This window comes from Microlunatus sp. M237, assembly GCF_056896895.1.
On the sequence record NZ_JBXHBL010000001.1, the window covers coordinates 1 to 56833 of the forward strand.

General features: G+C 69.3%; 51 protein-coding genes (1 of these 51 cut by a window edge). 25 read left to right on the forward strand and 26 right to left on the reverse strand.

Translation table 11 applies throughout. The annotated features are described in order from the left end of the window. The first annotated feature begins 105 nt into the window (after window positions 1-105). Window positions 106-1077, forward strand: a complete 972-nt coding sequence (locus tag AC1XX3_RS00005; protein WP_483319022.1) for an IS481 family transposase — start codon at window positions 106-108, stop codon at window positions 1075-1077. A gap of 38 nt (window positions 1078-1115) precedes the next feature. Here the strand turns inward: AC1XX3_RS00005 and AC1XX3_RS00010 are convergent, their stop codons facing one another. Then, on the reverse strand, window positions 1116-1517 hold the full coding sequence (locus tag AC1XX3_RS00010; protein ID WP_483319023.1) for an OsmC family protein: 402 nt from the start codon (window positions 1515-1517) through the stop codon (window positions 1116-1118). 249 nt (window positions 1518-1766) lie between these two features. Between AC1XX3_RS00010 and AC1XX3_RS00015 the strand changes: the two genes are divergently transcribed. The 4 genes from AC1XX3_RS00015 to AC1XX3_RS00030 are packed head-to-tail and all read left to right on the forward strand — an operon-like array spanning window position 1767 to window position 4879. Beyond that, window positions 1767-2696: a metal ABC transporter substrate-binding protein gene (locus tag AC1XX3_RS00015; protein ID WP_483319024.1), complete on the forward strand. Its 930-nt coding sequence runs from the start codon at window positions 1767-1769 to the stop codon at window positions 2694-2696. Beyond that, on the forward strand, window positions 2687-3466 hold the full coding sequence (locus tag AC1XX3_RS00020) for a metal ABC transporter ATP-binding protein (RefSeq protein ID WP_483319025.1): 780 nt from the start codon (window positions 2687-2689) through the stop codon (window positions 3464-3466). Before AC1XX3_RS00015 ends, AC1XX3_RS00020 begins: the two co-directional genes overlap by 10 nt. Further along, window positions 3466-4467 carry a metal ABC transporter permease gene (locus tag AC1XX3_RS00025; RefSeq protein WP_483320183.1) on the forward strand — a complete coding sequence of 334 codons (1002 nt, stop codon included), beginning with the start codon at window positions 3466-3468 and terminating at the stop codon, window positions 4465-4467. Before AC1XX3_RS00020 ends, AC1XX3_RS00025 begins: the two co-directional genes overlap by 1 nt. A 10-nt stretch (window positions 4468-4477) precedes the next feature. Then, window positions 4478-4879, forward strand: a complete 402-nt coding sequence (locus AC1XX3_RS00030) for a Fur family transcriptional regulator (protein WP_483319026.1) — start codon at window positions 4478-4480, stop codon at window positions 4877-4879. Between the two features lie 3 nt (window positions 4880-4882). On the opposite strand, the gene AC1XX3_RS00035 is transcribed toward AC1XX3_RS00030, so the two are convergent. The 3 genes from AC1XX3_RS00035 to AC1XX3_RS00045 all read right to left on the reverse strand — a co-directional run bounded on the left by AC1XX3_RS00035 (window position 4883) and on the right by AC1XX3_RS00045 (window position 9735). Then, on the reverse strand, window positions 4883-6211 hold the full coding sequence (locus AC1XX3_RS00035; protein WP_483319027.1) for a hypothetical protein: 1329 nt from the start codon (window positions 6209-6211) through the stop codon (window positions 4883-4885). Next, window positions 6208-8781, reverse strand: a complete 2574-nt coding sequence (locus AC1XX3_RS00040) for a zinc dependent phospholipase C family protein (protein ID WP_483319028.1) — start codon at window positions 8779-8781, stop codon at window positions 6208-6210. The genes AC1XX3_RS00035 and AC1XX3_RS00040 overlap by 4 nt, the downstream gene beginning before the upstream one ends. A gap of 141 nt (window positions 8782-8922) precedes the next feature. Beyond that, a complete protein-coding gene (locus tag AC1XX3_RS00045; protein WP_483320184.1) occupies window positions 8923-9735 on the reverse strand; it encodes an isoprenyl transferase in 813 nt (270 codons plus the stop codon). Between the two features lie 27 nt (window positions 9736-9762). On the opposite strand from AC1XX3_RS00045, the gene recO reads away from it, so the two are divergent. The 3 genes from recO to AC1XX3_RS00060 all read left to right on the forward strand — a co-directional run bounded on the left by recO (window position 9763) and on the right by AC1XX3_RS00060 (window position 13072). Continuing rightward, the gene (recO, locus tag AC1XX3_RS00050) at window positions 9763-10503 is read left to right on the forward strand and encodes a DNA repair protein RecO (protein WP_483319029.1); all 741 of its coding nucleotides are present in this window, start codon (window positions 9763-9765) and stop codon (window positions 10501-10503) included. Beyond that, complete coding sequence (locus tag AC1XX3_RS00055) at window positions 10490-12055, forward strand: M1 family metallopeptidase (RefSeq protein WP_483319030.1); 1566 nt, start codon at window positions 10490-10492, stop codon at window positions 12053-12055. Before recO ends, AC1XX3_RS00055 begins: the two co-directional genes overlap by 14 nt. 93 nt (window positions 12056-12148) lie before the next feature. Then, on the forward strand, window positions 12149-13072 hold the full coding sequence (locus tag AC1XX3_RS00060) for a hypothetical protein (protein ID WP_483319031.1): 924 nt from the start codon (window positions 12149-12151) through the stop codon (window positions 13070-13072). A gap of 39 nt (window positions 13073-13111) precedes the next feature. Here AC1XX3_RS00060 and leuA read toward each other — a convergent pair whose 3' ends face one another. After that, window positions 13112-14881, reverse strand: coding sequence for a 2-isopropylmalate synthase (gene leuA / locus AC1XX3_RS00065; RefSeq protein ID WP_483319032.1), 1770 nt, complete (start codon window positions 14879-14881; stop codon window positions 13112-13114). A 245-nt stretch (window positions 14882-15126) separates the two neighbouring features. Between leuA and AC1XX3_RS00070 the strand changes: the two genes are divergently transcribed. After that, window positions 15127-16170 carry a GNAT family N-acetyltransferase gene (locus AC1XX3_RS00070; RefSeq protein ID WP_483319033.1) on the forward strand — a complete coding sequence of 348 codons (1044 nt, stop codon included), beginning with the start codon at window positions 15127-15129 and terminating at the stop codon, window positions 16168-16170. A 219-nt stretch (window positions 16171-16389) separates the two neighbouring features. On the opposite strand, the gene era is transcribed toward AC1XX3_RS00070, so the two are convergent. From era to pip, 6 genes are all read right to left on the reverse strand, one after another. Further along, on the reverse strand, window positions 16390-17346 hold the full coding sequence (gene era, locus AC1XX3_RS00075) for a GTPase Era (protein ID WP_483319034.1): 957 nt from the start codon (window positions 17344-17346) through the stop codon (window positions 16390-16392). Beyond that, complete coding sequence (locus AC1XX3_RS00080; RefSeq protein WP_483319035.1) at window positions 17333-17695, reverse strand: cytidine deaminase; 363 nt, start codon at window positions 17693-17695, stop codon at window positions 17333-17335. The genes era and AC1XX3_RS00080 overlap by 14 nt, the downstream gene beginning before the upstream one ends. After that, window positions 17695-19044: a hemolysin family protein gene (locus AC1XX3_RS00085; RefSeq protein WP_483319036.1), complete on the reverse strand. Its 1350-nt coding sequence runs from the start codon at window positions 19042-19044 to the stop codon at window positions 17695-17697. Before AC1XX3_RS00085 ends, AC1XX3_RS00080 begins: the two co-directional genes overlap by 1 nt. Before the next feature lie 4 nt (window positions 19045-19048). Beyond that, window positions 19049-19513, reverse strand: a complete 465-nt coding sequence (ybeY, locus tag AC1XX3_RS00090) for an rRNA maturation RNase YbeY (RefSeq protein ID WP_483319037.1) — start codon at window positions 19511-19513, stop codon at window positions 19049-19051. Continuing rightward, window positions 19510-20454, reverse strand: a complete 945-nt coding sequence (locus AC1XX3_RS00095; RefSeq protein ID WP_483320185.1) for a PhoH family protein — start codon at window positions 20452-20454, stop codon at window positions 19510-19512. Before AC1XX3_RS00095 ends, ybeY begins: the two co-directional genes overlap by 4 nt. 187 nt (window positions 20455-20641) lie before the next feature. Then, window positions 20642-21619: a prolyl aminopeptidase gene (pip, locus tag AC1XX3_RS00100; protein WP_483319038.1), complete on the reverse strand. Its 978-nt coding sequence runs from the start codon at window positions 21617-21619 to the stop codon at window positions 20642-20644. Between the two features lie 47 nt (window positions 21620-21666). On the opposite strand from pip, the gene AC1XX3_RS00105 reads away from it, so the two are divergent. Then, entirely contained in the window at window positions 21667-22365 is a 699-nt protein-coding gene (locus tag AC1XX3_RS00105) for a queuosine precursor transporter (RefSeq protein ID WP_483319039.1), read from the forward strand. Here the strand turns inward: AC1XX3_RS00105 and tgt are convergent. From tgt to hrcA, 4 genes are read right to left on the reverse strand one after another with little or no spacing between them, the layout of a single operon-like run. After that, entirely contained in the window at window positions 22350-23585 is a 1236-nt protein-coding gene (tgt, locus tag AC1XX3_RS00110) for a tRNA guanosine(34) transglycosylase Tgt (RefSeq protein WP_483319040.1), read from the reverse strand. The two genes, AC1XX3_RS00105 and tgt, sit on opposite strands and share 16 nt — an antisense overlap. Continuing rightward, window positions 23582-24310, reverse strand: coding sequence for a 16S rRNA (uracil(1498)-N(3))-methyltransferase (locus AC1XX3_RS00115; protein WP_483319041.1), 729 nt, complete (start codon window positions 24308-24310; stop codon window positions 23582-23584). The genes tgt and AC1XX3_RS00115 overlap by 4 nt, the downstream gene beginning before the upstream one ends. Window positions 24311-24316: 6 nt before the next feature. Continuing rightward, window positions 24317-25486 carry a molecular chaperone DnaJ gene (gene dnaJ / locus AC1XX3_RS00120; RefSeq protein ID WP_483319042.1) on the reverse strand — a complete coding sequence of 390 codons (1170 nt, stop codon included), beginning with the start codon at window positions 25484-25486 and terminating at the stop codon, window positions 24317-24319. Window positions 25487-25496: 10 nt separating this feature from the next. Next, a complete protein-coding gene (gene hrcA, locus AC1XX3_RS00125; protein ID WP_483319043.1) occupies window positions 25497-26510 on the reverse strand; it encodes a heat-inducible transcriptional repressor HrcA in 1014 nt (337 codons plus the stop codon). A gap of 118 nt (window positions 26511-26628) precedes the next feature. Here hrcA and AC1XX3_RS00130 point away from each other — a divergent pair, with 118 nt between their 5' ends. After that, window positions 26629-27468 (forward strand): MBL fold metallo-hydrolase, encoded by an 840-nt coding sequence (locus AC1XX3_RS00130; protein ID WP_483319044.1) that lies wholly within the window; start codon window positions 26629-26631, stop codon window positions 27466-27468. 99 nt (window positions 27469-27567) lie between these two features. Further along, a complete protein-coding gene (locus AC1XX3_RS00135) occupies window positions 27568-28587 on the forward strand; it encodes a LacI family DNA-binding transcriptional regulator (protein ID WP_483319045.1) in 1020 nt (339 codons plus the stop codon). A 41-nt stretch (window positions 28588-28628) separates the two neighbouring features. On the opposite strand, the gene AC1XX3_RS00140 is transcribed toward AC1XX3_RS00135, so the two are convergent. After that, entirely contained in the window at window positions 28629-29273 is a 645-nt protein-coding gene (locus AC1XX3_RS00140; protein ID WP_483319046.1) for an LON peptidase substrate-binding domain-containing protein, read from the reverse strand. A gap of 140 nt (window positions 29274-29413) precedes the next feature. On the opposite strand from AC1XX3_RS00140, the gene AC1XX3_RS00145 reads away from it, so the two are divergent. After that, a complete protein-coding gene (locus tag AC1XX3_RS00145; protein ID WP_483319047.1) occupies window positions 29414-30277 on the forward strand; it encodes a DUF3097 domain-containing protein in 864 nt (287 codons plus the stop codon). Between the two features lie 37 nt (window positions 30278-30314). On the opposite strand, the gene hemW is transcribed toward AC1XX3_RS00145, so the two are convergent. Both hemW and AC1XX3_RS00155 read right to left on the reverse strand, forming a co-directional pair. After that, window positions 30315-31532 carry a radical SAM family heme chaperone HemW gene (hemW, locus tag AC1XX3_RS00150; RefSeq protein ID WP_483319048.1) on the reverse strand — a complete coding sequence of 406 codons (1218 nt, stop codon included), beginning with the start codon at window positions 31530-31532 and terminating at the stop codon, window positions 30315-30317. Between the two features lie 61 nt (window positions 31533-31593). Continuing rightward, complete coding sequence (locus AC1XX3_RS00155; protein ID WP_483319049.1) at window positions 31594-32064, reverse strand: type II toxin-antitoxin system PemK/MazF family toxin; 471 nt, start codon at window positions 32062-32064, stop codon at window positions 31594-31596. A gap of 175 nt (window positions 32065-32239) precedes the next feature. Between AC1XX3_RS00155 and AC1XX3_RS00160 the strand changes: the two genes are divergently transcribed. From AC1XX3_RS00160 to AC1XX3_RS00170, 3 genes are read left to right on the forward strand one after another with little or no spacing between them, the layout of a single operon-like run. After that, window positions 32240-33523, forward strand: coding sequence for an ABC transporter substrate-binding protein (locus AC1XX3_RS00160; protein WP_483319050.1), 1284 nt, complete (start codon window positions 32240-32242; stop codon window positions 33521-33523). A gap of 39 nt (window positions 33524-33562) precedes the next feature. Next, a complete protein-coding gene (locus AC1XX3_RS00165) occupies window positions 33563-34489 on the forward strand; it encodes a carbohydrate ABC transporter permease (RefSeq protein WP_483319051.1) in 927 nt (308 codons plus the stop codon). Continuing rightward, complete coding sequence (locus AC1XX3_RS00170; RefSeq protein WP_483319052.1) at window positions 34486-35313, forward strand: carbohydrate ABC transporter permease; 828 nt, start codon at window positions 34486-34488, stop codon at window positions 35311-35313. Before AC1XX3_RS00165 ends, AC1XX3_RS00170 begins: the two co-directional genes overlap by 4 nt. 31 nt (window positions 35314-35344) lie before the next feature. On the opposite strand, the gene lepA is transcribed toward AC1XX3_RS00170, so the two are convergent. Continuing rightward, window positions 35345-37210, reverse strand: a complete 1866-nt coding sequence (gene lepA / locus AC1XX3_RS00175; protein ID WP_483319053.1) for a translation elongation factor 4 — start codon at window positions 37208-37210, stop codon at window positions 35345-35347. Window positions 37211-37405: 195 nt separating this feature from the next. Between lepA and AC1XX3_RS00180 the strand changes: the two genes are divergently transcribed. The 3 genes from AC1XX3_RS00180 (at window position 37406) to AC1XX3_RS00190 (ending at window position 39746) form a co-directional block, all read left to right on the forward strand. Further along, window positions 37406-38395, forward strand: coding sequence for a phosphotransferase (locus AC1XX3_RS00180; RefSeq protein ID WP_483319054.1), 990 nt, complete (start codon window positions 37406-37408; stop codon window positions 38393-38395). Window positions 38396-38527: 132 nt separating this feature from the next. Next, the gene (gene rpsT, locus AC1XX3_RS00185) at window positions 38528-38791 is read left to right on the forward strand and encodes a 30S ribosomal protein S20 (RefSeq protein ID WP_483319055.1); all 264 of its coding nucleotides are present in this window, start codon (window positions 38528-38530) and stop codon (window positions 38789-38791) included. Between the two features lie 139 nt (window positions 38792-38930). Then, window positions 38931-39746 carry an endonuclease/exonuclease/phosphatase family protein gene (locus AC1XX3_RS00190; RefSeq protein ID WP_483319056.1) on the forward strand — a complete coding sequence of 272 codons (816 nt, stop codon included), beginning with the start codon at window positions 38931-38933 and terminating at the stop codon, window positions 39744-39746. Here AC1XX3_RS00190 and holA read toward each other — a convergent pair. The 3 genes from holA to xylA form a co-directional block, all read right to left on the reverse strand. Next, the gene (gene holA / locus AC1XX3_RS00195) at window positions 39743-40714 is read right to left on the reverse strand and encodes a DNA polymerase III subunit delta (RefSeq protein WP_483319057.1); all 972 of its coding nucleotides are present in this window, start codon (window positions 40712-40714) and stop codon (window positions 39743-39745) included. The genes AC1XX3_RS00190 and holA overlap by 4 nt on opposite strands. A gap of 104 nt (window positions 40715-40818) precedes the next feature. After that, complete coding sequence (locus tag AC1XX3_RS00200; RefSeq protein WP_483319058.1) at window positions 40819-42966, reverse strand: DUF5979 domain-containing protein; 2148 nt, start codon at window positions 42964-42966, stop codon at window positions 40819-40821. Between the two features lie 218 nt (window positions 42967-43184). Continuing rightward, a complete protein-coding gene (xylA, locus tag AC1XX3_RS00205) occupies window positions 43185-44375 on the reverse strand; it encodes a xylose isomerase (RefSeq protein WP_483319059.1) in 1191 nt (396 codons plus the stop codon). 148 nt (window positions 44376-44523) lie between these two features. Between xylA and AC1XX3_RS00210 the strand changes: the two genes are divergently transcribed. Next, entirely contained in the window at window positions 44524-45738 is a 1215-nt protein-coding gene (locus AC1XX3_RS00210) for an ROK family protein (RefSeq protein WP_483319060.1), read from the forward strand. On the opposite strand, the gene AC1XX3_RS00215 is transcribed toward AC1XX3_RS00210, so the two are convergent. Beyond that, window positions 45729-48071: a ComEC/Rec2 family competence protein gene (locus AC1XX3_RS00215; protein WP_483319061.1), complete on the reverse strand. Its 2343-nt coding sequence runs from the start codon at window positions 48069-48071 to the stop codon at window positions 45729-45731. The two genes, AC1XX3_RS00210 and AC1XX3_RS00215, sit on opposite strands and share 10 nt — an antisense overlap. Before the next feature lie 293 nt (window positions 48072-48364). Here AC1XX3_RS00215 and AC1XX3_RS00220 point away from each other — a divergent pair, with 293 nt between their 5' ends. Genes AC1XX3_RS00220 through AC1XX3_RS00230 form a run of 3 tightly spaced genes read left to right on the forward strand, consistent with a single transcriptional unit; the run spans window position 48365 to window position 51445 of the window. Further along, window positions 48365-49675: an ABC transporter substrate-binding protein gene (locus AC1XX3_RS00220; RefSeq protein WP_483319062.1), complete on the forward strand. Its 1311-nt coding sequence runs from the start codon at window positions 48365-48367 to the stop codon at window positions 49673-49675. Between the two features lies 1 nt (window position 49676). Further along, a complete protein-coding gene (locus tag AC1XX3_RS00225) occupies window positions 49677-50609 on the forward strand; it encodes a carbohydrate ABC transporter permease (protein WP_483319063.1) in 933 nt (310 codons plus the stop codon). After that, on the forward strand, window positions 50609-51445 hold the full coding sequence (locus AC1XX3_RS00230; RefSeq protein WP_483319064.1) for a carbohydrate ABC transporter permease: 837 nt from the start codon (window positions 50609-50611) through the stop codon (window positions 51443-51445). The genes AC1XX3_RS00225 and AC1XX3_RS00230 overlap by 1 nt, the downstream gene beginning before the upstream one ends. A 24-nt stretch (window positions 51446-51469) precedes the next feature. Here AC1XX3_RS00230 and AC1XX3_RS00235 read toward each other — a convergent pair whose 3' ends face one another. Both AC1XX3_RS00235 and AC1XX3_RS00240 read right to left on the reverse strand, forming a co-directional pair. Next, window positions 51470-52375, reverse strand: coding sequence for a ComEA family DNA-binding protein (locus tag AC1XX3_RS00235; protein WP_483319065.1), 906 nt, complete (start codon window positions 52373-52375; stop codon window positions 51470-51472). Window positions 52376-52464: 89 nt separating this feature from the next. Continuing rightward, window positions 52465-53328, reverse strand: a complete 864-nt coding sequence (locus tag AC1XX3_RS00240; RefSeq protein WP_483319066.1) for a DegV family protein — start codon at window positions 53326-53328, stop codon at window positions 52465-52467. Between the two features lie 98 nt (window positions 53329-53426). On the opposite strand from AC1XX3_RS00240, the gene AC1XX3_RS00245 reads away from it, so the two are divergent. Both AC1XX3_RS00245 and AC1XX3_RS00250 read left to right on the forward strand, forming a co-directional pair. Next, window positions 53427-54389, forward strand: a complete 963-nt coding sequence (locus tag AC1XX3_RS00245) for a GNAT family N-acetyltransferase (protein WP_483319067.1) — start codon at window positions 53427-53429, stop codon at window positions 54387-54389. 58 nt (window positions 54390-54447) lie between these two features. Then, window positions 54448-55479, forward strand: coding sequence for an endonuclease/exonuclease/phosphatase family protein (locus tag AC1XX3_RS00250; protein WP_483319068.1), 1032 nt, complete (start codon window positions 54448-54450; stop codon window positions 55477-55479). A gap of 32 nt (window positions 55480-55511) precedes the next feature. On the opposite strand, the gene leuS is transcribed toward AC1XX3_RS00250, so the two are convergent. Then, window positions 55512-56833, reverse strand: the 3' portion of a protein-coding gene (gene leuS, locus AC1XX3_RS00255; protein WP_483319069.1) for a leucine--tRNA ligase. The gene runs 1180 nt beyond the window's last position; only the last 1322 of its 2502 coding nucleotides appear in the window; its start codon lies beyond the right edge, outside the window — the gene reads right to left on this strand; its stop codon occupies window positions 55512-55514.

Sequence of the window (56833 nt, forward strand, 5' to 3'; positions counted from 1 at the left end):
TGTACTCGGCCAAGAGGTTGGTGACACTTCGGTCGGGTGGTTGACGTAGCGAGGACCTCCGGGTGCGGTGGAGATGTCGAAGTCTTCTACCGTCCGGAGGTCCTCATGTCCCACCGTAATGCCCGTCTGACTGTTCACGGCCGGCTGTTGTTGGTGCAGCGGGTCTGTCACCAGCAGTGGCCGGTCGCCCATGCCGCGAAGGCGATGGGCATCTCTCGTCAGTGCGCGCACCGCTGGGTAGCGCGCTACCGCTCCTTCGGTGAGGCTGGTTTGGCTGACCGGTCGTCGCGGCCGCTTCACAGCCCGACCCGGACTCCGGCTGTGGTGGAGAAGCGGGTGCTGCAGCTGCGTCACGACGAACGCCGGGGGCAGGACTGGCTGGGGCCCGAGACCGGGGTGCCAGCGCGGACGGTGGCGCGGATCCTGCGCCGCCACCAGGTGCCGCGGCTGGTCGAGTGCGACCCGCTCACCGGTCAGGTGATCCGTACCTCCAAGGCGACCGCAGTCCGCTACGAACGCGACCGGCCCGGGGAGCTGGTCCACATGGACGTCAAGAAGATCGGCAAGATCCCCCACGGTGGCGGCTGGAAAGCCCACGGCCGCCAGCACGGCCAGACCTCAGCGCAGAAGCGGGCGCGGATCGGCTACGACTACGTCCACTCCCTGATCGACGACCACTCCCGGCTCGCCTACTCCGAGATCCTGACCGACGAGAAAGGCCCCACCTGCGCCGCGTTCCTGCTCCGCGCCGCCGCCTACTTCGCCGACCACGGCATCCCCACCATTGAACGGCTGATGACCGACAACGCGTGGGCCTACCGCTGGTCACTTCGAGAAGTCGTCGCCCAGCTCGGCGCCCGCCACCTGTTCATCAAACCCCACTGCCCGTGGCAGAACGGCAAGGCGGAACGGTTCAACCGCACCCTGCAGGTCGAATGGGCCTACCGGCAGGTGTTCCTCACCAACACCGACCGCACCACAGCCCTTGCACCCTGGCTCGAGTTCTACAACACTCAACGCCGACACACCGCACTCGACGGCCTGCCGCCGACCAGCCGACTGTCACCAACGTCATGACCGAGTACATCTAGCAGGCAATCAGGACGCCGGTCGCCCTACCCGGTGGCGACGCTCGTGCCGGCGCTCTCCACGGCTAGTCCGGCCCGCAGCGCCTTCGGGATCGTCGCGGTCAGCGTCAGATCGTCGACCAGCCGTTCTACCTCGCTCGGGTCGTTCGACGAGCGGATCTCCACCGCATAGCGAACCCCGCGAGAGCCGTGTTCGTCGAAGTCTCCCGAGGCGGAGACGCAGAGATGGGCGATGTCGATGCCTCGACCCGGAGCCTCCCGCAGGATGTCGTTGAACACGCAGCCGGCAACGGCCAGATGCAGCAGATGCCCGCCGGAAAGCACCTCGACCCTGATGGCCACTCGCTCCACCAGATGGTGGTCAACCACGAGATCGGTCGTCGTCTCGTCGTCCGCAAGGGTACGAATCGTCGCTTGGTAGTCGGTCACGGCTCCCTCCTCAGGAGTATTGGAGGCCTTCGGCCCAGCCTTCGCCACCGCCAATTCGCGAAGTTCCGAGGGATCGCCCTTCCCCAGGTCTGTGCTTACTGTCTCGTCGCGGGGGTCACGGCGCAAGCGGTGCGGCGCGCAGGGAGTCGAGGAGTTGAGCCCCGAGCTCGCGCCGATGAGTCGGCTTGGCGGGGTGTTGCGATACCGACCGGTTTGACTTGCCGCCCGGCCTAAATGAAAATGATTGTCATGCTGAACATCCCGCGTGCCCTCGGTGCGCTCGCCTGCGCCTGCGCGATGCTGCTGACCGCGGCGTGCGGATCCAGCGCTGGCGGTGCCGATGCCGAGCGGTCCGGCCAGCTGAACATCGTGACGGCGTTCTATCCGTTCCAGTTCGTCGCCGAGCGGGTCGCGGGCCAGCACGGCGCCGTGTCCAGTCTCACCTCCCCCGGCGTTGAGCCGCACGACGTGGAGCTGACCCCGAAGCAGACGGCGAGCATCGTCGAGGCCGACTTCGTGGTGTACGAGAAGTCCTTCCAGGCCGCCGTGGACGAAGCGGTGGAGCAGAGCGGGAACCAGCAGGTGCTGGACATCACCACCGTGGTCCCGCTGCAGCCGGCGAGCGCCGCCGATGATGCGGAGCACGCCGACGAGCACCGGATGGATCCGCACGTCTGGCTGGACCCGGCCAACATGGTCACCATCACCCGCGCGGTGGCCGAGCGGCTCGCCCAGCTCGATCCCGACCACGCCACCGACTACGCCGCCAACGCCGCCGCCCTGCAGACCGAGCTCACCACCTTGGGGACCGACTTCGAGAAAGGGCTGGCCAGCTGCCAGCGCTCGGAGTTCATCACCACTCATGCTGCCTTCGGCTATCTGGCCAACCGGTTCGGCCTGACCCAGATCGGCATCAACGGGTTGAGCCCTGACTCGGAGCCGTCTCCGGCCAGGATCGCCGAGGTCCAGACCGAGGCCACAAGACACGGCGTCACCACGATCTTCTACGAGACCCTGGTCTCCCCCGACGTGGCCAGATCCATCGCCGGTGACCTCGGCCTGAAGACCGACGTGCTGGACCCGGTGGAGGGGATCACGGCCGAGTCCAAGGGCCAGGACTACCTTGGCGTCATGCGGGCGAACCTGACGGCACTCGAAGCAGCCAACGAATGCCGCTGACCGAGATGACGCCGGATGAGATGGCCCTGGCGGCCGACCAGCTCTGTGTGGAGCTGGGCGGGCTGCCGGTGCTGCGCGGCATCACGGTCTCGGTCCGCCGCGGCGAGGCCGTCGCGCTGCTGGGCGGCAACGGCTCAGGCAAGTCCACCCTGGTCAGGTCGCTGCTCGGTCTGCTGCCGCTCCAGCGCGGGACGGTGCGGCTGTTCGACGAGCCGCTGGCCGACTTCCGCTCGTGGCACCGGATCGGCTACGTGCCCCAGCGCTCCACCGGCAGCCTGGGTACGGCCAAAGTGCGCGAGGTGGTCGCCTCCGGACGACTGGCCCGGCGCCGGGTGTTCCGCCCCGCCGGCCGCGACGACCGCACAGCGGTCAGCGACGCCCTCGACGCCGTCGGCCTGCTGGACCGCGGCTCCGACGAGATGGGCCATCTCTCCGGCGGGCAGCAGCAGCGGGTCCTGATCGCCCGCGCCCTGGCCACCCGGCCCGATCTGCTTGTCCTCGACGAACCGACAGCGGGGGTTGACCGGGAGCACCAGCAGGTGCTGGCCGACGTGCTCGGCGAGCTGCTGCAGTCCGGTACCGCGGTGCTGGTCGTGTTGCACGACGTCGGTCCGCTGACCCCGCTGATCGACCGCGCCGTGACGCTGAGTGAGGGCCGGGTGGTCGCCGACGGCCCGCTCACCCCACTCCCCGGCCACCCGCACCACGGGCACGAGCATGAGACGCCGTCGACCGACCGCCCCCTGCTGGACGGGACGGTGGAGCGGTGATCGACCTCCTCGGCTATCCCTTCATGCAACGGGCACTGATCGCCGCCTTGCTGACCGGGTTGATCGCGCCGGCGATCGGGACGTACGTCGTCCAGCGCCGGCTCAGCCTGCTCGGCGACGGCCTCGGGCACGTGGCCATCGCCGGCGTCGGCCTGGCCCTGCTGACCGGACAGGCACCCATCCCGATCGCCGTCGTGGTCTGCATCGCCGGCGCCGTGGTGGTGGAGATCCTGCGGCAGACCGGCAAAGCCTCCGGTGACGTGGGGCTGGCGATCCTGTTCTACGGCGGGCTGGCCGCCGGTGTGCTGATGTCCGGCATCGCGGGCGCCGGCACGGGCGCACTGTCGCAGTATCTGTTCGGCTCCCTCACCACGGTGACCGGCGCCGACCTGCGCCTGATCGCCGTGCTGGCCGTGGTGGTGCTGGTGCCGACCCTCGGCCTGGCGCCCCAGCTCTTCGCGGTCTGCACCGACGAGGAGTTCGCCCGGGTGCAGGGCCTGAAAGTACGTCTCTACAACGTCGCGATCGTGGTGCTGGCCGCCATCACCGTCACCTTGGCCATGCGTACCGTCGGCCTGCTGCTGGTCAGTGCCCTGATGGTGGTGCCGGTCGCCGCGGCGCAGAACCTGGTCCGCGGCTTCTACGCCACGCTGCTGTGCGCGATGGCGGTCGGCGTGGTCGTGTCCGTCGGCGGCGCGGTGGGCTCGTTCTACGCCGACACCGCACCCGGCGCCCTGATCGTGGTGCTGGCGATCGCCGTGTTCGCCCTCAGCTGGCCGGTCTCGGTGCTGGCCAACCGGCGACGTACCGCGACGCCGGTGCTGCCGGACGTGGTCGACGCCGCGGTGCCCGCGGCCGCCGCGCACCTAGTGGCCGAGGACCATCCGCACCGCCACGATGATGGCTGTGGGCACCGCCCGGTGCGCCATGGTGACCACACCGACTTCATCCACGAGGGCCACCGGCATGCGGCCCACGCCGACCACTACGACGAGCACTGAGCAGATCGACATGACTGACACACCCGTCCCCGCAACTCCGCAACGCAAGACCCGCCAGCGCGCCGCGGTCGACGACATCCTGCGTGGCCTGGCCGAGTTCCGCACCGCCCAGCAGATCCACGACGAGCTCCGACACCAAGGCGACAGCATCGGGCTGACCACCGTCTACCGCACCCTGCAGCTGATGGCCGACGCCGGCGAGCTGGACGCCATCCGGACCAGCGACGGGGAGACGGCCTACCGGCGCTGCTCCGGTGGCCACCACCACCACCTGGTCTGTCGTCGCTGCGGGCGTACGGTCGAGGTGTCGGGACCGGCCGTCGAGAGGTGGGCGACAGCGACGGCCGAGGAGCACGGCTTCCGTGAGGTCAGCCATGACCTGGAGATCTTCGGCACCTGCAGCGACTGCTGAGGCTCAGCCCACCACCACGGTGTAGCCGCCGACCAGCTCTCCGGCCGGATCGGTCAGCGTGAACCGCAGCGGGTGCAGCGCACCGGCCGATCCACCCAGGCCCTCGGCCAGCCGACCCGCCACCAACTCGTCAGCGTCCAGCAGCCGCGCCACCCCCTCCACCAGCGCCTCGGCCAAGGGCCGGTCGCTCACCTCACCGAGCCGCTCCCAGCTGTCGGGTCCCAACCGGTCGAGCAGCCGCCGGGCGCCACCGGGCCGGTCGAAGGGATGCATCCGCTGCTGACCGGCGCGGCCCGGGTCGATCTGGCTCAGCTCGGCCAGCCGATCGCTGCGGGCCACCACCGTGCGGCCCTCGACGCGCATGGCGGTCAACAGGTGCACGCCCGTCCCGGTGGACACCCCGACCCGGACCTCCTCCAGCTCCGGCAGCACGATCTCGGTCGATTCCCCGTCGGGGCCGTGGAGCGTTCCGCCGGTCAGGGCGAGCAGGACACCGCGGGCCACCGGCCCCGCATGGGTCAGCTCGAGGGTGAAGCCGTCGGGCACCAGCCCGCCGAGCGTTGCGATCAGCGTCTTCACCTCGGCCGACCCGGTCAGCACCGTCAGGTTGCGCTGGCCGACATGCCGGTCGACGTTGGACAGCAGGAACCCGCCGGCCGGGTCCAGCGGGCAGCCGACCTCGGCCAGCAGGCAGGAGTGTCCGACGTCGGTGGAGTCGACCTCCCAGGGGCGATCCAGCTCGACCACCGCGGTGCAGCCGGGGCGGGTCCGGTCGGTGAGGTCGACCCAGCGGCCGCCGATGTAGTTCTGCGCGTAGTAGGGGTCACTCTGGTTGCCGCTGCCGATGAAGCCGGGGTTGACCGCCCAGCCCTTGACCAGCACGCCGGCCGCCGGCAGCAGCCCCAGGTTCCAGATCCGGACGAACACGCGATAGGACCGTCCGGCCACCGGGGTGACCACCAACCGGGACGGGTCGAACTCCGAGGTATCGCCGGCGTCCATCAAGACGATGTCGGGCGACTCCCAGCAGGGCACCGGCGGCCAGGTGGGTCGGCTCCCGCGGTCACCGGCGGCCATCGCGCGGATCAGCAGGTAGGGATAGACATCCTCCCGCCGTGGCCGGCGCTCCCGGCCGATCTCGCCCAGCTGGTGCCGCCACTCGTCGGCGTGGCCGGGATCCGGCGTCCAGCCAGGATCCGGATCCCGGTCCGGCTCCCGCTCGGGTTCGGTGCCGACCACAGTGGCCGGGTCCTCGCCCCGGAGCCGGGCATCCTCCTCGGCCGAGATCTTCGGATGCTCGGGCCGGTGCGGTGGAAACAGGTCGTTGCTCATCGGTTCTCTCCTCGCTCGTCGTGGTCACGGCTGTGGTCGGGAACGACCCGGAGCGGGAACTGACCGCGTCGGGCGCGGAGCAGTCGCCGCCAGTCGGCGCCGAACACCGGTTCGTGCGGCCGCTGTCGCTTCTCCCGGCACGGGTCGGCTCCGAACGGGTCGGGCGACGCCGGGGTCTCCCGGGTCAGGTAATGCGCCTTCAGGTCCACGCGTGGGTCATACCACTGGCTGTCCAGTGGGGTGCCGGTGCCGTCGGTGCGCCGAGGGTTGTCGTGGTCGGCGTGGAAGAACTGCGGTGGGGTGCAGGGCTGCGGATAGCTGAAGTCGGTCGCGGGCGTACTCAGGTGGTCTGGCACGCACTCCCAGCGACCGCGGGCGTCGGGCTGGCCGGGGTCGCGTCCGAGGTTGTGCCGGTCCCAGTCCCAGCAGTGCCAGGCATAGCCCCGGTCACTGTCGAGGTTGAAGTCGGCGACGCCGAAGTCACGCTCCCCCCGCTCGGCCACCATCCGACCGACCAGGTAGGTCGAGTAGTCGACCGGGCCGCCGAGATGGCGGTCCTGCGGCAGCAGGGCGTCCAGCGCCTGTGCGGTCGCCTCCGGGCTGTCGGCCTGCTCGAGCAGGTGTCGCGCCGTGTCGTCGCCCACCGTTCCCGGCAGCAGCACGGTGGCGTCGTCGCCCGCGACGTACGGCCCGACATGGACCCGGGCTCCCTCCTGCGGCACCCAGTCCCCGGCCTGGTTGTGCAGCGGATACCGCCACGGCGCCACCCACTCACTCGGTTTGTGTTCCTGCCCTGCGTCGCCGGCGTACTGCAACGGTCCGGTCAGTCCCAGCGCCGAGACCAGGTCGAAGTCGCCCACGTCGTCGGGGTGGTCCCGGACGATGTTGCGCGGGTACGCCGGGTCCATCCCGAATGCTGCGTGTGCGTGGAAGCGACCCGACGGCTCGTCGATCACCATCGCCGTGGACCCCACGGCCAGCGGATCGTCGAGCAGCGAGGCGATCGAGAAGGCGCCGGTTGTCCCCAACGTGATCAGGCCCGCGTCGACCTCGTCCGGCTTGGGCATCAAGAAGCCGGACATGACCAGCGCCCGCCGGGCCAGCAGGAAGAGGTTCCAGGCCGGGATCACCACGGTCCAGTAGAGGACCTCCCGGGCTGGGAAGGTGAGGACGTCGACGATCAATCCGGGCAGCACGGTGGCCAGCCAGACAGCGACCTGGGCGAGGTAGACGGCCCAGGCGAACAGCGCGAGCAGCAGGTCCAACAGGTTGAAGGAGTCGTCGTCGTCCACATCGGCACCGCGCGACGGGTCGTCGTCCACGCCGCCGCCACCGCCTCCGGGCGGGGTCGGGAACGAGTGGTCGGTGAACACCTCGGGCGGTGAGGGTCTGGTCGGCGACAGCCCGTCCGACCCGGTCATCTTGAGGTACGCGTAGACGATCTGCCACATCTGGGCCATCGCGTCCGCGTTCGGCCGTCCGTCCGGGTCGCCGGCGGCGTCGGTGGCCGAGAACGCCGGGTCCTGGGTCAGGATCTTCGGCCCCTGCGGGTGCACCTCGGCCATTGCGCTCAGCAGGGCGTCGAGCAGATGGGCCGGCATCGGTCCGGAGTCCAGGTCGAAGTGCGCGGCGCGGTTCGCGGCCGGGGTGGGACCGTCCGCGGTGTCGTACGCCGGGAAACCGGTCCAGTAGTCGTAGGCGGGAGCGTCGTCGCGGCCGGCGTACGGGCCGTCGCTGCGGCGGCGGAAGGCCACCCAGAAGTGCAGCGCGCTGGTGCCGTACTCGCCGTAGCAGGCCGACCCACCGTGAAGGCGGTCGTAGTTGCGGCCGTCGATGTGGTTCTCGACCAGGTGATGGCGCTGCCAGTGGTCGCGGTACGGCCCGCCGGACTTCGCGTTGGTGAACGGGTGACCGGTGACGTCGGTGGCGCAGTGGCTCATCCATCCGAGCGCGAAGGCCATCCGTGCCTCGGCGTCATGGCGCTGGTCGTCGGTGGTCGCCTCATCCAGCGCCCGACGGGCCTGGGAGAAGAGCACGAACGGGAACTGATACGTCCGCCGGTAGTGGAAGACGTCGGACCAGTAGAAGCTGTCGTCGCCGTAGCCCTGGGGCACACCGGAGGTCAGCACGCCGAACCAGTCCCCCATCTGCGCGAGCAGACCCTTGAACGCGGCCATCACTGCCGAGGTCAGCTCGTCCAGGATCTGTCCCAGCTGGTTGGACAGTCCGCCGGTCAGCTGCGAGGCGAGCTCGGAGGTGTTCGTGCCGATCGGGGAGATCCACTTCTCCCACTTGCTGACGAAGGCCTCGTCGATCTCCTTCCAGACATCGATGGTCCAGGTGACCACCTGCCGGATCACGCAGCCCTTGGTGTCGGCGAAGTCGGGCAGCAGATAGAACAGGTCAGGCCCCAACGCACCTACCGCCAGGTAGTTGCGCCAGGTATGACAGATCTCGCCGAGCTCGACGGCCTCGGCCGCGGTGATCGGGAATCCGGCCGGGACCGAGCCCGCCCGCAGCCGGCTGGCGGTCTGCGCGGCCGCCTCCATGTGCACGTACCAACCCGGCATGGCGGGCCCCCTCCAAGTCGTCGGACCGACCTCCGAGGTCTCAACGGTGAGGTCTCAGGTCGGCGGCCCGGCAACCGGGCCGTGACTGTCAGGAGTGCCGAGCGGGGGCCGAGATACCTGCGCCCTGGCCGCCGATCGTCCTCAGCCGGGCTCGACCGGGTTCGGCACCGCGCCGCCGTAGCGCCGGTCGCGGTCGGCGTAGATCTCGATCGCCCGCCACAGGTCGCGGCGGTCGAAGTCGGGCCAGAGCCGGTCCAGGAAGACCATCTCCGCGTACGCCGACTGCCAGACCAAGAAGTTGGAGGTGCGCTGCTCGCCGGACGAGCGAACGAACAGGTCGACGTCGGGGATGTCCGGCTCGTCGAGGAACCGGCGGAACCGGTCCTCGGTCAGCTTGGCCGGGTCCAGCCTGCCGGCTGCGGCCAGCTCGGCGATCTGTCGCGCGGCGTCGACGATCTCGGCCCGACCGCCGTAGTTGACACAGAACTGCAAGGTGAGGACGTCGTTGTCGGCGGTCCGCGCCTCGGCGTCCTCCAGCTCGGCGATGACACTGCGCCACAGCCGGGGCCGCCGCCCGGCCCAGCGGACCCGCACCCCCATCGCGTCGAGCTGGTCGCGACGGCGGCGGATCACGTCCCGGTTGAATCCCATCAGCCAGCGCACCTCGTCCGGTGACCGGCGCCAGTTCTCGGTGGAGAAGGCGTATGCGGAGACGTACTTGACGCCGATCTCCACCGCGCCCTCGATCACGTCGAACAACGCGTCCTCGCCACGGGCATGGCCCTCGGTCCGGGGCAGGTTGCGCGCCTTGGCCCAGCGGCCGTTGCCGTCCATCACGATGGCGACGTGGCGCGGCAGCCGGTCGGTGTCGATGGCCGGCGGCCGGGCACCGCTGGGGTGCGGCACCGGCGGCCTCGGGGCCGGGCGCGGTTCACGGGCGCGGTTCCGCTGCATCTTGGGCACGTAAGGGACAATAGCGAGGTGCCCACCTACCGTGACGAAGCCGTGGTGCTCCGCACGCACAAGCTGGGCGAGGCGGACCGCATCATCACCGTCTTGAGCCGTACCCACGGCAAGCTCCGGGCGGTGGCCAAGGGGGTACGCCGGACCTCCTCGAAGTTCGGCGCCCGACTGGAGCCGTTCTCCCACATCGACCTGCAGTTCGCGGTGGGCCGGTCCCTCGACATCGTCACGCAGGTCGAGTCCCTGGACGCGTTCGGGGAGTCGCTGGTCACCGACTATCCCCGCTACACCGCCGGTCAGGTGATGCTGGAGACGGCCGACCGGTTGGTGGTGGAGGAACGCGAGCCGGCGCTGCAGCAATATCTGCTGCTGGTCGGTGCCCTGCGGGTGCTCAACCGTGGAACCAGCGACGGTCCCCGAGCGGCGACGTTGATCCTCGACTCCTATCTGCTGCGCTCGCTCGCCATCGCCGGGTATGCGCCGTCGTTCTCCGACTGTGCCCGCTGCGGCCTGGTCGGCCCGCACCAGGCCTTCTCCCCCTCCAGCGGCGGCGTGGTGTGCGAGCAGTGCCGACCGCCCGGTTCGGCCCGCCCCGCCCGGGAGACCCTGGAGCTGCTCAGCGCGCTGTTGGAGGGACGCTGGGAAGCCACCCGCGTGGTCGATGACCACAGCGCGCGAGAGGCCAGCGGGCTGACCTCCGCTTTCGTCACCTGGCACCTGGATCGGACCCTGCGCTCGATGGCCCATGTCGAGCGTTGATCCCCGCTGGCCACCGCCGGTGGAGCAGCCGGCTGCCCGCCCGCAGCCGGCCCGTCATCGGCCCTATCGCGCGGCGTACGTGGTCGCGGTGGTGGCGCCGTTGGTGGCCCTGCTGGCCCTGGCTCTGCCCGCTGCCGCCGGACTGGGGCTGACCCGCTGGGTCGAGCGACAGACGCCGGTGGCGAACGGCACTCCCGGATCGGGCAACCCAGACGAAGGCCAGCCCGGGGTCGGCGACCCGTACTTCCCCGACTTCGGCAGCAGTGGCTACGACGCCCTGCGCTACGTGATCGACGTGAGCTGGGACCCGGCCAGCCAGCGGTTGACCGGAACCACCACGATGACCGCCCGCGCGACCAGCACCCTGGCTGCCTTCTATCTCGACCTCGCCCTGACGGCGGAGTCGGTGACCGTCGACGGCCGGGCCGCGGACTTCGAGCTGCAGGGATTCCAGGACCTGCGGGTCGACCCGTCGGCGAACGTGGCTGCCGGGGCGGAGTTCACCGTGGTGACCCGCTACGCCGGCGAACCCGGTGGGCTGAAGCGCGGCGACGTGACCCCGTGGTGGACCACCGGGTCGGAGTGGACCGCGGCCGGGGAGCCGGAGAGCTCGGCCTGGTGGTTCCCCGCCAACGACCATCCCTCCGACCCCGCGCTGGTCGACGTGTCGGTCCGGGTGCCCGCCGGGATGGAAGCGGTCAGCGTCGGTCGGCTCGAGTCGCGCGACACCGCCGCCGAGGCGGACTTCGACACCTGGCATTGGGTGGCCCGCCAGCCGATGGCCAGCTATCTGGTGTTCGTCTCGATCGGGCAGTTCGTGCTCGAGGAGGGCCAGGCCGACGGGCGGCCGTACGTCTATGCGGTCTCCGAACAGCTGTCGGCCGCAGAGCGGGAGCGCTCCTTCGTCGCCCTGCGGCGTTCAGCCGAGATCGTCCGGACCCTGGAGACGATGTTCGGACCGTACCCGTTCAGCGAGCTGGGCGGCGTGGTGCCGGCGCACCGAATGTGGTTCTCCGGCCTGGAGACGCAGACCCGGCCGGTGTACGAGCGGTCCGCCATCTCGGACCCGAAGTACGCCACCACCTTGGTGGTGCACGAGCTGGCCCACATGTGGTTCGGCGACAACGTGACGCTGCGGCAGTGGAACGACATCTTCATCAACGAGGCGTACGCGTCCTGGGCCGAGTGGGGCTACGCCGAGCGGACCGGTGGCCGGCCGGCCACCGAGGAGCTGCGGCGCCTCTACGACCGGGCGAACGGCCGAGCGGACTTCTGGCGGATCACCATGATCGACCCGGGCAAGGACCAGCTGTTCAGCACCGTCTATCTGCGGGGCCCGATGACGCTGCAGGCATTGCGCACGGTGATCGGCGACGAGGCGTTCCTCTCGTTGGCGCGGGAGTGGAGCCAGACGCCCGGCAGCCGCAGCCTTGAGGAATGGATGATCAAAGCGCAGGCGAGCACCACGGTGGACCTGGTGCCGTTCTTCTCGGCGTGGATCTTCGCCGGCTCCCAGCCGGAGCGAACGAAGGCGAACGGGTTGGCGGGCTGACCGACTCCGCTATCCTTCTCGCGTCCCTGCGCGAAAGGCCCCCTGCGCGAAAGGGCCCCCTCCGCGAAAGGCCCCTCCGCGAAAGGTGTTGCCTTGTCAGATCTGCGGCCCACCCCGGTGCCCGGCCGCCGGGCGCCCACCTCTGAGTGGAAGGGACGACTGCTCGGTGCCGCCGGTGTGGCGATGATCCTCTCGGTCCTGGTCGGTGCGGTGGTGGTGCTCACCGGCAACGACTCCGACTCGGCCATACCCGCGGCCAACCCGACCCTCGCGGTCCCGGCCAGCGCCACGCCGCAGGCCGAGCCGTCCGACGACGCCGAGCCGGCCGAGACGGACTCCGCGGAGCCACCGCTCGAACCGACCGAGAAGTCGTCGGAGGCGGAGGAATCCGCTCCCTCGAGCCCTCCGTCCAGCAACGCCTCGCCGGACGACGCGCTGCCGCCCCTGAGCGCCAAGGCGCTGCCCACCGACCGCGACCTGGAGTGGGACCGGGCCGGGGACTGGAAGGTCGAGAGCACCTACGAAGGGGCCGGCGACGACGCCGCATCGCTGTGCGTCGGACAGGACCCCACCACCTTCGCCGGACTGAAAGCGGTGTACCGGCGCAACTACACGCTGCCCGAGGCCGGCTACGCCACCGCGCTGAGCATGGACTACGCCGACCCGGCCGCGGCGCTGAAGGTGTTCTCGGTGCTGACCGCGGATGCCACCGGCTGCCGCGCCACCCTGCGCGCGGCGGGCTTCACCGCGGACAAGCCGTCGCCGTTGTATGACGTCGAGATCCCCGAGGGCATCACGGCGAAGTTCCTCACCGTGCGCTACCAGCAGCAAGACGCCGACGACGCGACCTTCGAGAGTGTCGGCCTGGTCCTCGCCGGCAGTCGGGTGCTGTTCTTGTCGATGGTGGTCCAAGGCGACGAGCAGGACTGGAGCTATCCGGACAGCAGGTCGTCGAACGACCCGCCGTCGCCGATGGAGCGCTCTCTGGTCAAGGCAGCGGAGCGACTCACCTACTGACGCGGTAAGCCTCCCGCTGCCCGACCAGGCAGAGTCTGCTCAGCCGCGGTTGACCGCGGAGATGACAGCCTTGAGCGAGGCGGCGACGATGTTGGCATCCATCCCCACGCCCCAGACCACCTGGGAGTCCTCGCCCACTCCGACCTCGCACTCGACGTAGGCCGCGGCCAGGGCGTCGCCGCCGGCCGAGAGCGCGTGCTCTTGGTAGTCCAGCACCCGGACCTGGTGCCCGAGCGGCTGCAGCGCGTCGACGAAGGCCGACAGCGGCCCGTTGCCCTCGCCGGTGATCTGCCGTTGGACCCCGTTCTGGGTCACGGTGGCCGCCACCTGGTCGGTCTGGCCGGTGCCGGAGACGCTGTTCACCGTGACCAGGCCGAGTCCGCTGGAAGCGTTCAGATACTCGTTCTGGAAGATCTCCCAAAGGGCACCGGGTGACATCTCACCGCCGCCGGTGTCGGTGTGCGACTGCACCACCCGGGAGAACTCGATCTGCAGCCGCCGAGGCAGGTCCAGTCGGTGCTCGCTCTTCATGATGTACGCCACGCCGCCCTTGCCGGACTGCGAGTTGACCCGGATGACAGCCTCGTAGGACCGGCCGACGTCGTGCGGGTCGATCGGCAGGTACGGCGCCTCCCAGGCGATCTCGGAGACGCCGATACCCTCGGCCGCCGCCTTCTTCTCCAGCGCCTCCAGGCCCTTCTTGATCGCGTCCTGATGGCTGCCCGAGAAGGCGGTGTAGACCAGGTCACCGGCGTAGGGGTGGCGCGGGTGGACCGGCAGGTTGGTGCAGTACTCCACGGTGCGGCGGATCTCGTCGATCGCGGAGAAGTCGATCTTGGGGTCGATGCCCTGGGACATCAGGTTCATTCCCAAGGTGACCAGGTCCACGTTGCCGGTGCGCTCGCCGTGGCCGAACAGGCAGCCCTCGACCCGGTCCGCGCCGGCCATCAGGGCCAGCTCGGTCGCGGCGACCGCTGTCCCGCGGTCGTTGTGGGGGTGCAGCGAGATGGCGACGTGATCACGGTTACGGACGTGCCGGCCGAACCACTCGATCTGGTCGGCGTAGACGTTGGGAGTGGACATCTCCACCGTGGCGGGCAGGTTGAGGATGATCTCGCGGCCGGACTCGGGCTGCCAGACGTCCATCACGGCGTTGCAGACGTCCACCGCGAAGTCCAGCTCGGTGCCGGTGAAGATCTCCGGGCTGTACTCGTAGCCGAAGGCCACGTCGCCCAGATGCTCCTCCGCATACTTCATCACCAGCTCGGTGCCACGGGTCGCCAGCGCAATGCACTCCGACTTGTCGACGTTGAACACGACCCGCCGGAACAGCTCGGCGGTCGCGTTGTAGAGGTGGATGGTCGCCGACTTCGCCCCGACCAGGGACGCGGCCGTCCGCTCGATCAGGTCCTCACGCGCCTGGGTCAGCACGGAGACGGTGACGTCGTCGGGGATGTGCCCGCCCTCGATCAGCTGGCGGACGAAGTCGAAGTCGGTCTGGCTGGCCGACGGAAACCCGATCTCGATCTCCTTGTAGCCCATCGAGACCAAGAGCTCGAACATCTTGTGCTTGCGGGCCACCGTCATCGGGTCGATCAGGGCCTGGTTGCCGTCCCGCAGGTCGGTGGAGAGCCATCGCGGCGCCTCGGTCACCGATTTGGTCGGCCAGGTGCGATCCGGCAGATTGATCGGCGGGAATGCGCGATAACGGGAGAACGGCATCGGGCTCGGCTGCTGTACGGGGACGGACTGCGCCCGAGTGCCGAACCGGTTGCTGGGATGGGACGTGCTGGTGCTGTCGATCGACATCGATATTTCCTCGCTGGTGTGAACGGGTTCCGGGCCGGGACGCCACAACTCCGCAGCGAGGGTGCCAGCCCTTAGCGGGCCTCGCTGCGGCAACGAAGAAGGAGCAGCGCGCTCCAGCGTCCGGTTCCAGCCATGTCGTCACCCTAGCCCACCAACTTCGTCGGAGGGAAGCGGCCCGCACCGGCGGGATTGGCGGGGCCGATATTCGCTGGCCAGCGACCCGCCCGGAGGTCCAGGCTAGCGATATGCCTTTTCTGCCTGTCCGTCCCGACGACGCCGAGCTGATCGCCCGAGCCGTCGAGATCACCAACGTCGCGAACCGGGTCGACGACCCGGACGCGGTCGAGGCCATTCCCGAGCTGACCGCCAACGACCTGCGCTACGGCTGGGATCTCGAGCCCGGAGAGAAGTTCTTGTATGTCCCCGAGGGGTCCGACGAACCGGTCGGCGTCCTCGACGTCGACAAGCCCCAGCGCGACAACCGCCACCTGGTGTGGGCCGGCGTGGTGGTGCATCCCGACCATCGTCGCCGCGGCCATGGCACCGCCATGGTGGCTGAGGTGCTGCGCCTGACCACCGCCTGCCAGCGCGACACCATCTGGCTCGGCGCCGCCGAGGATGACGATGGAGCCCGGGCATTTCTGGAGCGGTTCGGCTTCGTCTACGCCAGCCACGTCGCGCGCCGCCGCCAGGTGCTGGCCGACGTCGACTGGACCTCGGTCGACCGGTTGGCCGGCGACGCCGCCACGGCCGCTGCTGACTACGAGATCGTGCGCCAGCTGGCACCCACCCCGAACGACGTGCTCGCCGAACTCGTCGCCGTGACCGCGGCCATCAACGACGCGCCCATGGGTGAGCTGAAGTTCGAGGAGGAGAAGTTCGACCTGCAGCGGCTACGGGATATGGAGACTGCCAACGCCAAGTCCGGCAACCGCCTCTATCGCGTCTGGGCGCGGCACCGCGGGACCGGTGAGATCGGCGGCCACACGCTGGTGATCACCCATCCGCTCCGGCCGCACTTCGCCGGGCAGGGTGACACCGCGGTCAGCCGGGAGCACCGTGGCCATCGCCTCGGATTGGCGGTCAAGGTGGAGATGATGCGCTGGCTGGCCGAGGCCGAGCCACAGCTGGAGGTGGTGGAGACCTGGAACCACGCCGACAACTCATACATGATCAAGGTCAACGAGGCGATCGGCTATCGGCTTTCCCGGGTCTTCGCGGAGTATCAGCTGGTCCTGCCGGCCACCGCGGCCGCGCGAACGGAGCACCTGGTCGCGTCGGGCAGCTGACGCCGGCGTTCCCCCCAGCGGACCGCCGGCGAAAAAGAATCTTCACCGCCGACCAATCCGGTCCACGGCACGGCACCGAACCACAGCTGAGTCTGCGGACCGGTGACCATGCTCTGGAGGTACGCCTGGCGACCGGGGGGACTAGAGGTGGGCCACAGCGGTCACCGGTCCGCAGCTGAGCCGGCCCGAGCGGTGCTAGGACTCAGCGCCCGGGGTGGCTCAGAAACCCAGCCGATTGAGATACCGGGCGTCGCGCTGCCACTCCTTGAGTACCTTGACTCGCAGGTCGAGGTAGACCGGCGTACCCAGCAGCGTCTCGATCTGGCCGCGGGCGGCTGCTCCGATGTCGCGCAGCCGGCTGCCCTTGTGGCCGATGATGATGCCCTTCTGGGAGTCCCGCTCGACCACCATGGACGCGAAGATCTCCAGCAGCGGCTTGTCCTCGGGCCGGTCGGGTCGCAGTCGCATCTCCTCCACAGTGACCGTGATGGAGTGCGGCAGCTCGTCGCGGACCCCTTCCAGCGCTGCCTCGCGGATGAGCTCCGCGATCAGGGTCTCCTCCGGCTCGTCGGTGATGTCGCCGTCCGGGTAGAGCTGGGGGCCCTCCGGCAGCAACGACAACAAGGTGTCGGCCAGCAGGTCGACCTGGTCGTTGGCGGTGGCCGACACCGGGATGATGTGGGCCCAGCTGACGCCGAGCTTCTCCTCCAGCGCGCTGATGGCCATCAGGTGCTCCGCCATCCGGGTCGGCGACACCAGGTCGGACTTGGTGGCCACCGCCACCAGGATCGGCCGGCGTGGCAGCAGCGCGATCTCCGAGACCAGATAGGTGTCACCGGGCCCGATCCGTTGGTCGGACGGCAGGCAGACGCCCACCACGTCGACCTCCGACCAGGTGGAACGGACCACGTCGTTGAGCCGCTCGCCCAGCAGGGTCCGGGGCCGGTGCAGGCCCGGGGTGTCGATCAGCACCAGCTGCCCGTCCGGGCGGTGCACGATCCCGCGGATCGCGTGCCGGGTGGTCTGTGGCTTGGACGACGCGATGGCGATCTTGGAGCCGACGATGGCGTTGGTCAGCGTCGACTTGCCGGCGTTCGGACGGCCGACGAAGCAGGCGAAGCCGGATCGGAACACTGCCGGTGGCTGTCCACCGGCCTGGGTGTCAGAGCTGCTCATCGACGACCACCGATCCCTGCACGGCACCGCTCGGGTCGGCGTACCAGACCACGACATCGACACCTGGCAGGTCGCGCAGGATCTCCAGGTCGAAGTCTCGCGGCGGATGCTCCGAGCTCAGCGCCGCAGCCTCCAGACCCTGGGCCCCCGAGGACACGGCCATCGCCACCGCCACCGCCACCGCTGACAGGTCCAGGTGCGGCAGTGAGACGCTGGCCGCGGCATAGGTCCGTCCGTCGGTGTCGCGAACGGCCGCACCTTCGCGGGCGTTCAACCGCGCCCTGGCCGAGCGGGCCAGGGTGAGGATCTTCAGATCCTCGGGGTTGCTCGGTTGTCCTGGATTCGTCACTACGTCGCCCTTGCTGCAGATTCGGCGGCCAGCCGGGTGGCTGCCTCCGCGCGTCGGTCCTCGTCGGACCCCTCCTCGGAGTCGGCGTCGATCCGCGTCGCGATCACCGTACCAATCTGGTTGCGACGGCCGCTCGATCGCTCCGCCACCAGCTCCAGCCCGTCGTAGGTCACCACGGACCCGGCGATCGGCACCTTGTTCAAGCTCTTGGCCATCAGCCCGCCGACGGTGTCGACGTCCTCGTCGTCCAGCTTGAGCCCGAACAGCTCACCGAGCTCGTCGACCGGCAGTCGGGCCGAGACCCGGAACCGCCCCTCCCCCAGCTCGGTGATGTCGTTGTTCTCCTCGTCGTACTCGTCGGTGATCTCGCCGACGATCTCCTCGAGGATGTCCTCGATCGTGGCCATGCCGGCCGTCCCACCGAACTCGTCCACCACGATGACCAGGTGGATCCGCTTGAGCTGCATCTCGCGCAGCAGCTCGTCGACGGGCTTGGAGTCGGGGCACCACTCCGGCTTGCGCATCATCGAGCTGACCCGCTCGATCGTCTCGGACTTGGGACTGTCGTAGACGCGCTTGATGACGTCCTTGAGGTAGAGCACACCGACCACGTCGTCGAGACCGTCGCGGATCACCGGGATGCGGCTGAAGCCCGAGCGCAGCGCCAGCGAGACGGCCTGCCGCAGCGTCTTGTGCTCCTCGATGAAGACCATGTCGGTGCGCGGGACCATCACCTCCTTGACGATGGTGTCGCCCAGGTCGAACACGGAGTGGATCATCCGCCGCTCGCCAGATTCGATCAGCTCACTGGCCTCGGCCAGGTCGACCAGCTCCCGCAGCTCGGCCTCGGTCGAGAACGGGCCGTCGCTGAACCCCTTGCCGGGGGTGAGCGCGTTCCCGATCATGATCAGCAGCCGCGGGAACGGTCCGAGCACGGTGGTCAGGGCCACCAAGATCCCGGCCACCCCGCAGGCCACCCGGTCCGCGTGCTGACGGCCGAGGGTACGCGGAGCCACTCCCCAGAAGATGTAGGAGATGACGATCATCGACCCGGCGGTGATCAGCACCCGCTCCCAGGTGTGGGCGAACAGGCCGAACACCACCAGGGCCACCAGCACGATGGCGCTGATCTCGCACACCGTCCGCAGGAACAGGGCGGTGTTGAGGAAGCGCGGCGGGTCGTCCACGATCTTGCGGACCTTCGCCGCGCCCGGCAGCCCGTCTTCGACCAGCCGGTCAGCGCGGGCCCGGGAGAAGGAGTAGAGGGCGGACTCGGCAGCGGCCAGCACCCCGGCGGCGATCACCAACAGCAGCGCGATGCCGAGCTGGATCCAGTCGGCCTGGTTCACCGGCTCAGTTCCGGTCCGGGCGCTGAGCGACCCAGGCGTCGATGATCTTGTCCTTGAGTCCGAACATCTCGGCCTTCTCCTCCGGCGTGGCGTGATCGAAGCCGAGCAGGTGCAGCAGGCCGTGCACCAGCAGATACTCCGCCTCCTGCTGCGGGCTGCGGCCGTGCTCGCGGGCCTGCCGATCGGTGACGGCCGGGCAGAGCACGATGTCGCCGAGCAGCCCTTCCGGCGGCTCGTCGCCGTCGCTCGGGGGCCGCAGCTCGTCCATCGGGAAGGACAGCACGTCGGTCGGACCGGGCTCGCCCATGTATTTCTCGTGGTACGAGCTCATGGTGTCCTCGTCGACGAGCAGGATCGACAGCTCGGCCTGCGGGTGGATCCGGAGCTGGTCCAGCGCGAAGGTCGCGAGTCGGACCAGGCCGGCGGTGTCCGCCTCGACGCCCGACTCGTTGTTGAGATCGATGCTCACTGGCGCGACCCACGGGTGTGCGGTGCCGGCTGGTCGGACTCGAACTTGTCGTATGCCGCGACGATCCGCCCGACCAGCTTGTGGCGTACCACGTCGTGGTTGGTCAGGTTGCAGAAGGCGATGTCCTCGACGTCGTCGAGGATGCCCTGCACCACTCGCAGGCCGCTGCGGGTGCCGCCGGGCAGGTCCACCTGGGTGATGTCACCGGTGACGACCATCTTGGCGCCGAAGCCGAGCCGGGTGAGGAACATCTTCATCTGCTCCATCGAGGTGTTCTGGGCCTCGTCCAAGATGATGAAGGCGTCGTTCAGGGTCCGACCGCGCATGTAGGCCAGCGGCGCGACCTCGATGGTGCCGGCGGTCAACAGCCGCGGGATCGAGTCCGGGTCGACCATGTCGTGCAGCGCGTCGTAGAGCGGGCGCAGATACGGGTCGATCTTGTCGTTCAGCGTGCCCGGCAGGAAGCCGAGGTGCTCACCGGCCTCCACCGCAGGGCGGGTGAGGATGATCCGGTTGACCTGCTTGTTCTGCAGCGCCTGGACAGCCTTGGCCATGGCCAGATAGGTCTTGCCGGTACCGGCCGGGCCGATCCCGAAGACCACGGTGTGCTTGTCGATCGCGTCGACGTAGCGTTTCTGGTTCAGCGTCTTGGGCCGGATCGTCTTGCCGCGGCTGGACAAGATGTTCTGGGTCAGCACGTCGGCGGGACGGGCGTCCTCCCGGCTGCTGAGCATGGTGCAGATGCGCTCCACCGCGTCAGCGGTGAGACCCTGCCCGGTACGGAGCACGGTGACGATCTCGTTGACCACGTCGACGCCGAGGCTCAGCGCCGCAGATGGGCCGGTCAGCGTGATCTCGTTGCCGCGGACGTGGATGTCGGCGTCGAGCTGTCGCTCCAGGATGCGGAGGAACTCGTCGCGGGGGCCGAGGATGTTCACCATGTCGATCGAGGCCGGCACGGTGATCCGCCGACTCCCAGCCAGCACCGCGGGTCCGTCCGGAGACGAGGTGGCGGCGGTGCGACCGGAGGCAGCGGCGGTGTTGTCTGAGGCGTTCAGGAGTTCCTCGCAGAAAGTGGGCGATGTCGTCGTCCATCCTAGTGACTTCGCCCCAGCCGCCCAAAGAGCTTTAGACCTCCGGCTGCGACGCCGGCCCCGCGAACCGGTCGGTGGCCGCCACCAGGGCGGCGGTGATACCCGGTTCAGAGAAGGCATGCCCGGCCGCCGGCACCATCGTCAGCTCTGCCGCCGGCCAGGCCCGGTGCAGGTCCCAGGCGGTCACCGCCGGCGTCGCCATGTCGTAGCGGCCCTGGATGATCACCCCCGGGATGCCGGCCAGCCGGTCGGCGTGGGCGATCAGCTGGCCCTCGGTGAACCAGCCGCCGTGGCTGAAGTAGTGGTTCTCGATTCGGGCGAAGGCGACGGCGTACCGAGGGTCGCTGAAGGCGGCCACCAGGGCCGGATCCTCCTCGAGGGTCATGGTCGCGGCTTCCCAGCTGGTCCAGGCCACGCCGGCCGGACCGTGCACCGCCGGGTCGGGGTCGAACAGCAACTCGGCGTACGCCGCGATCGCGTCGCCCTCGAAGCCCGGCCCGCCCAGCGGGGCGAGGAACCGCTCGCGCCACTCCGGGAAGAGCTGGCCAGCGCCGCCGTTGTAGTACCAATCGAGCTCGCTGCGGCGCAGGGTGAAGATGCCGCGGAGCACCAGCTCGCTCACCCGGTCGGGGTGCTCCTCGGCGTACGCCAGTGCCAGCGTGCTCCCCCAGGACCCGCCGAACACCAGCCAGCGCTCGATCCCCCGGTCGCGGCGCAGCCGCTCGAGGTCGGCGACCAGGTGCCAGGTCGTGTTGCTGCTCAGGTCGGCGGCGGGGTCGCTGGCGTGCGGCCGGCTGCGGCCACAGCCACGCTGGTCCAGCAGCACCACCCGATAGCGCTCCGGGTCGAATAGCCGGCGTACCGCAGGCGTCGACCCGCCACCGGGCCCGCCGTGCAGGAACACCGCCGGCTTGCCGTCGGGGTTGCCGCACTCCTCCCAGTAGATCGAGTTCTGGTCGTCGACCTCGAGCATCCCGCTGGCGTACGGCTCGATCGGTGGGTAGAGGGTCACGGTGCCAGGGTGCCACGACCTGGCCGGTCTCACTAGGATGCTCGGCTGTGACCGGGCGCGCGAGCACTGCCGAGACCTCACGGGAGGTGCTGGGCAGCTATGACGTGGTGCTGGCCGCCTTCTGCGGCCTGCTACTGATCTCCAACGTGGCCGCGACGAAGGCGATCGCCTTCGAGCTCCCGTTCGCGCTGCCGGTGGTGGGCACCTTGCTGATCACCGACGGCGGCGCGTTCTTGTTCCCCCTGACCTACGTGCTCGGCGACGTCCTGGCTGAGGTGTACGGGCTGCGGCGGGCCCGCCGCGCCATCGTCACCGGCTTCGTCCTCGCCGCACTGGCCTCGGTCACCTTCTTGGCGGTGGCGTCCTCGCCACCGGCCCCGGACTGGCCCAACCAGGAGGCGTGGTCGGCCGTGCTGGGCTTCGTGCCACGGATCGTGGCGGCCAGCCTCTGCGGCTATCTGGCCGGGCAGCTGCTGAACGCGTATGTGCTGGTGGCGATCAAGAAGCGGACCCGGGAACGGAGCCTGTGGGCACGCCTGCTCGGCTCGACCCTGGTCGGCGAGCTGGCCGATACGGTGATCTTCTGCGTCATCGCCTTCGGCGGCATCTTGTCGAGTGCGAACCTGTTCGACTACACCGTCACCGGCTACGTCTACAAGGTGGCCGTCGAGGTGGTCTGCCTGCCCCTCACCTACGCCGTGATCCGGGCGATCCGGCGTCGCGAGCCGGCTCAGCGGCCGGCGTAGTAGCGGCCCAGGAACTCGGTCCGGAAGGCGGCGAAGTCCCCGGTCTCGATGCTGGCCCGGATGTCGTCGACCAGACGCACCACGAACCGCTCGTTGTGGATCGTGCACAAGGTGGAGGCCAGCATCTCCTTGGCCTTGAAGAGGTGGTGCAGATAGGCCCGGGTGTAGTGGGCGCAGGTGTAGCAGTCGCAGTCGTCGTCGATCGGGGCGAACGTACGCCGCTGGGCGGCGGTGTTGACGTTGAACCGGCCGTCGCGGGTGTAGACCGCGGCGTTGCGCGCCACCCGGGACGGGGACACGCAGTCGAAGGTGTCGGCGCCGTTCTCGATCGCGGTGAAGATGTCGTCCGGCTCCGAGATCCCCAGCAGGTGCCGTGCCCGGTCTTCCGGCAGCTCCTCGCTCACCCAGCCGACGATGGTGCCGAGGTTGTGCTTCTCCAGCGCCCCGCCGATGCCGTAGCCGTCGAAGGAGAACCCCTCGACCTCCAGGCTCAGCAGGTCGTGGACCGCCTGACGGCGCAGGTCCTCGTACTGCGCGCCCTGCACCACACCGAACAGGGCCTGGTACGGCTTGTCGGCGCGGAGCCGGGTCTGCCGGCCGTGCTCGGCCAGACACCGTCGCGCCCACGCCTGGGTGCGGGCCACCGAGCGCTCCTGGTAGGCCCGCGTGTTCATCAAGGTGGTGCACTCGTCGAAGGCGAAGATGATGTCGGCACCCAGCTGATGCTGGATCTGCATCGAGACCTCCGGGGTGAACCGGTGCCGCCGACCGTCGAGGTGTGAGGTGAACGTGACGCCCTCGTCGTCCACCTGCGCCAACCGGGTACGCCCCGCCGCGATCACGTCGTCGTCGGCCAGCCCGGTCGTATCCATCGCCAGCACCTTCTTGAACCCGGCACCCAGCGACAGCACCTGGAACCCGCCGCTGTCGGTGAAGGTCGGGCCCGGCCAGTTCATGAACGCCCCCAGCCCGCCGGCCTCGTCGACGATGTCGGGCCCCGGCTGGAGGAAGAGGTGGTAGGCGTTGGCCAGCACGGCCTGCGCGCCCAGCTCGGCCATCGTCTCCGGCAGCACCGCCTTCACCGTCGCCTTGGTGCCCACGGCGACGAACGCGGGGGTCCGGATATTCCCGTGGGGGGTGTGGATCACCCCGGTCCGGCCCAGCCCGGAGTCCAGCCGTACTTCGGGGGTGAACCCGAACTCAGACGGGAAAGCGCTCATCGCAGCTTCAGCCCGGCCAGCGCCACCACGCCGGCGGTGGACGTACGGAGCACGCCGTCGCTGACCAGGACGGCCCGGGCGCCGGCGTCGGTCAGGGCGGTCAGCTCCTCGGGGCTGATGCCGCCCTCGGGTCCGACCACCATCAGCACCTCACCGGCGGTCGGCAGGGTCACGTCGGCCAGCCAGCTGGTCGCGTCCTCGTGCAGGGTGAGGGCCAGGTCCGCGGCCCGGGCCCGGTCCAGCAGCTGCTTGGTGGTCACCGGCTCGGCGACACGTGGCTGCCGCAGCCGCCGGGACTGCTTGGTGGCTTCTCGGACGGTGGAGCGCCAGCGCGCCAGCGCCTTGTCCCCCCGCTCGGCCGACCAGCGCACGATCGAGCGCGACGACTGCCAGGGGATGATCTCGTCCACGCCCATCTCGGTCAGCATCTCCAGCGCCAGCTCGGAGCGGTCCCCCTTGGCCAGCGCCTGGGCGACCACGAACCGCACCGCGGCAGCCGGCGCCTGCAGCTGCTCGGTCACCGTCACCTCCAGGCCGGTCTTGTCGGCTGTGGCGACCTCGCCGCGCAGGCCGCGGCCGGAGCCGTCGGACAGCAGGACCCGCTCGCCCGGGCGGATCCGACGGACGACGGCGGCGTGGCGGCCCTCCTCACCGCCGAGGCGGACCGAGGCCCCGACCGCCGGCAGCGGGTCGGTCAGGTCGAGCAGGAAGAGCGGGTCGGTCACGGCCGGTCAGCCGGCGAATGCGTCACGCAACCGGCCGAAGACGCCCTTGCTGTGCTTCTGTACGGTCACCTCGGCCACGGTCTCCTCGCGCAGCTCGGCCAGCTGGCGCAGCAGCTCACGCTGCTCACTGTCGATCCGGGTCGGCGTCTGGACCAGCAGGGTGACCCCGAGCTGGCCACGACCGTTGGCACGAAGGCGCGGTACGCCCTTGCCGTCGATGGCGATCCGGGTGCCCGACTGGGTGCCGGCCGGCACCGCCACCTGGACCGAGGTGTCCACCGGGTCGGCGTCGGCGAGATCGGCTTCCAAGGTGGCCACGGTCACCTCGGTGCCCAGCGCCGCAGCGGTCATCGGGATCCGGACGACGACCTCGAGGTCATCGCCGTCGCGCTTGAACACCTCGTGTGGCTCGACCTGCAGCTCGACGTAGAGGTCGCCGGCCGGTCCGCCGCCGGGGCCGACCTCGCCGTGGGAGGCCAGGTGGATGCGGTTGCCGGTGCTGACACCGGCCGGGATCTTCACATTGATGGTGCGGGTGGAGCGGATCCGGCCGTCGCCGGAGCACTCCGAACACGGGTTCGGGATGACGGTGCCGTAGCCGCGGCAGGTCGGGCACGGCTGGGTGGTGCGGATGTCGCCGATGAAGGAGCGCTGCACGTGGGTCACGTCACCCTGCCCGTGGCAGGTGGCGCACTTGACCGGCTGAGAGCCCTCGTTGGCGCCCGATCCGCCACAGCGGGGGCAGAGCACCGCGGTGTCGACCCGAAGCGGCTTGGTCGTGCCGAAGGCCGCTTCGGCCAGCTCGAGGTCGAGGCGGACCAGCGCATCCTGGCCGCGGCGTACTCGCGAGCGCGGTCCACGGGAGGCCTGCTGGCCGAACATCGCGTCGACCAGGTTGGTGAAGTCGAACCCGCCGGCCTGGCCGAAGCCACCGCCGCCGTTGAAGCCGCCCATCCCGCCGCCGATCGGATCCCCGCCGCGGTCGTAGAGGTCGCGCTTGGCCGGGTCGGCCAGCACCTCGTACGCCTCCGCCACCTTCTTGAAGCGCTCGGCCGCCTCCGGCTCCTGTGCCACGTCAGGGTGAAGCTTCATCGCCAGCTGGCGATAGGCCTTCTTGATCTGCTCGGGGCTGGCGTCGCGGGACACCCCGAGGATGTCGTAATAGTCAGAGCTCATGTGCGATTTGTCATCCTTCAGAGAGGAACCGGCCGACGTAGCGCGCTACGGCTCGGACCGATGCCATGGTCGAGGGGTAATCCATCCGGGTCGGACCGACGATGCCGAGGGTCGCCCAGGTGTCCTCCTGGTTTCCGTAGCCGGTGGCGATCACGGAGGTGGTCTGTAGCTCCTTGTACGGGTTCTCCTGGCCGATCCGCACGGTCAGGACGTCGGCGCTCGTCGCCTCGCCGAGCAGGCGGAGCAGCACGACCTGCTCCTCCAGCGCCTCCAGCACCGGCTTCACCGTGGTCTCGAAGTCGTCGGAGAACCGGGTCAGGTTCGGCACGCCGCCGACGACCATCCGGCTGCTGGCCTCGCTGTTGAGCATCTCCAGCAAGGTGGCGATGCAGGCCTGGCCCAGCGCGTGGCTCTCGGTCGGCCACTCGGTGCTGACCGTGCTCAGCGACGCGGCGGCGGCTGAGGTCGAGCGGCCCACCACGGCGGCGTTGAGCCGGGACCGCAGCACGCCCAGCGTCTCGTCGTCGTGCTCGCTGACTTCGACCGCCCGCTGCTCGACCCGGCCGGTGGAGGTGATCAGGATCAACATGATCCGGGAGGTCGACAGCGACACCACCTCGACATGGCGCACGGTGGACCGGCTCAGGGTCGGGTACTGCACGATCGCCACCTGCTGGGTGACCTGGGCCAGCAGCCGCACGGTGCGGTGCAGCACGTCGTCGAGGTCGAGCGCTCCGGACAGGAAGCTCTGGATCGCCCGCTTCTCGGCCGGCGAGAGCGGCTTGACCGAGCCCAGTCGGTCGACGAACAGTCGATAGCCCTTGTCAGTCGGGATGCGGCCCGCGCTGGTGTGGGGCTGGGTGATGTAGCCCTCCTCCTCCAGCGCGGCCATGTCGTTACGGACGGTGGCCGGCGACACCCCGAGGTCGTGGCGGTCCACCAGTGTCTTGGAGCCGACCGGTTCCTGGCTGGAGACGTAGTCGGTGACGATGGCTCGCAGTACCTGCAGTTTCCGATCGTCCATCGCGTCTCCCTCCTCGTCTCGCGTCTGTTCCGGGGCCGGCTCAGCCGGGCAGTTGGCACTCCTATGGCCCGAGTGCCAGTCTAGCCTGGTCGCACCACCCAACGTCGGAAGGGAAGCCGTGAGCAGCCTCACCCCGTGGCGGGAGATCGCCCCCGGCGTCTATCTGGCCGTCGCCGAACCCGCAGCCGTCACCCTGGGCCTGGTGGTCGGCAGCGAGTCGGCGCTGCTGGTCGACACCGGTTCGAGCCCGGCCCAAGGAGCTGCCGTCCGGGCCGCGGTCGCCGCCCACGTCGACGTGCCGCTGCGGGTGGTGGTCGCCACCCACTGGCACTACGACCATGCGTTCGGTCTGGCCGCCTTCGACGATCTGGAGACCATCGGGCACGAGACCTTGGCCACTCGCCTGGCGCCGACGCCTGAGCTGGCTCGCATGAGTGTCGAGCTCGGCTTCGATGTGGCCGAACTGCGCGGACCCAACCGGCAGATCGTGGTCGCGGCCGCGGTGGACCTCGGCGACCGCCGGGTGGAGATCGCCCACCTGGGCCAGGGACACACCGACGGCGACCTGGTGGTGGTGGTGCCGGACGCCGACGTCCTGTTCGTCGGTGACCTGCTCGAGTCCGCGGGTCCCCCGTGGTTCTCCGACGACTCCTTCCCGCACGAGTGGGCGGCCACCCTGGACGGCGTGATCGGCCTGATGACCCCGACCACCCGGGCCGTGCCCGGCCACGGTGAGCCGGTGGAGCGCGAGTTCGTCTTCAACGCCCGCGGCGAGATCGCCGCCGTGTCGGGCGAGATCCGCCGGCTGGTCGAGTCCGGAGTGGCCGAAGCCGACGCCCTGGCCGCCGGGCAGTGGCCGTATCCGGCAGCGCACGTCGAAGCCGGCGTCCACGTCGGGTACGCCCAGCTCAGCGGCCACGGATTGAAGGGCACCCGCCCAACGCTGCCCCTGGCGTGACCCCGGCGGCAGCGCCCGAAGCAGTACGACCCGGGCGGCAGCGCCCGAAGCAGATACGATCTGCAACGTTCTAGTCGACCGCAGCAGACGGGAGCCGGCGTGCCTCGCGTGACCGTCAAGACCCTGGCGCAGGCGGTGGGAGTCTCTGCCTCCACCGTCTCCAACGCCTACAACCACCCCGACCAGCTGTCGGCGGAGCTGCGGCAACGCATCCTGGCCACGGCCGCCGAGCTGGGCTATGCCGGGCCCGACCCGGCCGGGCGGACGTTGCGCAGCGGCCGGGCGAACGCGATCGGCGTGCTGCTGACCGAGCGGCTGTCGTACGCCTTCTCCGACCCGTTCGCGATCGAGTTCCTGGCCGGGCTGAGCGAGGTGCTGGAGCAGCGCGGCACCGCCATCATGCTGCTGCCACTCTCCACCACCGCTGACGGACCCGATGTGGGACCGCTGCGCCGGGCCAGCATCGACGCCCTGACCACCCTCTGCCTGGCCGAGGACCATCCCGCTGCGGCAGTCGCCCGGATCCGCGGCATCCGGGTGGTGTCCACCGTGATCGACGACGAGCCGGGGTCGTCCTGGGTCGCCATCGACGACGAGGCCGCCGGCGAGCTGGTCGGCAGGCACCTGGCCGAGCTCGGTCACCGGCGGATCACCGTGGTGGTCGAGGCCAACCGGCCGACGAACCGTCTGGCCGGTGTGGTCAGCGATGCCGATGTGGTGTGCATCGACTATGCAGCACGACTGCGAGGTCTACGGCGCTCGCTGCCCCAGGCTCAGCTGCAGGTGGTGACGGGCGGCCACAACGCCGTGATCTCCGGCCGCGCCGCCGCCGACTGCGCCCTCGACTCCGGTTTCAGCCCCACCGCGGTGGTGGCGCTGAGCGATGTGCTGGCGCTGGGGGTGCTCGACGTGCTGGCGAACCGAGGGCTGGCGGCCGGAGCCGACGTGGCCGTCTGCGGGTTCGACGACATCCCGGCCGCAGCGGCGGCGGGTCTCACCACCGTGCGGCAACCGATCACCGAGAAGGGGCGCCGGGTCGGCACCTTGTTGCTGGACCCCGACGCGGCCGAGCAGCGGGTGCTGCTGCCGGTCGAGCTGATCCGGCGCAGCAGCACCTGAGAACCGCCCCGGGACTCAGCCAGGGCGCGCGTCCAAGCGCCTCACTCCGCGTCCTCATCCAGCGTCGGGTCGTCGGGGCCCGGGCCCCACGGCACTGACCATCCTTCGGCCACGTCCTCGGTCAGCTCGATCACCTGGTGCAGCAGGTCCTCGACGGTGGCGGACTTCAGCAGCGCCAGCTGGTCGAGCGGTCCCACCGGAGCGATCCCAGCCAGCTGCCAGCAGAGCTGCAGCCGGTCCGCGGCCAGCACCACGCCGGCCGACCACGCCGGCTCTTCGAACTCGGTGGCCAGACTGAGCGCGCGGCGCACGGTCCGTTCGGCGTGCTCGAGCAGCGGTTGCAGCTCCGGGTCCCAGACCAGGTCGGGCAGCTCGGTCACCGTCGCCCGCGGATGCGGGTTCTCCTCCAGCCAGTCGCGGACCACGATCCGCCGTTCCCCCTGAGCGACCAGTCCCACCATCCCGTTCACCATCGAGCTCAGCTCGACCACCCGTGCCACGGTGCCCACATCGAACCGCTGCTCGCCGCCCCCGAACTCCTGCCCGCGCTCGATCAGCACCACACCGAACTCGAACCGCGTGGTGGCCGCCAGCCGCGAGAGCATGACCAGATAGCGTTCCTCGAAAATCCTGAGCTGAAGTGGCATGTGCGGGAGCAGCACACTCCCGAGGGGAAACATCGCCATTGTCGCCATACCAACCAATAGACCACAGCATCTCCTGCCGGGTGGCGCTTTCCTCGATCACGAAGCGACTGCACCGAAGCGGGCCCGACACCCCGCCCACCTGCCGAGGCAGGTCCGACGGGTGATCTAGGCTCCCGGGGGTGTCCACCCCTCACGACCGCTACTCCGGTGACGTCCTCCGCCCTGGCTGGCAGGCCAAGCACAAGGTCGTCAGCGCCGACCTGGTGATCTCATCGGGCTTGGTGGTCGAGGATGTCAGTACGGGCTTCTGCGGCGCGGTGACGCGGTGGGAGAACGGCATCGTGGTCCTGGAGGACCGCCGCGGCGTCAAGCGCAGCTTCCCGCTCGGCGCCGGCTTCTGGTACGAGGGGAAGCCGGTGACCTTGAAGGCACCCGTCCGCAAGGCCGCGAAGACCACGACCCGCACGGCCTCCGGTTCGGTCGCCACCCCGTTCGAACGAGCGAAGGTGGCTCTGCCCAGCCGCATCTATGTCGAGGGACGACACGACGCCGAGCTGGTCGAGAAGGTCTGGGGCGACGACCTGCGCCACAGCGGCGTGGTGGTGGAGTTCCTCGGCGGCGTCGACGACCTGCCCGGGATCGTGGCCGACTTCGCCCCCGAGCAGGGTCGCCGCCTCGGCGTGCTGGTCGACCACCTGGTCCCGGGCAGCAAGGAGTCCCGGATCGCCGACGAGGTCGCGGCCGGGGAAGGCGGCAACTACGTGATGGTGGCCGGCCACCCCTACATCGACATCTGGCAGGCGGTGAAGCCCGACCGGCTGGGCCTGGACGCCTGGCCCGTCATCCCCCGCGGCACCGACTGGAAGCACGGGATCTGCGCGGCGCTGGGCTGGCCGCACGCCGACCAGGCCGACATCGCCCGCGCCTGGCAGCGGATCCTGGCCCGCGTGAGCACCTGGACCGATCTGGAGACCAGCCTGCTCACCACCGTCGAGGAGCTGATCGACTTCGTCACCGTCGACCACGTGGCGCGCGACTCCTGAGGCCGCACGTCGTCGGCGCCGGCCTGCGGCCCTGAGCTCAGTCGAGCAGGTCGCGGACCACGCCGTCGGCCAGCAGCCGACCCGGCAGGGTCAGCACCAACCGATCGTTCACGGCGTCGACCAGACCCCGCTCGACCAGCTCCGGCACCCGGCGTGACTCCGATGCGGTGAGGGTCCCGGCCGCGAGACCGTCGGCCAGCCGCAGCTCCAGCAGCACCTTCTCGATCCGCCGGTCGGCGTCGGTCAGCACCTCGCGGGAGTGGGCCGGCGACAGGTGGGCCGCGAGCCGGCCGGCGTACGCGGCCGGGTGCTTGACGTTCCACCACCGGGTGCCGCCGACGTGGCTGTGTGCCCCGGGTCCGATGCCCCACCAGTCGTCCCCGCGCCAGTAGGCGAGATTGTGCCGGCAGCGGTGCTCGTCCGCGGTGGCCCAGTTGCTGACCTCGTACGCGGCGTAGCCGGCGGCGGTCAGCGTCTGCTCGGCCATCAGATACTTGTCGGCCAGATCGTCGTCGTCGGTCATTGGCAGCTTGCCGCGGCGGATCGTCGCCGCCAGCCGGGTGCCGTCCTCCACGATCAGGGCGTAGGCGCTGACGTGGTCGGGCCCCGCGTCGAGCGCCTCGTCCAGGCTCCGCTGCCAGTCAGGGCCCGACTCCCCCGGTGTGCCGTAGATCAGGTCCAGGCTGGTGCTGCGGAAGCCGGCGGCCTTGGCCTCGCGCACCGCCTGCTGCGGTCGACCGGGCGAGTGCACCCGGTCCAAGGTGGCCAGGACGTGCGGCACCGCCGACTGCATCCCGAACGAGATCCGGTTGAAGCCGGCTTCGACCAGCGCGGACAGTCCGGCCGCGTCGATCGAGTCGGGGTTGGACTCGGTGGTCACCTCGGCGTCGTCGCTCAGTCCGAACCGGTCGCGGATCCCGCTGACCAGCCGACCCAGGTCGGCCGGCGGCAGCAGGGTGGGCGTCCCACCGCCGACGAAGACGGTCGAGACGGTCGGCGCGTCCGGCCCCAGGGCCCGGGCCGCCAGGTCCAGCTCGTCTAGTGCCGCGTCGACGTAGCTGGCGCGGCTCGCCCCGGGCGCCGGACCCAGCTCGGCCGCGGTGTAGGTGTTGAAGTCGCAGTAGCCACACCGGGTGGTGCAGAAGGGCACGTGCACGTACACGCTCAACGGTCGGCGGCCCACCGCATCGCGGGCGCTGGGGGGCAGGGCGCCGTCAGTGGGGACGGGCTCGCCCTCGGGGAGGGTGGACGGCATGGCTCGAGGCTAGTCGCCGGGTGGTAGCGGTGCGATCAGGGCCGACCTCCGGTGCGCAGGGTCAGATCCGGTGATGGGCCCGCGCCTGGGTGAGGACGCGGTCGTACAGCGTGCGCTGCAGGGCCGCTCCCTCCCGGCGTACGTCGGCGTCGGCGAGCCGGAGCAACCGGTCCAGCCGGACCTCGCTGGGCCGACGACGTCGATCCCAGTCGCCGACGCCCAGATCCATCCAGGAGCGACCGGCCCGCTCCTCCGACGCTGCGTCGCGGTCGTGGTCCTTGCTGGTCAGATACAGACCCAGCAGGACGTCGCGCTGGCGCCCCACCACCAGCACCGGCCGGTCCTTGCCGCGGGTGGGATCGTCCTCGTACGGCACCCAGGCCCAGACGACCTCCCCCGGGTCCGCTCGCCCGTCGGCGCGTGGGGCGTACGTATCCGCGGCGGCCGGGGCCGCTGGAGCACCGCCGGCGCGCGGGCGCAGCAGGGATCGCACCAGCGCGGTGGCCGGTCCCCGGAGGCGTCCCAGCCTCACCGCAGCACCGACCGGAGTCGGGCGGCGTCGCCGGGAGAGTCGGGCTGGCTGGCATCGGTCACCTGCCGCAGCCTAGACCTCGCCCGTGGCTCCCCACCAGGTGCGCACGCCGCGGTCGGCGCTCGCATGGTGGCCTGTCTGCAGTGGTCGACGCCGGGTCAATTAGAGTGCGGCTATGGCTCTCCCCCGTCGACATTTCCTCTCCCTCGCTGGCGGTCTCGCCGCCACCGCCGTCGGGCTGTCAGCCTGCGGCAGCAACACCGGGCGGCCCGATCCGGGCAGCTCCTCGGGCGCCTCCGGTGGGGCCAAGCCCACGCTGACGCAGTGGTACCACGAGTACGGCGAGGACGGCGTCGAGGACGCGGTCAAGCGCTACGCCGCGGCGTACGAGCCGGCCAGCGTGAGTGTGAAGTGGAACTCCGGGGAGTACGAGAAGCTGGTCGCCGCCGCGCTGCTCACCGACCAGGTCCCCGACGTGTTCGAGTATGGCAACGGCCCGACCCTCGACATGATCAAGGCCGGTCAGGTGCTCGACCTCACCGACGTCGTCGGCGACGCCCGGAGCCAGTTCGCGTCCGGCGTGATCTCCCCGATGATCTGGCAGGACAAGGTGTGGGCCATCCCGCAGACCGTCGACATGCAGATGCTCTACTACCGCAAGTCGGCGCTGGAGAAGGCGGGCGTGCAACCGCCGACGACGCTGGAGGAGCTGATCAACGCGGCCAAGGCCGTGCAGACCAAGGACATGGGCGGCTTCTTCGCCGGCAACGACGGCGGTCTGGGCGTCCTCGGCTCGCTGCTGATCTGGGCGAGCGGGTTCGAGTATCTGAACGAGGACAAGACCGGAATCGGTTTCGACGACCCCGCGATGTATGCCGCGCTCACCCAGTTCCGCGACTTCAACCCCGACAACGGACTGCTGGAGAGTGCCTCCACCGACTGGTTCGACGCCGCGCCGTTGATCAACGGCGAGACCGCCATGCAGTGGACCGGACTGTGGGCGCTGCCGGACGTCGAGAAGGCGTTCGGCGACGACTTCGGCGTGGTGCCGTTCCCCAGCATCGGGGCCGCCGGTCGCCAGGCGGTGCCGACCGGTGCGTTCAGCGCGGTGGTCTCCGCCAAGGGCAAGGACCCCGAGGCCGCCAAGGCTTTCGTGAAGTGGCTGTGGGTCGACTCCGAGGACTACCAGGTCGACTTCTCCAACTCCTACGGCACCCATATCCCGGCCAAGACCGCGCTGGCGCCCCGGGCGGACAAGCTCGCCACCGGCGCCGGCGCAGAGGCGGCGAAGTTCGTCGCGGAGCTGGGCCACGGACCCGATCTGCTCTGGACGCCCGCCATCCAGCAGGCCTACACCGGTGCGCTGAGCAACATCGTCAAGAAGAACGCCGACCCCAAAGCGGAGCTGGCCAAGGTCGCCCGCACGGCCACCGCCGACATCAAGCGGGTCAATGGTTAGCAGCCCACCCGTGACCCGCGCCGATCCCGGGGTCGTGAGGTGACCAACCTGGCCGCGCAGCTTCGTGGCCGTTCGGACCGCAACCTGTGGTTCTGGGTGTTCGTGGGACCGTTCTTCCTGGGGTTGCTGATCTTCGTCTACATCCCCATCCTGTGGAGCGTCTACCTGTCGTTCTTCGACGCCCGCAACACCGTCACCCCGACCAAGTTCGTCGGACTGGCCAACTACGCCTATCTGCTGCGCGACCAGGCGTTCCTGACCAGCATGGGTACGTTCACGGTGTTCGCGGCCTTCATCGTGCCGGTCACCTTCGCCGGCTCGCTCGGACTGGCGCTGCTGGTCAACAAGGCGACCGTGGCCAAGGCGTTCTTCCGTTCCGCCTTCTTCCTGCCGACGGCCTGCTCGTACGTGATCGCGGCGATGATCTGGCGGCTGTCGTTCTTCAACGGCGCCCGGTTCGGGCTGGCCAACACCATCATCCGTGCCTTGGGTGGCGACAACATCAACTGGCTGGGCGGCGGCAACTACCTCTACTGGGTGGTGCTGGTGTCACTGCGGCTGTGGTTGCAGGTCGGATTCTACATGATCTTGTTCATCGCCGGGCTGCAGCGGATCCCGACCGACACCTATGAAGCGGCGGCCATCGACGGGGCCCAGGGGTGGCGGGTGTTCCGTCACATCACCCTGCCGCAGCTGCGGGCCACCAGCGTGGCTGTGGTGCTGTTGCTGCTGATCTCTGCCTTCCAGGCCTTCGACGAGTTCTACAACACGTTGATCTCGGTCGGCGGCTACCCGCCGTTCGCCCGGCCGCCGCTGGTCTATCTGTATCTGATCTCCTTGGGCGGTGGCACCCAGGACCTCGGACTGGGCAGCGCCGGCACGATCCTGCTGACGCTGGTGATCGCCGCGGTCGGTCTGGTGCAGCTGAAGATCACCTCACTCGGCGGCAAGGAGGACCGGGCATGAGATCGCGAACCGGCGTGGTGGCCTTCCGCTATCTGTTGCTGGTGGTGCTCGCAGCACTGTTCCTGCTGCCCTTCTACGTGCTGCTCCGCAACGCCTTCTCCACCTCCCAGCTGATGGCGGCGGCCCAGTGGCGATGGATCCCCGACAACGTCACCACACAGAGCCTGCGCGAGCTGTTCGCCAACGACAACGTCCGGATCGCCCGGAGCATGGCGAACTCGGCGGTGGTGGCGGTGGTGCAGACGGTCGCCACTGTGGTGATCTCCGCGCTGGCCGGCTACGGTCTGGCCCGGATCGACAACCGATTCAACAAGATCATCCTGGGGATGACCGTGCTCACCTTGATGGTGCCGGCGGCTGTCACCTTCATCCCCAGCTTCGTGATGGTGTCCAGCCTGGGCTGGATCTCCACCCTGCGTGGACTGATCGTCCCGGTGCTGTTCTCCGCCTTCGCCACCTTCTTGTTCCGGCAGTTCTTCCTCGGCTTCCCCCGCGAACTGGAGGAGGCGGCCTACATCGACGGGGCCGGATACTGGCGTACGTTCTGGCGGATCGTGATGCCCAACACCTACGGGATCTGCGCCGCCGTCGGCACCATCACCTTCATCGGCGCCTGGAACGCGTTCCTGTGGCCGCTGCTGATCGGTCAGGACCGCGACTTCCGCACCGTCCAGGTGGCGCTGAGCCAGTTCATGTCGTCCCAGCGGGTCGACATGCCTCAGCTCTTCATCGGGGCCGCGGTGGCGATCGTGCCGGTGCTGCTGGTCTTCATCTTCTTGCAGCGCTACCTGGTGCAGGGCGTGGAGCGCTCCGGCATCGACTGAGGCGATCCGCTTCTTCCGTCGCCGACAGCAGCTACTTCTTGTCCGCCTTCACCGGCTCGGTGGTGGACAGTGCGGCGACGAAGGCTTCCTGCGGCACCTCCACGCGGCCGACCATCTTCATCCGCTTCTTGCCCTCTTTCTGCTTCTCCAGCAGCTTGCGCTTGCGGGTGATGTCACCGCCGTAGCACTTGGCCAGCACGTCCTTGCGGATCGCCCGGATCGTCTCCCGGGCGATCACGCGGGCGCCGATTGCTGCCTGGATCGGCACCTCGAACTGCTGCCGCGGGATCAGATCCTTCAGCTTGCCCGCCATCATCAGCCCGTACGAGTAGGCCTTGTCCTTGTGCACGATCGAGGAGAACGCGTCCACCGGCTCGCCATGCAGCAAGATGTCGACCTTGACCAGGTCGCTGCGTTCCTCACCCGACGGCTCGTAGTCGAGGCTGGCGTAGCCCTTGGTCCGCGACTTCAGCGCATCGAAGAAGTCGAAGACGATCTCGGCCAGCGGCAGGGTGTAGCGGATCTCGACCCGGTCCTCGGACAGGTAGTCCATCCCCAGCTGTACGCCCCGGCGCGCCTGGCACAGCTCGAGGATGGTGCCGATGTATTCGGCCGGCGCCAGCAGCGTGGCCTTGACCACCGGCTCGTAGACGGCGGCGATCTTGCCGTCGCTGGGGTATTCCGACGGGTTGGTGACGATCCGCTCGGTGCCGTCCTCCATCTCCACTCGGTAGACCACGCTGGGGGCGGTGGAGATCAGGTCGATGTTGAACTCGCGCTCGAGCCGCTCGCGGACGATCTCCATGTGCAGCAGCCCGAGGAATCCGATCCGGAAACCGAAGCCGAGGGCACCGGAGGTCTCCGGCTCATACACCAGAGCGGCATCGTTGAGCTGCAGCTTGTCCAGCGCCTCGCGCAGCTCCGGGTAGTCGGCGCCGTCGATGGGGAACAGCCCGGCGTAGACCATCGGGTTGGGGTGACGATAGCCGCCGAGGGACTCGGTGGCGGGCTTGGCCGCCGAGGTCACGGTGTCACCGACGCGGGACTGACGGACCTCCTTCACCCCGGTGATGATGTAGCCCACCTCGCCCACCCGCAGCGAGTTCGACTTCATCGGATCGGGCGAGATGACGCCGACCTCGAGGGTCTCGTGCACTGCTTTGGTCGACATCATCAGCACCCGTTCGCGATACGACAGCTCCCCGTCGATGACCCGCACATACGTCACGACGCCGCGGTAGGTGTCGTAGACGGAGTCGAAGATCAGGGCGCGGGCCGGGGCGTCCGGGTTCCCCACCGGGGCCGGGATCTGGGTGACGATCTGGTCCAGCAGGTCGCGTACGCCCTCACCGGTCTTGGCCGACACCCTCAGCACGTCGGAGGGGTCGCAGCCGATGATGTTGGCCAGCTCCTCGGCGTACTTCTCGGGCTGGGCGCCGGGCAGGTCGATCTTGTTCAGCACCGGGATGATGTGCAGGTCGGCGTCGATGGCCAGGTAGAGGTTGGCCAGGGTCTGCGCCTCGATCCCCTGGGCCGCGTCAACGAGCAGGATGGCGCCCTCACAGGCGGCCAGCGAGCGGGACACCTCGTAGGTGAAGTCGACGTGGCCAGGGGTGTCGATCATGTTGAGGACGTAGTCGACGGTGGTGCCGGCGGCGTCGGTGGCCTGCCACGGCATCCGAACGGCCTGGGACTTGATCGTGATGCCGCGCTCGCGCTCGATGTCCATCCGGTCGAGATACTGCGCCCGCATGGCGCGGCCGTCGACAACGCCGGTCAGCTGCAACATCCGGTCGGCCAGAGTGGACTTGCCGTGGTCGATGTGGGCGATGATGGAGAAGTTCCGGATGATCGCAGGGTCGGTGCGGCCAGGTCGGGGGACGTTCGGTGAGCTCACGTCAACTTCCACTTCGGTCGGGATCGAGTCGGTCCCGGCGGCAGACCGGGATCTAGGTCGGCAGCAGCCGGGGTCCGGCCGCAACCGACCGGCAGACCATCATCCCACGACGTTACGTCGCCACCCCAATTCCCCAGCGCCCTTCGAAGCCAAAACCAGTGGCCGGTTCTCCCGGCGAACGCGAGGATGACAGCCATGACGACGACCCAGCCCGCGAGCTATGCCCGGGGGGTGCGCCGTCCCTGGGCGGAGCTGCCGCCCGCCGTGCAGGACTGGGTCACCGCTCGGTTGGGCGCCCCGGTGGTCGAGGTGATCGACGCCGTCGGCGGATTCTCCCCCGGTACCGCCGCCACGGTGTCGGCCGCCGACGGACGTCGCCTCTTCGTCAAGGCAGTGGACGGGGCGGTGAACACGGTCGCGCTGGAGCTCTATCAGAAGGAACGGGTGGTGGCCGGTCAGCTGCCGTCGCTCCCGGGCGTGGTCCGCCCGCTGGCGGCGACCGAGCTGGTCGTCGGCGGCGTGACCTGGGCGGTCACCGTGTTTCCCGCGCTGCCCGGAGCCACCCCGGCCCACCCGTGGACCGCGGCCGACCTGACCCGGGTGCTGGACGCGCTGACGCCGTTGGGCGCCGCGCTGACCCCGTCGCCGTGGCCGGAACGGATCGACCTGCAACCGCTGCTCGATTTCTTCACCAACTGGGACGCGGTCCTGCTCGACCCCGACGACCCGTGGTCGCAGGACAGCTGGGTTCGGCCCCGAGCTGATGCCCTCCGTGCCGCCGAGGCGCGGCTGCGTGCCGAGCTGGTCGGGGACACCCTCTGCCACAGCGATCTGCGGGCGGACAACGTGCTGCTCGACGCCGACTCTGTCTGGTTCGTGGACTGGGTGCATCTGTACGAGGCCGCCCGCTGGCTGGATCCGGCCATCCTGCTGGCTGACGTGGTGGCCTCCGGTGCCGACGTGGCCGACGGCGGCTCGCTCGACGTGGCCGCACTGGTGAGCCACCCGGCCTTCGGCGGCGCGGGACTGGATACTGTGTGGCGGCTGGTGCTGACGCTGGCCGCCGCGCTGCACGCATATTCCCGCGCGCCTGACCCGCCCGGCCTGCCCACCATCCGCGGCTGGCAGGCTCTGACGGCCGAACGGCTGCTGGCCTGGTGCAAGCGACAGGAGCCCACGGGCTGAGCGATCGTGAGCACCGATTTGGGCCCATCCTCGTGCACTGCTAAAGTTAACGGTCGCGTCTGCGAGCGAGGATTCCTCGTCCGACGGCGCACCTTCCAATGACACAGACCGAGAGTTTCAGAGGCTTGCCCAGTGGCGAATATCAAGTCCCAGATCAAGCGGATCAAGACCAACGAGAAGGCTCGTCAGCGCAACAAGGCTGACAAGTCGGCCCTGCGGACGACCATCCGTCGATTCCGCGAGGCCGCCGAGTCCGGCGACGCCACCAAGGCGCAGACGCTGGCCCATGTCGCCACGCGCGCGCTGGACAAGGCCGCGTCGAAGGGCGTCATCCACAAGAACCAGGCAGCGAACCGCAAATCCGCGATCGCTGCCCAGGCTGCAAAACTGAGCTGACCGCTCGGCCTGCAGCCTCGACCGAGCCGGCGTAACCCGCCGCGGGTCCGCATTTCGTCCCGATCACCGTGGTGATCGGGACGTTCTGCGTTGTGGAAGTGGTCGAAGGACCGACCGGGACCCGTGCGAGGGTGGGGTCATGACTTCCGGCCCGCCGCTGTCGATCATGACCTACAACCTCCGCTTCGCCAATGAGCACGACGAGCACCCCTGGTCGCAGCGGCGACCGGTGCTGATCGAAACCGTGGCGGACGCGTCCCCCGCTCTGCTGGGCACCCAGGAGGGCCTCCGAGGCCAGCTGGACGACCTGCTGGCGGGGCTACCTGACTCGTACAGCTGGGTCGGGACTGGTCGTGGTGCGTCCGGGGACGACGAGCACTGTGCCGTCTTCGTGGACACCGACCGGCTCGAGGTGACGGACGTGGACCAGGAGTGGCTTTCGACCACCCCCTCCCAGCCGGGTTCGATCAGCTGGGGCCGGCATCCGCGGATCCTCACCGCGGTCTCGCTGACCGACCGGCGAGACGGCACCGAGATGCTGCTGGTCAACACCCACCTGGACTACTGGAGCCTGCAGGCCCGGCGGCACTCCGCCGACCTGCTGCTGGACTATCTCACTCGGCACGCCGACGGCCGGCCGGTCGTTCTGACCGGCGACTTCAACACCGGGGCGTACCAGTCAGCCGTCCACCGCCGGCTCACCGCCACCCTGGCCGACGTCTTCGCCGTGGCCGCCGCGCCCGGCCCGGAACAGCCCACCTTCAACAACTACCAACCGCCGCCGCCGAGGGGTCCTCGGATCGACTGGATCCTGGTCAGCCCTGACATCACCGTCGACGACTGCCGGGTGAACACGGCCACCGTCGACGGCCAGTACGGGTCGGATCACCTGCCGGTCCAGGCCACGGTGCGGCTCCCGGCGCAGCCTTCGCCGCCGGCCCGGCAGCCGAGCTAGGCCGTACGGGCCGTCGCCACTGCCAGTACGGCACGCTCCAAGGCGAACTCCGCGTCGTCGGCGGCACCCTTGACCTCGGCGTCGGCGACGGCGACGGCCTTGAGCGCGTGCGCGATCCCGGCCGCGTCCCAGCCGCGGGCCTGGCTGCGCATGGACTTCAGCTTCCACGGCGGTACGCCCACCTCGCGCGCCAGGTCGGCCTCCCGCAGACCTCCGCCGGCGGTGATCAGCTTGCCCAGCCCGCGCAGCCCGGACGCCAGGGCGCTGGTGATCAGCACCGGCGCCACCCCGGTGGAGGTGGCCCAGCGAAGCTGCTCCATCGCCACCCCGGTCCGGCCGGCGAGTGCGGCGTCGGCGACGGCGAAGCTGGTCACCTCCGACCGGCCGCCGAAATATCGGCGGACGAGATCGACAGAGATCTGGTGGTCCTCGCTGTCGGCGAGCAGCTGGCTGACCGCTGACGCCAGGGAACGCAGGTCGTGACCGACCGCATCGACCAGGAACTGTGCAGCCTCGGTGTCGATGGTGCCCTTGAGCCGTCGCGCTTCGGCCGAGACGAACTGCGGCAGCTCCCAGGTCTTCGTGGTCGGGCAGTCGACCACGGTGACCTTGAGCTTCTTGAGCTTGTCCAGCAGCGCCTTGCCCTTGACACCGCCACCGTGCACCAGCACGACGGCCAGGTCGGGCTGCGGCTCGGCGGCCAGCGCGACGACATCGTCGACCAGCTCCGCTGGGAGGTTGGCGAGGTCACGCAGCACCGCGGCCCGCAGGGTGGAGAACAGTGAGGCGTTGGTGATCTCGGCCAGCTTGCCCGCGTCCAGCCGGGCTGCGTCCACCTCGGAGACTTCAACGCCGGCGTCGACCGCGCGGACTCGGCCGAGCAGCGTGGTCACGGCACGATCAGCCAGCAGGGTCTCCGGTCCACTGACCAGGGTCACCTGTCCGAAGGGGTTGTTCTTCGCAGCCACGACGCAAGCATGCCAGGCGGCCCTGACTGCGGCCGACCCGGCGAGCGGTCCGGCGTGTCGTCGCCGGCGACCCGTGGGTCACCGGCGACGACCCGGAAGCTGGGCTACCGGCTCTGCCGAGTCCGACGGTGGACCAGCAGCGCGGCGGCGCCGGCGATGACCAGCAGTCCACCGACGATCGGCAGGAAGGTCAGTGCGTCCGAGGCCCCCGTGTTGGCCAGCGAGCCCGATGCCTGCTGGTCGTTGCCGTCGCCGCGCCACGACGGCTGGTCCTTGCCGCCGTCGTCCTTGCCACCGTCATCCTCGCCACCGTCGTCGGGTGCCGGAACCTTCTCGTAGGTATTGGTGACCCCGACCTCCGCAGCCTCATCAGCTCCGATCGTCACCGGACTACCCTCAATCGACGTCGTCACCGTCACCGAAGCAGACCCACCATCAGTCGGCTCCGTCACCGTGCACTCCGTCCCCACCGGCAGATCCTCAATCGTCGTCGCCGAATCACCCGCCGGCGCACCCGCCGCAATCTCGATGTCCTGCTCCAACCCGTTGTCACACTCCACCCGAATAACCACAGCCCCCTGATCACCAGCCGCCGAACCAGCAATCGTCTTCGTCACCACCAACGACGACACCGCCGTCTCATACGTATTGGTGACCCCGACCTCCGCAGCCTCATCAGCTCCGATCGTCACCGGACTACCCTCAATCGACGTCGTCACCGTCACCGAAGCAGACCCACCATCAGTCGGCTCCGTCACCGTGCACTCCGTCCCCACCGGCAGATCCTCAATCGTCGTCGCCGAATCACCCGCCGGCGCACCCGCCTCGATCTCGATGTCCTGCTCCAGCCCGTTGTCACAGCTGACCCGGACCGTCACCGCACCCTGATCACCAGCAGCAGGACCAGCAATCGTCTTCGTCACCCGCAACGACGACACCGCAGTCTCATAGGTGTTCGTCACCGTGACCTGAGCAATCTCATCGGCCGCGATCGTGACCGGACTGCCCTCAATCGACGTCGTCACCGTCACCGAAGCAGACCCACCATCAGTCGGCTCCGTCACCGTGCACTCCGTCCCCACCGGCAGATCCTCAATCGTGGTCGCCGAATCACCCGCCGGCGCACCCGCCGCAATCTCGATGTCCTGCTCCAACCCGTTGTCACACTCCACCCGAATAACCACAGCCCCCTGATCACCAGCCGCCGAACCAGCAATCGTCTTCGTCACCACCAACGACGAGGCCTGGAAGAATTCCCCCGTCGCGCTCACCTGCGCGGAGATCTCGGCGTCTTGAGCCAGGATCAGGCGCTGCGCGTCGTTGACGTCGGGAGTGCGGCCATCATAGAGATAGACGTTGCCGCTCGGCACCGTCGCAACGCCCCGGGCGGTCAGGGTGACTGTGCCACCGGCTTCCCGGTCGTCCGGACGCAGCCAGATGCGGGCCCCGCTGCCGACGGTCTGGCCGTCCGCGATCGGGATCTCCCCCTCGGCATCTTCGTACATGGTGCCGCCGGTGGCGCTGACGGTGATCTCGACATCCTGACCTTCGGCGTCCGAGGTGACCGTGTACGGGCCGAGGACGCTGCCAGCTGGTCCCGTGTCGCTTTCAGGCTCGATGGTCAAATTCGGCGGGCTTGGCTCCGGCAGTGGCCCTTCCGCCAGGACGTCGGTGACGATCGTCGAGGTGAACGGGTAGGCGGGATCCGTCGGCTGCAACACATAGCTGTCGCTGAAGAACCAGATGGCCGCCTGAACGGCGGCAGCCCGAAGGTTGACGTCTGTTGCGCCAGCGGGCTCACCGGTGTTCGGGTAGTACTCGGACAGGATTCGGGCGATATAGCCCACATTCGGAACGTTCGACTCGTCCCACGTCCCGTTCTCGTATCCCAGCCCGTCGTAAGTCAATGTCCGGATGTCGATGCAATACATGTTCAGCAGGTTTCCGGTCTCAACCGACTCACCTCTGATGATGCCCGCGAATGACTCATTGAGCGGCTCGAAGCCGGACGGGACCGAACCGGGATAGCCGTCGAGGGGATCGAAACCGCTGCCGGCCGGGGCGATCCCGCCGCTGACAGGCTGTCCGGCACCCGTTCCAGCCATGGTCAGGTCGGTATTGCTACCGGTCCTCGTGGGGGCGTTAGGCGGCACGGTCGGCACGGCCACCGCAGGCAGGGCCAGCATCGTCAATAAGACGGCCACCAGGAGCGTAATCAGGCCACGGGCAGTTCGGAACGCAGATCGGGACATCTCGACTCCTGGGGGGACGGGTTCCGCTGACGCGAGGAACCGCTTGCACGGTCACTCTGCCAGAAGCGCCAGACCCTGACCAGACTTATTCCCGATAATACTTTTTCTGCCGCAAATCCTAGAGAGACTCTCCATCTCTACCTCAGCAAACTGGGCTCGAGCCGAAATGGCTCGAGCCCAGCATGAAGGGTCAGACGCGGCCTCCCGCGTCCCTAAACTCAGCGGGCGCCCATCAGGTGCTCGAGAGCCAGCTGCTGCAGCCGGACGAAGCCGAAGCCCAAGCCGTTGAAGTACGCGTCGATGTCGAAGTCCTCATACGCCGACGTGTCAGCCAGCAGTGCTTCGTAGCCCTCCCCCGGGTTGAGCGTCGGCACAGACAGCTCGGCGACGCGCGCTGCGGCGAGTGCGTCCTGCACCTCCGGGTCGGCCCGGAAGGCAGCAGCCCGCTCCTTGAGGAGCAGGTACATCCGCATGTTGGCCTTAGCCGACTCCCACACGCCCTCGTAGTCCTCGGTGCGGCTGGGCTTGTAGTCGAAGTGACGCGGGCCGTCGTACGCCGGTCCGCCGTCGGGGCCGCCGTTCTCGAGCAGATCAACCAGGGAGAACGCGTTCTGCAGGTCGCCGTGACCGAAGACCAGGTCCTGGTCGAACTTGATGCTGCGCTGACCGTTCAGGTCGATGTGGAACAGCTTGCCGGCGTAGAGGGCCTGGGCGATCCCATGGGTGAAGTTCAACCCAGCCATCTGCTCATGGCCTACCTCGGGGTTGATGCCGAACATCTCGGGACGCTCCAGGGTCTCGATGAACGACATCGCATGACCCAGCGTCGGCAGCAGAATGTCGCCACGCGGCTCGTTGGGCTTCGGCTCGATGGCGAACCGCAGGTCATAGCCCTTGTCCACCACATAGTCGGCGAGCAGGTTGACTGCCTCGCGATAACGCTCGAGCGCGGACCGGACGTCCTTGGCGGCGTCGTATTCGCTGCCTTCGCGACCACCCCACATGACAAACGTCTTCGCGCCGAGCTCCGCGGCCAGATCGACGTTGCGCAGGACCTTGCGGATCGAATACCGGCGGACGGCGCGGTCATTGGAGGTGAAGCCGCCGTCTTTGAACACCGGGTGGCTGAACAGGTTGGTGGTGATCATCGGGACGACGATGCCGGTGTCGGCCAGCACCTTCTGCAGCCGTTCGATCTGCGCCGTGCGCTCAGCCTCGGTGGCTTCGATCGGGAACAGGTCGTTGTCGTGGAAGGTCAGGCCGTACGCGCCGAGCTCGGACAGCTTCTCGACGGCTTCCACCACGTCAAGGTCGGCGCGGCTCGGTGCGCCGAACTGGTCCTGCCCGACCCAGCCAATGGTCCATAGACCGAAAGAGAACTTGTCCTCGCGAGTGGGGGTGACTGTCATGCTGCACGCTCCGTCGTCATTGTCGGGAAATGTTGGTGACCACAACTTATTCGATGGCCGTACCGTCCGTCAATGGCACCCTCGCCTAGGATCGCCTCGGTGGCCGGACGAGGCGTTCGTCACCCCGAGGGAGAGGAGGTTCCGCGACATGGGCGAGTCAACCGCTGCACCCGACGGCGTTCGTGGACGCAACCTCGCCCGGACGCTGACCCTGTTGCACCGCGAGGGGCCGCTGAGCCGCGCCGAGCTGACCCGACGCACCGGACTCAACCGGTCGACCATCGCCGCCCTGGTCGGTGAGCTGACAGCGCTGGGCGCGGCGTACGAGACCGAACCGGCCGCGAGCAGCGGCACGGTGGGTCGCCCGAGCCCCACCGTCCATCCGCAGACCCGCGTGGCGGCGCTCACCGTCAACCCCGACGTCGATGCCGTCACTGTGGGCCTGGTCGGGCTGGGCGGCACGGTCCACCGTTCCGAGCGACACCCGACCACCACCGTCCCGACGGTTGCGGCGACGGTCGACCTGGTCCGAAGCATCGTCGACGACTGGGTCCGCGGCGATGACCTCGGCGTCCGCCTCGTCGGCGTCGGCGTGGCTGTGCCGGGTCTGGTCAGGACCGTGGACGGCACCGTCAGCTTCGCCCCGCACCTGGGCTGGCGCGACGCGCCCGTCGCCGGTCCCTTCGCAGCGGCGTTCGGAGCAGACGTGGTCGTGGTCAACGACGCCTTCGCCGGTACGGTCGCCGAGAGCCGATACGGCAGCGGTCGCGGCCTGGCCGACCTGGTCTATCTCAACGGCAGTGCCAGCGGCATCGGCGGCGGCGTACTCGTCGGCGGACGACCGCTGCGCGGAGCCCACGGGTACGGCGGCGAGCTCGGACACACCGTCGTCAACTCGGGCGGCTCGCTGTGCGACTGCGGCCGGACCGGGTGCCTGGAGACCGAGGTCGCCCGCCAACCCCTGCTGTCTCTCCTCGGTGCGGACGGAGGCTCCGCCGACGACTTCGACCGGTTGTTGGCCGGGTCGACCGATCCTGACGTGGCGGCGGAGGTGCACCGGCAGGTGGACTGGCTCGGGGTCGCGCTGAGCAACTTCGTGCACGCCTTCGACCCGGAGGCCATCGTCCTCGGCGGCTTCCTGGGATCGCTGTACAGCGCCGCCGCCGACCGGCTGACGGACGCGGTGAGCCGCAGCGGCTTCGCCGCGGTCAGCCGCGACGTGTCGATCGCCCGCGCCCGGCTCGGCTCCGCCCTGCTGACCGTCGGGGCCGCCGAGGTCGCGTTCGACCCCGTCCTCGCCGACCCGGCCCGCGTCGGCGTGGCACTACGACTGGGTCGCGCTATCGCGAACCGTCATCGCTGAGCCACCGCGGCCAGCCGGCCGTCGTTGACGGTGACGGCCACCGACCCCTGAAGATCGGTGCGGAGCACTGTCATGCCCAGCGAGGCGACGAGCCGGAGCGTCCGCGGAGCCGGATGACCGTAGCTGTTGTCCAGACCAGCGCTGGCGATCGCGAGGGATGCCTGGGTCGCGGCGAAGAAGGCGGGGTCCTGTCGGGCCGAGCCGTGGTGCGGGAGCTTCAGCACCTCCGCGCGCAGGTCTACCCCCGACGCGCGGATGGACGCCTGCCCGTCGGGCTCCACGTCGCCGGTCAGCAGGATCCGGACGCCGTGGACGGTGACCCGCAGCACCAGACTGGCATCGTTCTCAACCGATGACTCCACCCCCGCATCCGCCGGCTCGGCCGGGCCGACGCGACCCTGCGGACCCAGCACCTCGAAGAAGACGTCCCCGACCGTGCCGCGTTCCCCGATCGCCGGCGTGCGTATCGGCAGCTGACGGTCTCGAGCCGCCGCTTCGACGTCGGCCATCTCGTCCTGCGGTGACGCCAGCGGGCTGACCCACACCTCGCTGAGGTGCTCGTCGAGCACCCCACGCAGCCCGTCGACGTGGTCGGCGTGGAAGTGCGTGAGCACGATCACCGGCACGGCGGTGACGCGGAGCTGGTCCAGACAACGCCGGATGGCACCCGGATCTGGTCCGACGTCAACAACGACCGCCTGGCGCTCCCCCGCCCGGACCACCAACCCGTCGCCCTGGCCGACGTCACACGCCACCAGGACCCAGTCCGGCGGCGGCCATCCCGGCTGGGTCGGGGCACGCAGGAAGCCGGCGACCATCACCGCCGCGAGAGCGATGGCCGGCAGTCGCCGGCTGAGGACGTGTCGCATCAGCAGCCCCAGTGCGATCGCGGCCACCTGCAGCAGCACGAGCGCCGCCGGCGTCGTCGGCCAGGGCCAGGACGCACCCGGCAACAGGGCGCCCAGATGGGCCACCCACAAGATGACCTGCGCCGACCAGGCGGCTCCGAACCCCGCCACCGCGGCCAGGGTGGGGCTGACGACCGAGAGTCCGGCCGCGGCGAACCCGAGCACCGTCGCTGGACCCACGAACGGACCAGCCACTGCGTTCGTGACGACGCCGACCACGCTCACCCTCCCGGAGATGCCGGCGACCACGGCGAGCGTGGCCAGGTGTGCGGCGAGCGGAACCGCTATCGACTCCGCGACCAGCCGCGGCAGCCAGCGGTGCAGCCGGTCGGTCCACTCTCGAGACCACCAGACGATGCCCGCGCTGGCCAGGACGGACAGCGTGAAGCCCAGGGAACGGCTGAGGTATGGATCCGCCAGCAGCAAGGCGAGCATCGCGACGCTGAGGTTCTGCAGCCCCTTGCGCCGACCACCCGCGCCGAGCGCGGCGAGGGCCACGAGGCCCATCGCAGCGGCCCGCAGGACGCTTGGCTCGGTGCGACACAGCAGCACGAAGATCGCAACGCCCAGAAGACCGACCAACCGGAGCCAGCGGCCGCGGATTCCCACCCATCGCGACGCGGCCAGCATGAACGCCAGCAGCAGCGTCAGATTCGCCCCGGACACCGCAGTCAGATGGGTCAGCCCGGTGGACTGGAAGTCCGCAGTGATCGAATCGGTCATCGCCGCGGTGTCACCCAGGACCAGCGCCGGAACCAAGGCACGTTGTTCGGCTGGACGTCCGGCGACCGCGGCGCGCAGACCCGCTCGGACCTGCTCCACAGCCCGCAGGGCCGCTCCCGGTACAGCGACGACCTCGGTGGGACCGCGGACCCGAACCACGGCGGACACATCTGACCCGGCGTCCGGGACCGCCAACCGCGCCGTCGTCCGCAGCGTGGTCCCGACCGGGACGCGATGCCACAGGTCGAGCTGGGACCCGCTGACCGTGACCAGCACCGGCGACCGGACCCGCCAGCCGGCACCGCGTCCATCCACCGTCCCCGCCCGGGCCCTCAACAGGGCATACGCCGGGCGCAGACCGTCGGCCGGCGTGACCTGCGGGTCGGTGCGGGTGGTCAGCTCGATAGTGACGATCGCCTCTCGGTCGGCGAGATCGGCGACCGGGCCGGTGCTCACCCGATGGGCATGAAGCAGTGCGACGCCGAGGCCGCACGCCAGCACGAGGGCCAGCACGCCGACAGCCATCGACCGGCGCAGCCCGGCGAACCCGACGGCCATCACGACGACGAGGAGAAGCAGCCCGACCGGCCACGCTTTGCCCGCTGTTCCCGCCCAGGTCGACGCCCACGCAGCGGCGGCCAGCCAGACGACCCGGAGATCACGCCGTGCAGCAGCACCCGCTGAGTCGTGCGCCGCCGTCATGGGAGTTCATGATCAAGACACCCGGACCGGCCGGCGCCGCGGCGCCGCCGCAGGAACTGCGCCACCGCGCTCATCGATGGTCGTCGACGTCTCGTCATGAGCCCGACCCTCCCCCGCGCGGCTCAGCCGCATTCAGCAACACGCGCCGCTGTGGATGACGCTCCACCGGCGGTCGTGCCTGGGGACGCACCGTCAAACCAGACGCACAATGCTGGCTCGCAAATGCTGGACAAGAACCCCCAATGCAGACAGGATGCGCAGTGCATTCGTTGCCCAAGAGAGAAGAAGGTTCAATGAACCGTAGACAGTTCCTCGCCGCGGCCGGCGTCACCTCCGCCACCGCCCTCGCCGGAGTCAGCTGCAGCACCGGCGAAACAAACACCGGCGCGGAAGGCGGCACGGTCACCCTCCAGATGGTGGAGAGCCTGACCAACCCGGCCCGAACCGAAGTGATCAAGAAGATGTTGGCTGACTTCGAGAAGGCCAACCCCACGATCAAGGTCCAGCTCATCTCACCGCCGACCGACCAGGCGGACAACAAGATCCAGCAGATGCTGCAGGCCGGCAGCGGAGTCGACGTACTCGAAGTCCGCGACACCACCGTGGGTCCGTTCTCCAACAACGGGTGGATCTACGACATGACGCCCGACATGGAGAAGTGGGCCGGCTTCGCCGAGCTGACGGACCAGGCGCAGCAGTACTCCAAGGACGCCTCCGGCAAGACCTACTTCATTCCGTACGGCTTCTATGGCCTGACGACGTTCTATCGCACTGATTTGATCAAGGAAGCCGGCTTCGACGCGCCGCCGAAGACCTGGGACGAGCTGCTGATGCAGGCGAGCAAGATCCAGGACCCGAGCAAGAACCGTTTCGGCTACGCGTTCCGGGGCGGCAAGGGCGGCTCCGGCAACCTGATCGCCGCCATCAGCAGCTATTGCGCACCGCGGATCGACAAGGCCAACGCCTTCAAGACCACCGACGGAAAGACGATCTTCGCCGCCCAGGAGGCCACCGCGGCCCAGGAGACCTACTTCAAGCTGTTCAAGCAGGCGTCGCCGCCGTCGTCGGTGGCCTGGGGCTACCCCGAGATGGTGGAGGGCTTCAACAACGGGTCAACCGCGTTCCTCCTGCAAGATCCCGAGGTCATCGCCACCATCAACGCATCCAAGGCCATCACCAAGGAGCAGTGGAGCACCACACCGATGTTGCTGGGTCCGGGCGGCAAGACCGTCCAGCCCATCGCGGCGGCCGGCTGGGGCGTGGCGGAGAAGTCCAAGAACAAGGAAGCCGCTGTCAAGCTCGTCACGTTCCTGTCCGAGGGCGCGTCGACCACGTTCGCCAAGGAGAACAGCCTGGTGCCGATCCGCAAGGAAGCAGCCGATGACGAGTTCTTCAAGACCGGCCCGTGGGCCTCGTACGTCACCATGACCAAGGACCCGAACACCTGGCTCCCGGTGGTGCAGCCACGCAACGTGCCGTGGAACACCGAGTGGGGCAACAAGGCCGATGCCGAATTGCAGCAGGTCCTGATCGGCAAGCTGGACCCGGCCAAGATGATCGCCGGCTGGGACGCGTACTGGACCGAGAAGTGGGCGAACAGCTGACGTGACCACCTCGCTGACCGTGGAACGGCCGGCACCCCCCACGCGCAGGCCGCGGCGGACCTTCAAGGTCCGCCACGGCCTGAGCCTGTTGGCGTTCCTGTCGCCTGCGATCGTCCTCGTGGCGATCTTCACCTACTATCCGCTGTTCCGGGGCGGCCAGATGGCCTTCCGCGACTGGAACCTCTACGACCTGCGCAACACCCCGTTCGTCGGGCTGAACAACTTCCGCACCCTGTTGGCCGATCCGACCTTCTACGTCGTCTTCCGCAACTCCCTCGTCTGGGTGGTCGGCTCCATCGTCCCGCAGTTCATCATCGGCTTCGCGCTCGCTTTGTTGCTCCGGCGCCGATTCCGCTTCCGTGGGGTCTATCAGGCGCTGGTCTTCTATCCCTGGGCCGTCTCCGGCTTCCTGATCGGCATCCTCTTCCGCTGGATGTTCAACAGCGAGTTCGGCGTGATCAACGACCTGCTCCGCCGGGCCGGTCTGATCGACGCCAACCTGCCGTGGTTGGCCGACCCGACCCTGGCCATGACGGCGGTGATCGTTGCCAACGTGTGGTACGGGGTGACCTTCTTCGCGATCATGATCCTGGCCGCACTGCAGTCGGTGCCCGACGAGCTGATCGAGTCGGCGGCGATCGACGGTGCGGGCAAGATCAAGACGTTGTGGCACATCATGATCCCGTTCATCCGCTACACGATCGCCCTGACGATCATGCTGCGGGTGATCTGGATCTTCAACTTCCCCGACCTGATCTTCGGCATGACCGGTGGCGGGCCGGCCAACCAGACCCAGATCGCCACCACCTGGATGATCCAGTTCGTCCAGAACGGCAGCTACGGCCTCGGCTCGGCGCTCGGCCTCATCCTGATGGCGATCCTGGCTCTCTTCACGGCCTTCTATCTGATGGCGCTGAAGCGAGGTGACCGCTGATGTTCAGCAGACAGTCCACCCTCACCATCGTCATCAAGACCCTGATCCTGGGCGTCTGGCTCGTGATCACGCTGTTCCCGCTCTATTGGATCCTGATCACCTCGTTCAAGCCACCGGGGGCGATCGCCGCGTTCCCGCTGCAATACCTGCCGAAGACCTGGACCACCGAGAACTATGTCTCGCTCTTCACCAACTCCCAGTTCGGGGTCTACGTCGCGAACAGCCTGTTCGTCGGTCTGGTCGCTTCTCTGATCGGCACGGCGATCGCCCTGCTCTCGGCCTACGTCCTGGCTCGGTTCGAGTTCCAGGGCAAGGGCGCGGTCATGCTCGCGTTCTTCGCCACCCAGATGATCCCCGGCTTCATCGCGCTCGGTCCGCTCTACGTGATGATGGTCAACCTCGGGCTGGTCGACCGCAAGGGCGGCCTGATCATCCTCTACATCGCCGGCTGCATCCCGTTCTGCACCATCATGCTGCGCGGGTTCTTCGAGAACGTCCCCGACGCACTCGAGGAGGCGGCGATGGTGGACGGCTGCTCGCGGCTCTCCGCCCTGATCCGGGTGATCATCCCGGTGATGACTCCCGGCATCCTGGCGGCGTTCATCTTCAACTTCGTCAACTGCTGGAACGAGCTGTTCTTGTCGGTGCTGCTGATGAACTCCGACATCAACAAGACGATCCCGACCGCGCTCAACGGGTTCATCTCGAGCTTCAACATCGAATGGGGCCCGATGGCCGCCGCCTCCGTTCTGGCGGTCATCCCGACCATGTTCCTGTTCGCCTTCGCGAGCCGCTACATCGTGCAGGGCCTGACCAGCGGAGCGGTCAAAGGCTGAGCGTCAGACCCGTCGCAGCTGGCCTCACACGCGTACGTGTGGGGCCAGCTCGGCGAAGGTCTTCGGCCCGATGCCCGGCACCTCCTGCAGCTCCTCCACCCGGGCGAACCGGCCGTGCTCGTCGCGCCAGGCGAGGATCTTCTCGGCCGTCACCGGACCGATCCCCGGCAGCGCTTCCAGCTGCCCGGCCGTTGCGGCGTTGAGGTCCACCGGCTCGCGGTCCACCGGGGGCCCGGCCGTGCCGACGCCGTTCGACGAACGCCCATCGGTGTCGCCGGTGCCCGGGACCGAACCACTGCGGACCTCCCCCGACGGTTGGTCCTTGCTGCCGATGATCACCTGCTGACCGTCGGCGAGCGGCTGGGCCAGGTTGAGGGTGGCCGGGTCTGCCTCGCCGGTGAGACCGCCCGCTGCATCGATCGCATCCGCCACCCGCGCTCCGGCCGGCACCGTGACCAGACCCGGCCGACGTACCTCCCCGAGGACGTGGACCAGCATCGTTGCCGGCCGGGTGGGGGTCGACACGGCGCTCGAACCCGTGCTGGCGGAGCCAGGCAGGTCGACCGCGCCGGAGCGAGAGACGACCGGACTGCCGCTGTGCTCCACCACCGGGCTGGCCAGCGCCACCGGGCGCGCGCGCAGCAGCGCCCATCCCGCGCCGAGCAGCCCGAGGACGAGCAGCACCGCCACCACACCGAGGTGCAGCCTGGTGAACCTCGGTGGCGGCCGCCGGTCAGCTCCGGGCGCAGGGTCAGTTCGGAGCACCGGGTCGAGCTCGGTCGGCGGGGCGTCGTCCGCCACCGTCGCGCCGCCGGGCCGGGCCGACATCACCCGCCGACCGGTCGGGGCGTTCTCTGCCAGCAGGTGGGCCAGTCGGACCCGCACCTGCTCCGCCAGCTCAGCCTCGAGCTCCTTGCGCCGCGCTCCCATGCCGACACGATTCACGCCACGCCGCGCCGTCGGCGCCGGCGGCTTCGAGCTGTGGAGGACGCCGGCGGCGTCCTCCGGGCTGGGGACAATCAGCCGGAGGTGGAGCGGGATGACACCACCACGCCCAGGGTTCCCGGTCCCACGTGCACGCCCAGCACGGCGCTCACCTCGCAGACGGCGATGGTGGTCGCCGGGGCGATCCGTTCCCGCAGCCGCTCGGCCAGGGCCTTCGCAGCCGGCAGGTCGTCCAGGTGGTGCACGGCCACGTCCACCGATCCGCCGGTGTCGGTCACGGCCTGCAGGGCCAGCTCGTCCAGCCGAGCGAGTGCCCGGGAGCGGGTCCGTACCCGCTCGAACGGCTGGACCTGGCCGCCGGTCACCGTCAGCAGCGGCTTCATCGCCAGCGCCGAGCCCAGCAGTGCGGCCGCGGCGCCGATCCGTCCGCCGCGCCGCAGGTGGTCCAGGTTGTCGACGTAGAAGTACGTCCTGGCGGCTGCAGCGCGGGCGCGGATGCGATCGGCCACCACCGCAGCCGAAGCGCCGTCGCCCGCCGCCGCCGCCCCGGCCAGTACGGCGTATCCGGCAGCCATCGCCACGGTGGCGGTGTCGACGACCGTGACCGGCACCGCGGCCGATTCGGCAGCGAGCGCAGCGGCGTCGTAGGTGCCGGACATCCGCCGGCTCAGGTGCGCCGACACGACGGCGTCGAATCCGGCTTCGGCCAGGTTGGCGTACACCGCCTGGAACGCCTCGGTGGTCGGCCGGGAGGTGGTCACCTGGACGCCGTCGCGGAGGGCCTGGGCCACGAGTGACGTGCCGGCCCCGCCGGGGTCCTCAGATCGGCTGACGTCCTTGATCACAACTTGCAACGGAATCACCGTCACCCCGGCGCGGACAGCCAGATCGGCCGGCAACGACGACGTAGAGTCGGTCACCACTGCGACGCCGGTCATGGCGCAAGAGTAGGGCACCCTGCTGCGATGACCCGGCGGTCGCCCGTGGTCCGCAAGCCCCCGCTGCGGACGGGTAGCGAACGCGCAAGGAGCACAGCATGGCGATCACCTCCACGCGCGTGTGGCGGGCAGCACCGGCGACGATGACGGTCCTGGTCGCCTTCGCTGTGCTGGCGGGCGGAGCGATCCCACTGCTGGCCTATCTGATCCACGAGCGGGACCACAGTCGGCTGGTGCCGACAGTGCTGGGCGCGCTCAGCCTCGCCGCCCTGCTCTATGTCTGGCGGTTCGGCCTGCACCCGAAGCTGGTGGCCGGGCCCGACGGGATCGTGGTCCGCAACCCGTTCCGCACTACCCGGATCGACTGGGATGACGTGACACTGATCGCCCCGGGTCAGGACGGGCTGGAGCTGGGCACCGAGGACTTCCAGGTCGAGGCATGGTGTGTGCAGAAGTCGAACTATGCGGCCAAGCGGGGGCGGCGGACGCGGGCCGACCAGGTGACCCACGCGCTGTTGGACATGCTGGACGAGCACGACCCGCCGGTGACCGACGCCGAAGCGAACGTACGGATCCGGCGGGCCCGACCCGACGAGAGCCGGCTGCTGACCTGGATCGAGCGACTGGCGAATGAGTCAGAGCTGGCGCACATCTTCCCGCCCGAGGAGTTCCCCTACCCCGTCGCCGAGGTGAAGGCTCGCTGGCGCCGGTTGCTGCACGACAGGCAGGTACGGGTGCACGTGCTGGAGACGGACGGAGACCCGGCGGGGTTCATCGCCTTCGACGCCGAGAGGATCCGTCATCTCGCGGTGTTGCCGGAGCGGACCCGCCGCGGCCACGGGTCCCGCCTGCTCGACTACGCCACCGAGGAGATGTACGCCGCCGGCGCACGCGAGATCGGGTTGTGGGTGCTGTGGAAGAACCATGGAGCGCGCACCTTCTACGCCGGCCACGGCTGGCTGGACACCGAGGACCGGCGCGACTGCGAGTTCCCGCCACACCCCGAGGAGGTTCGCCTGCGCCGCCCGAACCCCCGCGCCGCCCGCCGGAGCCGAACCTGAGGCGTACCCACGGCGACGCAGAGGTGCGCGGCTTGCGCCGCTGGGGCACCCTTGTCCGATGGCAACCGAGACGGGGTCCGCGATGAGCCGGCGGCGGAGCTGGGACTCCAGCCCTGACCTGCCGCCGCGCCGCTTCCAGGCCCTCTGGGTCGGTGCCGGAGTGCTCGCGCTGCCCTTCGGGCTGGTGGCCACCGGGCTTCGGGTCTTCCCACCGACCGAGAACGTGCCCGCCCTCATCGCCTCCTTCATCCCGTACGGCACCGCTGCATACGCCGTGGCGACACTCTGTTTCCTGATCAGCTTGCTCAGGTCCCGGCGGCGTGCCCCGCATGCGGTGCTGCTCGCGTTCAGCGCTTTGCTGTTGGCCTGTCACCTCAGCTGGCTGGCGCCGTTCTACGTCGCGGACCACCGGCCCGCGGCCACCGAGCCGTTCACGGTGATGAGTCTCAACATGCTGGCGGGCGGTGCCGACAGCGCCCAGGTCGCCGCACAGGCCCAGGCTGCGGACGTGGTCGTGTTGTTGGAGACCAACCCCGACGCGCTGGTCGCGCTCAAGCGCTTCGGTTGGGACCAGCGGTTCCCCTACGCCGTCGGCGACCCCGGGCGCGGACCCGGCGGATCCGCAGTCTTCTCCCGGTTCCCGCTGACCGGGTCCACCGTGCTGGGCTCCACCTCATTCATGCAGTGGATGACCACCGCCGAGGTTCCGGGGATCGGCCCGGTGCGCCTGATCGCCACGCACCCCTGCAACCCGTTCTGCGGCGGATCGAAGTGGGTGGACGAGCACCAGGTGGTGCTGGACGCGGTCCGCGCCAACCGGGACCAGCCGCTGGTGGTGGTCGGTGACTACAACGCGGTGGACGACCACAAGCCGGTGCGTGAGCTCCGCGCCGCAGGGCTGACCAGCGCCACCGACCTGCTCGGCGCCGGCCTGCTGCCGACCTACCCGTCCCACTCGGTCGTCCCGCCGTTGATCGCCATCGACCGCGTGATGGTCAACGACCGGCTCACCGCCACCGCGATCTCGACCTTCACCGTCGCCGGTACCGACCACCTCGGCCTGATGGCTACCCTGGCCGGGACCGGCTGAGAGCAGACTCGCCCGCCGGGACCGGCTGAGGGTCATTCCGGGACGATGCTGACCAGCTTCGGCGCCCGGACGATGACAGTACGCACGCCGCGCCCGGCCAGGGCACGGACGACGGCCTCCTCGGCCAGGGCCCGCTCACGCAGCTCATCCTCGGACGCGTCCGGCGACACCTCCAGCTTGGCGCGGACCTTGCCCTGGACCTGCACCACGCAGGTGACGGTCTCCTCAACCAGCAGCGACGGGTCGACCGCCGGCCAGCTCGCATTCGCCACCGAGGGGGCATGACCCAGCCGCTCCCACATCTCCTCCGCGACATACGGCGCGACCACGCCCAGCATCACGGTGACGGCCTCGACCGCCTCCCGGACGGCCGGGTCGGCTGCGCCGGTCGAGCCGTCGATCGCCTTGCGGGTCGCGTTGACCAGCTCCATGATCCGGGCGACGGCCACGTTGAACCGCTGGCCCTCGACCAGCTCACCGATCTCGGCCACATGCTTGTGGGTCTGTCGACGCAGCGTCAGATCGCCGGTGGCGGGGTCGGCGCCCACCGGGCTGGCCACCTCGTCGGCCAGCCGGTAGGCCCGCTGCAGGAACTTCAGCGACCCGGCCGGGGAGACGTCGGCCCAGTCGATGTCCTCCTCCGGTGGGCCGGCGAAGACCACGGTCAGCCGGATGGCGTCGACACCGAACTGGTCGATCTGGGCGCCCAGATCGACGCCGTTGCCCAACGACTTGCTCATCGACTTGCCCTCGTTGATCACCTGGCCCTGGTTCAGCAGGCGCCGCATCGGCTCGTCGAAGTCGACCAGACCCATGTCGTGCAGCACCTTGGTGAAGAACCGCATGTACAGCAGGTGCAAGATGGCGTGCTCGACGCCACCGACGTACTGGGCCACCGGCATCCAGCGCTGCACGTCGTCGGGGTTGAACGGGCCCTCGGTGTAGCCGGGCGAGCAGTAGCGGAAGAAATACCACGACGAGTCGACGAAGGTGTCCATCGTGTCGGTGTCCCGCTTGGCCGGGCCGCCGCACGCGGGGCAGTCGACGTTGACCCACTCGGTCGCCGCGGCCAGCGGCGAGGTGCCCTTCGGGGCCAGGTCGGCGCCGCGCAGATCGGGCAGCTCGACCGGCAGCTGGTCGTCGGGTACGGCGACCTCACCGCAGGTCGGGCAGTGCACGATCGGGATCGGGCAGCCCCAGTACCGTTGCCGGCTCAGCAGCCAGTCGCGCAGCCGGAAGGTGATGGCGCTCTTGCCCACCCCGTCGGCCTCCAGCTGGTCGATGATCCGGGAGACGCCGGCGACCTTGTCGGTCAGGCCGTCCAGCGGTCCGGAGTTGACGTACGTCCCGTCGC

Excerpts from the sequence above, each read along its gene's own strand:
- leuA (WP_483319032.1), bottom strand. The coding sequence starts at position 14,881 with ATGTCGATCGACAGCACCAGCACGTCCCATCCCAGCAACCGGTTCGGC.
- tgt (WP_483319040.1), bottom strand. The coding sequence starts at position 23,585 with ATGAGCGCTTTCCCGTCTGAGTTCGGGTTCACCCCCGAAGTACGGCTG.
- AC1XX3_RS00040 (WP_483319028.1), bottom strand. The coding sequence starts at position 8,781 with ATGCCGGGTTGGTACGTGCACATGGAGGCGGCCGCGCAGACCGCCAGC.
- AC1XX3_RS00160 (WP_483319050.1), top strand. The coding sequence starts at position 32,240 with ATGGCTCTCCCCCGTCGACATTTCCTCTCCCTCGCTGGCGGTCTCGCC.
- AC1XX3_RS00035 (WP_483319027.1), bottom strand. The coding sequence starts at position 6,211 with ATGAGCAACGACCTGTTTCCACCGCACCGGCCCGAGCATCCGAAGATC.
- AC1XX3_RS00140 (WP_483319046.1), bottom strand. The coding sequence starts at position 29,273 with ATGGCGATGTTTCCCCTCGGGAGTGTGCTGCTCCCGCACATGCCACTT.
- hemW (WP_483319048.1), bottom strand. The coding sequence starts at position 31,532 with ATGCCGTCCACCCTCCCCGAGGGCGAGCCCGTCCCCACTGACGGCGCC.
- AC1XX3_RS00245 (WP_483319067.1), top strand. The coding sequence starts at position 53,427 with ATGGCGATCACCTCCACGCGCGTGTGGCGGGCAGCACCGGCGACGATG.
- AC1XX3_RS00020 (WP_483319025.1), top strand. The coding sequence starts at position 2,687 with ATGCCGCTGACCGAGATGACGCCGGATGAGATGGCCCTGGCGGCCGAC.
- era (WP_483319034.1), bottom strand. The coding sequence starts at position 17,346 with ATGAGCAGCTCTGACACCCAGGCCGGTGGACAGCCACCGGCAGTGTTC.
- AC1XX3_RS00045 (WP_483320184.1), bottom strand. The coding sequence starts at position 9,735 with ATGCAGCGGAACCGCGCCCGTGAACCGCGCCCGGCCCCGAGGCCGCCG.
- AC1XX3_RS00180 (WP_483319054.1), top strand. The coding sequence starts at position 37,406 with ATGACGACGACCCAGCCCGCGAGCTATGCCCGGGGGGTGCGCCGTCCC.
- dnaJ (WP_483319042.1), bottom strand. The coding sequence starts at position 25,486 with ATGAGCTCTGACTATTACGACATCCTCGGGGTGTCCCGCGACGCCAGC.
- AC1XX3_RS00220 (WP_483319062.1), top strand. The coding sequence starts at position 48,365 with ATGAACCGTAGACAGTTCCTCGCCGCGGCCGGCGTCACCTCCGCCACC.
- AC1XX3_RS00200 (WP_483319058.1), bottom strand. The coding sequence starts at position 42,966 with ATGTCCCGATCTGCGTTCCGAACTGCCCGTGGCCTGATTACGCTCCTG.
- AC1XX3_RS00055 (WP_483319030.1), top strand. The coding sequence starts at position 10,490 with ATGTCGAGCGTTGATCCCCGCTGGCCACCGCCGGTGGAGCAGCCGGCT.
- AC1XX3_RS00210 (WP_483319060.1), top strand. The coding sequence starts at position 44,524 with ATGGGCGAGTCAACCGCTGCACCCGACGGCGTTCGTGGACGCAACCTC.
- AC1XX3_RS00170 (WP_483319052.1), top strand. The coding sequence starts at position 34,486 with ATGAGATCGCGAACCGGCGTGGTGGCCTTCCGCTATCTGTTGCTGGTG.
- AC1XX3_RS00250 (WP_483319068.1), top strand. The coding sequence starts at position 54,448 with ATGGCAACCGAGACGGGGTCCGCGATGAGCCGGCGGCGGAGCTGGGAC.
- AC1XX3_RS00230 (WP_483319064.1), top strand. The coding sequence starts at position 50,609 with ATGTTCAGCAGACAGTCCACCCTCACCATCGTCATCAAGACCCTGATC.
- AC1XX3_RS00190 (WP_483319056.1), top strand. The coding sequence starts at position 38,931 with ATGACTTCCGGCCCGCCGCTGTCGATCATGACCTACAACCTCCGCTTC.
- AC1XX3_RS00005 (WP_483319022.1), top strand. The coding sequence starts at position 106 with ATGTCCCACCGTAATGCCCGTCTGACTGTTCACGGCCGGCTGTTGTTG.
- AC1XX3_RS00030 (WP_483319026.1), top strand. The coding sequence starts at position 4,478 with ATGACTGACACACCCGTCCCCGCAACTCCGCAACGCAAGACCCGCCAG.
- hrcA (WP_483319043.1), bottom strand. The coding sequence starts at position 26,510 with ATGGACGATCGGAAACTGCAGGTACTGCGAGCCATCGTCACCGACTAC.
- AC1XX3_RS00235 (WP_483319065.1), bottom strand. The coding sequence starts at position 52,375 with ATGGGAGCGCGGCGCAAGGAGCTCGAGGCTGAGCTGGCGGAGCAGGTG.
- AC1XX3_RS00015 (WP_483319024.1), top strand. The coding sequence starts at position 1,767 with ATGCTGAACATCCCGCGTGCCCTCGGTGCGCTCGCCTGCGCCTGCGCG.
- AC1XX3_RS00070 (WP_483319033.1), top strand. The coding sequence starts at position 15,127 with ATGCCTTTTCTGCCTGTCCGTCCCGACGACGCCGAGCTGATCGCCCGA.
- AC1XX3_RS00240 (WP_483319066.1), bottom strand. The coding sequence starts at position 53,328 with ATGACCGGCGTCGCAGTGGTGACCGACTCTACGTCGTCGTTGCCGGCC.
- AC1XX3_RS00095 (WP_483320185.1), bottom strand. The coding sequence starts at position 20,454 with ATGGTGAACATCCTCGGCCCCCGCGACGAGTTCCTCCGCATCCTGGAG.
- xylA (WP_483319059.1), bottom strand. The coding sequence starts at position 44,375 with ATGACAGTCACCCCCACTCGCGAGGACAAGTTCTCTTTCGGTCTATGG.
- AC1XX3_RS00215 (WP_483319061.1), bottom strand. The coding sequence starts at position 48,071 with ATGACGGCGGCGCACGACTCAGCGGGTGCTGCTGCACGGCGTGATCTC.